49 protein-coding genes (1 of these 49 running past the window's edge) are annotated in these 57,671 nt (G+C 34.4%); 28 read left to right on the forward strand and 21 right to left on the reverse strand.

Annotated elements, in window-relative coordinates:
• Positions 1-56 precede the first annotated feature (56 nt).
• Positions 57-425, forward strand: coding sequence for a TM2 domain-containing protein (locus Q4566_RS14435; protein ID WP_303422780.1), 369 nt, complete (start codon positions 57-59; stop codon positions 423-425).
• Between the two features lie 100 nt (positions 426-525).
• Here Q4566_RS14435 and Q4566_RS14440 read toward each other — a convergent pair whose 3' ends face one another.
• From Q4566_RS14440 to Q4566_RS14460, 5 genes are all read right to left on the reverse strand, one after another.
• Complete coding sequence (locus Q4566_RS14440; RefSeq protein WP_303422619.1) at positions 526-921, reverse strand: DUF805 domain-containing protein; 396 nt, start codon at positions 919-921, stop codon at positions 526-528.
• 224 nt (positions 922-1,145) lie between these two features.
• A complete protein-coding gene (locus Q4566_RS14445; protein ID WP_303422622.1) occupies positions 1,146-2,090 on the reverse strand; it encodes a hypothetical protein in 945 nt (314 codons plus the stop codon).
• Between the two features lie 50 nt (positions 2,091-2,140).
• The gene (locus Q4566_RS14450) at positions 2,141-3,976 is read right to left on the reverse strand and encodes a lysophospholipid acyltransferase family protein (RefSeq protein WP_303422625.1); all 1,836 of its coding nucleotides are present in this window, start codon (positions 3,974-3,976) and stop codon (positions 2,141-2,143) included.
• A 22-nt stretch (positions 3,977-3,998) separates the two neighbouring features.
• The gene (locus Q4566_RS14455) at positions 3,999-5,249 is read right to left on the reverse strand and encodes an aspartate kinase (protein WP_303422628.1); all 1,251 of its coding nucleotides are present in this window, start codon (positions 5,247-5,249) and stop codon (positions 3,999-4,001) included.
• A 1-nt stretch (position 5,250) separates the two neighbouring features.
• The gene (locus Q4566_RS14460) at positions 5,251-5,730 is read right to left on the reverse strand and encodes a GNAT family N-acetyltransferase (RefSeq protein ID WP_303422631.1); all 480 of its coding nucleotides are present in this window, start codon (positions 5,728-5,730) and stop codon (positions 5,251-5,253) included.
• A 121-nt stretch (positions 5,731-5,851) separates the two neighbouring features.
• Here Q4566_RS14460 and fbp point away from each other — a divergent pair, with 121 nt between their 5' ends.
• Positions 5,852-6,865, forward strand: a complete 1,014-nt coding sequence (gene fbp, locus Q4566_RS14465) for a class 1 fructose-bisphosphatase (RefSeq protein ID WP_303422634.1) — start codon at positions 5,852-5,854, stop codon at positions 6,863-6,865.
• Positions 6,866-7,126: 261 nt separating this feature from the next.
• Here the strand turns inward: fbp and Q4566_RS14470 are convergent, their stop codons facing one another.
• The 3 genes from Q4566_RS14470 to gltB form a co-directional block, all read right to left on the reverse strand.
• Positions 7,127-8,896, reverse strand: coding sequence for a carbohydrate-binding protein (locus tag Q4566_RS14470; RefSeq protein ID WP_303422638.1), 1,770 nt, complete (start codon positions 8,894-8,896; stop codon positions 7,127-7,129).
• Positions 8,897-9,235: 339 nt separating this feature from the next.
• Positions 9,236-10,699 carry a glutamate synthase subunit beta gene (locus Q4566_RS14475; RefSeq protein WP_303422641.1) on the reverse strand — a complete coding sequence of 488 codons (1,464 nt, stop codon included), beginning with the start codon at positions 10,697-10,699 and terminating at the stop codon, positions 9,236-9,238.
• 4 nt (positions 10,700-10,703) lie between these two features.
• Complete coding sequence (gltB, locus tag Q4566_RS14480; RefSeq protein WP_303422644.1) at positions 10,704-15,218, reverse strand: glutamate synthase large subunit; 4,515 nt, start codon at positions 15,216-15,218, stop codon at positions 10,704-10,706.
• A gap of 508 nt (positions 15,219-15,726) precedes the next feature.
• Here gltB and Q4566_RS14485 point away from each other — a divergent pair.
• The 4 genes from Q4566_RS14485 (at position 15,727) to Q4566_RS14500 (ending at position 19,938) form a co-directional block, all read left to right on the forward strand.
• Positions 15,727-16,725: an outer membrane beta-barrel protein gene (locus Q4566_RS14485; protein ID WP_303422647.1), complete on the forward strand. Its 999-nt coding sequence runs from the start codon at positions 15,727-15,729 to the stop codon at positions 16,723-16,725.
• Positions 16,726-16,825: 100 nt separating this feature from the next.
• Entirely contained in the window at positions 16,826-18,112 is a 1,287-nt protein-coding gene (locus Q4566_RS14490) for an ammonium transporter (RefSeq protein ID WP_303422649.1), read from the forward strand.
• 219 nt (positions 18,113-18,331) lie between these two features.
• Complete coding sequence (locus Q4566_RS14495; protein WP_303422652.1) at positions 18,332-18,670, forward strand: P-II family nitrogen regulator; 339 nt, start codon at positions 18,332-18,334, stop codon at positions 18,668-18,670.
• Positions 18,671-18,705: 35 nt separating this feature from the next.
• On the forward strand, positions 18,706-19,938 hold the full coding sequence (locus tag Q4566_RS14500; protein ID WP_303422656.1) for an ammonium transporter: 1,233 nt from the start codon (positions 18,706-18,708) through the stop codon (positions 19,936-19,938).
• A gap of 616 nt (positions 19,939-20,554) precedes the next feature.
• On the opposite strand, the gene Q4566_RS14505 is transcribed toward Q4566_RS14500, so the two are convergent.
• A complete protein-coding gene (locus Q4566_RS14505) occupies positions 20,555-23,146 on the reverse strand; it encodes a phosphoenolpyruvate carboxylase (RefSeq protein WP_303422659.1) in 2,592 nt (863 codons plus the stop codon).
• A 294-nt stretch (positions 23,147-23,440) separates the two neighbouring features.
• On the opposite strand from Q4566_RS14505, the gene Q4566_RS14510 reads away from it, so the two are divergent.
• The 4 genes from Q4566_RS14510 (at position 23,441) to nadB (ending at position 28,378) form a co-directional block, all read left to right on the forward strand.
• Positions 23,441-25,255, forward strand: a complete 1,815-nt coding sequence (locus Q4566_RS14510) for a hypothetical protein (protein WP_303422662.1) — start codon at positions 23,441-23,443, stop codon at positions 25,253-25,255.
• A gap of 39 nt (positions 25,256-25,294) precedes the next feature.
• Positions 25,295-25,576, forward strand: coding sequence for a hypothetical protein (locus Q4566_RS14515; protein WP_303422665.1), 282 nt, complete (start codon positions 25,295-25,297; stop codon positions 25,574-25,576).
• A gap of 301 nt (positions 25,577-25,877) precedes the next feature.
• The gene (gene nadA, locus Q4566_RS14520; RefSeq protein WP_303422667.1) at positions 25,878-26,804 is read left to right on the forward strand and encodes a quinolinate synthase NadA; all 927 of its coding nucleotides are present in this window, start codon (positions 25,878-25,880) and stop codon (positions 26,802-26,804) included.
• Positions 26,805-26,806: 2 nt separating this feature from the next.
• Positions 26,807-28,378: an L-aspartate oxidase gene (gene nadB, locus Q4566_RS14525; RefSeq protein WP_303422783.1), complete on the forward strand. Its 1,572-nt coding sequence runs from the start codon at positions 26,807-26,809 to the stop codon at positions 28,376-28,378.
• 41 nt (positions 28,379-28,419) lie between these two features.
• Here the strand turns inward: nadB and Q4566_RS14530 are convergent, their stop codons facing one another.
• On the reverse strand, positions 28,420-28,752 hold the full coding sequence (locus tag Q4566_RS14530) for a single-stranded DNA-binding protein (RefSeq protein WP_303422670.1): 333 nt from the start codon (positions 28,750-28,752) through the stop codon (positions 28,420-28,422).
• A 263-nt stretch (positions 28,753-29,015) separates the two neighbouring features.
• Here Q4566_RS14530 and Q4566_RS14535 point away from each other — a divergent pair, with 263 nt between their 5' ends.
• The 4 genes from Q4566_RS14535 to Q4566_RS14550 all read left to right on the forward strand — a co-directional run bounded on the left by Q4566_RS14535 (position 29,016) and on the right by Q4566_RS14550 (position 30,962).
• Positions 29,016-29,444, forward strand: coding sequence for an SRPBCC family protein (locus tag Q4566_RS14535; protein WP_303422673.1), 429 nt, complete (start codon positions 29,016-29,018; stop codon positions 29,442-29,444).
• 4 nt (positions 29,445-29,448) lie between these two features.
• The gene (locus Q4566_RS14540; protein WP_303422675.1) at positions 29,449-29,988 is read left to right on the forward strand and encodes a lipocalin family protein; all 540 of its coding nucleotides are present in this window, start codon (positions 29,449-29,451) and stop codon (positions 29,986-29,988) included.
• A gap of 213 nt (positions 29,989-30,201) precedes the next feature.
• On the forward strand, positions 30,202-30,552 hold the full coding sequence (locus tag Q4566_RS14545; protein ID WP_303422678.1) for a hypothetical protein: 351 nt from the start codon (positions 30,202-30,204) through the stop codon (positions 30,550-30,552).
• A gap of 17 nt (positions 30,553-30,569) precedes the next feature.
• A complete protein-coding gene (locus tag Q4566_RS14550; protein ID WP_303422681.1) occupies positions 30,570-30,962 on the forward strand; it encodes a VOC family protein in 393 nt (130 codons plus the stop codon).
• A 92-nt stretch (positions 30,963-31,054) separates the two neighbouring features.
• Here the strand turns inward: Q4566_RS14550 and Q4566_RS14555 are convergent, their stop codons facing one another.
• Positions 31,055-31,519: a CBS domain-containing protein gene (locus Q4566_RS14555; RefSeq protein ID WP_303422684.1), complete on the reverse strand. Its 465-nt coding sequence runs from the start codon at positions 31,517-31,519 to the stop codon at positions 31,055-31,057.
• A 426-nt stretch (positions 31,520-31,945) separates the two neighbouring features.
• Positions 31,946-32,542 carry a hypothetical protein gene (locus Q4566_RS14560; RefSeq protein WP_303422686.1) on the reverse strand — a complete coding sequence of 199 codons (597 nt, stop codon included), beginning with the start codon at positions 32,540-32,542 and terminating at the stop codon, positions 31,946-31,948.
• A gap of 83 nt (positions 32,543-32,625) precedes the next feature.
• Between Q4566_RS14560 and Q4566_RS14565 the strand changes: the two genes are divergently transcribed.
• The 8 genes from Q4566_RS14565 (at position 32,626) to Q4566_RS14600 (ending at position 39,662) form a co-directional block, all read left to right on the forward strand.
• Entirely contained in the window at positions 32,626-33,576 is a 951-nt protein-coding gene (locus Q4566_RS14565) for an NAD-dependent epimerase/dehydratase family protein (protein ID WP_303422688.1), read from the forward strand.
• Between the two features lie 35 nt (positions 33,577-33,611).
• Complete coding sequence (locus Q4566_RS14570; RefSeq protein ID WP_303422691.1) at positions 33,612-34,202, forward strand: HupE/UreJ family protein; 591 nt, start codon at positions 33,612-33,614, stop codon at positions 34,200-34,202.
• A gap of 236 nt (positions 34,203-34,438) precedes the next feature.
• A complete protein-coding gene (locus Q4566_RS14575; protein ID WP_303422694.1) occupies positions 34,439-34,870 on the forward strand; it encodes a dCMP deaminase family protein in 432 nt (143 codons plus the stop codon).
• A 7-nt stretch (positions 34,871-34,877) separates the two neighbouring features.
• The gene (locus Q4566_RS14580) at positions 34,878-36,497 is read left to right on the forward strand and encodes a S41 family peptidase (protein WP_303422696.1); all 1,620 of its coding nucleotides are present in this window, start codon (positions 34,878-34,880) and stop codon (positions 36,495-36,497) included.
• Between the two features lie 10 nt (positions 36,498-36,507).
• Entirely contained in the window at positions 36,508-37,119 is a 612-nt protein-coding gene (locus tag Q4566_RS14585) for a hypothetical protein (protein WP_303422699.1), read from the forward strand.
• Positions 37,120-37,145: 26 nt separating this feature from the next.
• Positions 37,146-37,751: a hypothetical protein gene (locus tag Q4566_RS14590; RefSeq protein WP_303422702.1), complete on the forward strand. Its 606-nt coding sequence runs from the start codon at positions 37,146-37,148 to the stop codon at positions 37,749-37,751.
• 41 nt (positions 37,752-37,792) lie between these two features.
• On the forward strand, positions 37,793-38,872 hold the full coding sequence (locus Q4566_RS14595) for a DKNYY domain-containing protein (RefSeq protein ID WP_303422705.1): 1,080 nt from the start codon (positions 37,793-37,795) through the stop codon (positions 38,870-38,872).
• A gap of 169 nt (positions 38,873-39,041) precedes the next feature.
• A complete protein-coding gene (locus Q4566_RS14600) occupies positions 39,042-39,662 on the forward strand; it encodes a hypothetical protein (protein WP_303422708.1) in 621 nt (206 codons plus the stop codon).
• On the opposite strand, the gene Q4566_RS14605 is transcribed toward Q4566_RS14600, so the two are convergent.
• Genes Q4566_RS14605 through Q4566_RS14615 form a run of 3 tightly spaced genes read right to left on the reverse strand, consistent with a single transcriptional unit; the run spans position 39,659 to position 41,075 of the window.
• A complete protein-coding gene (locus Q4566_RS14605; protein ID WP_303422711.1) occupies positions 39,659-40,267 on the reverse strand; it encodes an FAD-dependent oxidoreductase in 609 nt (202 codons plus the stop codon). The genes Q4566_RS14600 and Q4566_RS14605 overlap by 4 nt on opposite strands.
• On the reverse strand, positions 40,267-40,470 hold the full coding sequence (locus Q4566_RS14610) for a hypothetical protein (protein WP_303422714.1): 204 nt from the start codon (positions 40,468-40,470) through the stop codon (positions 40,267-40,269). Before Q4566_RS14610 ends, Q4566_RS14605 begins: the two co-directional genes overlap by 1 nt.
• Before the next feature lie 11 nt (positions 40,471-40,481).
• Positions 40,482-41,075: a MarC family protein gene (locus Q4566_RS14615; protein WP_303422717.1), complete on the reverse strand. Its 594-nt coding sequence runs from the start codon at positions 41,073-41,075 to the stop codon at positions 40,482-40,484.
• A 204-nt stretch (positions 41,076-41,279) separates the two neighbouring features.
• Between Q4566_RS14615 and Q4566_RS14620 the strand changes: the two genes are divergently transcribed.
• The 5 genes from Q4566_RS14620 (at position 41,280) to Q4566_RS14640 (ending at position 46,794) form a co-directional block, all read left to right on the forward strand.
• Positions 41,280-41,843, forward strand: a complete 564-nt coding sequence (locus tag Q4566_RS14620) for a DUF3109 family protein (protein WP_303422720.1) — start codon at positions 41,280-41,282, stop codon at positions 41,841-41,843.
• Between the two features lie 468 nt (positions 41,844-42,311).
• Positions 42,312-43,586 carry a ribonucleotide-diphosphate reductase subunit beta gene (locus Q4566_RS14625; protein WP_303422723.1) on the forward strand — a complete coding sequence of 425 codons (1,275 nt, stop codon included), beginning with the start codon at positions 42,312-42,314 and terminating at the stop codon, positions 43,584-43,586.
• 2 nt (positions 43,587-43,588) lie between these two features.
• Positions 43,589-45,379, forward strand: a complete 1,791-nt coding sequence (locus Q4566_RS14630) for a ribonucleoside-diphosphate reductase subunit alpha (RefSeq protein ID WP_303422726.1) — start codon at positions 43,589-43,591, stop codon at positions 45,377-45,379.
• A 234-nt stretch (positions 45,380-45,613) separates the two neighbouring features.
• Positions 45,614-46,195 carry a DUF4136 domain-containing protein gene (locus Q4566_RS14635; protein ID WP_303422729.1) on the forward strand — a complete coding sequence of 194 codons (582 nt, stop codon included), beginning with the start codon at positions 45,614-45,616 and terminating at the stop codon, positions 46,193-46,195.
• Positions 46,196-46,224: 29 nt separating this feature from the next.
• Entirely contained in the window at positions 46,225-46,794 is a 570-nt protein-coding gene (locus Q4566_RS14640; protein WP_303422731.1) for an outer membrane beta-barrel protein, read from the forward strand.
• 93 nt (positions 46,795-46,887) lie between these two features.
• Here the strand turns inward: Q4566_RS14640 and Q4566_RS14645 are convergent, their stop codons facing one another.
• The 4 genes from Q4566_RS14645 to Q4566_RS14660 all read right to left on the reverse strand — a co-directional run bounded on the left by Q4566_RS14645 (position 46,888) and on the right by Q4566_RS14660 (position 51,848).
• Positions 46,888-47,718, reverse strand: a complete 831-nt coding sequence (locus Q4566_RS14645) for an OmpA family protein (protein ID WP_303422734.1) — start codon at positions 47,716-47,718, stop codon at positions 46,888-46,890.
• An 81-nt stretch (positions 47,719-47,799) separates the two neighbouring features.
• Positions 47,800-48,081 (reverse strand): pyrimidine/purine nucleoside phosphorylase, encoded by a 282-nt coding sequence (locus Q4566_RS14650; protein ID WP_303422737.1) that lies wholly within the window; start codon positions 48,079-48,081, stop codon positions 47,800-47,802.
• Positions 48,082-48,246: 165 nt separating this feature from the next.
• Positions 48,247-50,580 carry an inorganic phosphate transporter gene (locus Q4566_RS14655; protein ID WP_303422740.1) on the reverse strand — a complete coding sequence of 778 codons (2,334 nt, stop codon included), beginning with the start codon at positions 50,578-50,580 and terminating at the stop codon, positions 48,247-48,249.
• Between the two features lie 71 nt (positions 50,581-50,651).
• Positions 50,652-51,848, reverse strand: coding sequence for a porin (locus Q4566_RS14660; RefSeq protein ID WP_303422743.1), 1,197 nt, complete (start codon positions 51,846-51,848; stop codon positions 50,652-50,654).
• A gap of 378 nt (positions 51,849-52,226) precedes the next feature.
• Here Q4566_RS14660 and Q4566_RS14665 point away from each other — a divergent pair, with 378 nt between their 5' ends.
• A complete protein-coding gene (locus tag Q4566_RS14665; RefSeq protein WP_303422746.1) occupies positions 52,227-52,544 on the forward strand; it encodes a toxin-antitoxin system YwqK family antitoxin in 318 nt (105 codons plus the stop codon).
• Between the two features lie 485 nt (positions 52,545-53,029).
• Here the strand turns inward: Q4566_RS14665 and Q4566_RS14670 are convergent, their stop codons facing one another.
• Positions 53,030-56,485 (reverse strand): hypothetical protein, encoded by a 3,456-nt coding sequence (locus tag Q4566_RS14670; protein WP_303422749.1) that lies wholly within the window; start codon positions 56,483-56,485, stop codon positions 53,030-53,032.
• 197 nt (positions 56,486-56,682) lie between these two features.
• Positions 56,683-57,671, reverse strand: partial view of an acyl-CoA dehydrogenase family protein gene (locus Q4566_RS14675; protein ID WP_303422751.1) — the 3' portion only. The gene runs 190 nt beyond the window's last position; only the last 989 of its 1,179 coding nucleotides appear in the window; its start codon lies off the right edge, out of view — the gene reads right to left on this strand; it ends in the stop codon at positions 56,683-56,685.

Below are 57,671 nucleotides of genomic sequence, written 5' to 3' on the forward strand. Positions count from 1 at the left end.
TCGTCTCATAATACTGTTCAAATTTAAAAATTATTATTCTACTTTTAAACAGTTCGATTTTAGGGGAAGCTTACAAAGATAAAGCTAAAGATTTTGCGGAGGAGGCTAGAGATACAGCTTCCGAATTTGCTAAAAATGCTAAAGAAACCTTTGGCTCTAATGATAATCAGAAATTATTAGCTGGTATTGTCGCTTTACTGTTTGGAGGTTTTGGAATTCATAAGTTTATTTTAGGATATACCAAAGAAGGTGCGACACTCTTAGGAGTATCCATCGCGGGAATTTTATTGTCCTGTTTCGGTATTGGGGCCTTGTTTGTTTGGATACCGACAGTGATAGGTTTTGTTGAAGGTATTATCTATTTGACGAAATCTGATGCCGAATTTTATAATACTTACCAACTAGGCAAGAAGCCTTGGTTTTAAATAAAATAGCTTAACTGTTTAACGTTTACTATATAAAAAAATGAGGCTGCTAAACCAATGGTTTTAGCAGCCTCATTACTTTTTAGATATAGAATTTATATTATTCTACACCAATATTATTAATGCTATCAGTGTTAGATTTTGGATTTGGACCCCATTTGTTAGAGCCGGCCTCACTGTCTTGACAGTATAAAACTAGTAGCCAAATACCACCAATTAAAGGTATTAAGGAAATCAATAGCCACCAGCCACTTTTTCCAATGTCATGCAAACGACGTACCGAAACTGCTATGCCTGGAATTAGCACGAACAATGCGTATATGCCATAAATCGGGCCATAGCCAAGTTCTCCCATGGCAATGCCTAGAACATTATCTAAAATCATTGCAACGATGGCAAAGATCATGTTAAACAATAAAAACATCCAGAATTCTTTTCGTCTTGCACGTCCGTTAAAATCTGTGTATTGTTTTAATACTTTTAAATACCAATTCATAATTTGGGTTGGGTTTTTTGGTTAATACTCTCAAATATAGGTTTTTTATTGATAATGGTGAAATTGTAAATTGATTTGCTGCGTTGTATTGTTGGAACGCGGGAAGCAGGGTGTTTGTATAAGGGCTGTTACGAGTTTCAGCAACTAATTTAGTAAACAAAAATTTTCCAAATAAGCAACGACCAAAGCAATTAATTATACACCTTGTTGGGTGTGTTTTTTTATCATTTGAATAAATCTATTTTTGGAATCATAAAACTTGGTAAAATTTCACTTAAATAGAAGTATTTATTGAACTTTTTAATATTGTCAGAAGACATTGACTTATACATATTTGGAGATGTTCCCCAATTTTCTATGTCTTTGCAAAATACTTGTGTTATTTTCTCACTTAAATTATTGTTATTAGTTTTTCTCCAGCTTTTGATAAACTTTTTTATATATCGATTAACGTAATTTTTATGATAACCTGTTATAACTTTTAAACCATCATCTAATGGTATTATATGAATAAATACTTGTTCGTAGGTTTTATCAGGATTTGACGAGTTAAATGAAAATGTTTTTGGAGGACTAAATATTGCAGAAGCATAAACTTCGAATTTGGGAAACTCAAAATATTCAAAATGGAATTCTTGTTTTGGATTTTCAATTTCTGTTTTTAATAGATTTTTAAAAATATTTAAATCATTAATTCCTAATTTTGTTCCAGTAACAAAAGCCACTTGATTAGCTTTATCTCTAACATTAACTTCTTTTAAAGTTAATATTCTTGTAAAGGTATCTAAAACTATTTCCTTTTTTCTAATTTCTGCTAAAGTAACTCTATAACTCAATAATAATTGAGCTTTGTAATTATTAAAATCTAAAGGAGGTGTTTCAATAGGTTTGAAAATTTCACTGTCGTGATTGCTACAAAGCAAGGGAAGCGAAAAAGCTTTTTTAAGACCAATTTCTTTAAATTCGGTTATTTCTCCATTTGCAGTCCATTTGTAAGGATCTTTTACTTTTCGTTCAACTAAATGTCCGTTAAATGCAATATTTTTAAGTATTCCATTTCTTTGAAGTAAATGTGAATTAATTGCTTTTTCATTGCAATTATCTATTATGCAATTTCTTTTTCTTTTAGATTCCTCTTCACTTATTTTAGAAATAAACTTATGATTCAAGTTCATCAATATAGTTTTTAGTCATAATTACACCCAACAATTGTATACAGCTACTCTCCTTCCTTGTTAAGATCCTTCAACTTATTCTCCAACTCGGCTTGAAATTCTTCCATAACTGGGCGAACGGTGCTTTCAGGTAGGTCTGCAATTTTAATGTACATAAGTCCATCAACCGAATTATTAAACAAAGGATCTACATTAAAGGCTACCAAACGTGCATTTTGTTTGATGTACTTTTTAAGTAAAACAGGAAGACGTAAAGCACCCGGTTCTATTTCATCAATAAAGCGATCAAATTTGTTTAAATCGGCTTCGGTTTCATCGAATACAAAATCCTTATCGGCGTCTTTAAGTTTTACTTTAAATTCTTTTTTAGGGCGCACGTATTGGGCAATATAAGGATCGTAGTAGTGCGATTTCATAAACTCAATCATCAACGATTTTGAGAAATTTGAAAACTGATTACTTATACTTACACCACCAATAAGGTAGTTGTGTTCAGGAAAACGGAGAGTTGTGTGTACAATACCTTTCCAAAGTAAAAATAAAGGCATTGGTTTTTGTTGGTACTCTTTAATGATAAAAGCGCGACCCATTTCAATAGATTCGCTCATCATTTTGTATAATTCGGGTTCAAACCTAAAGAGGTCTTGCAGGTAAAACCCATCAATACCATAAGCTTTAAATATCTGTGAACCTAAGCCCATACGGTAAGCGCCTACTAAAACATCCTTCTCATTGTCCCAAAGGAACATGTGGTGGTAATAATTATCAAACGGGTCTAAATCTATGTCTTCATTAGTGCCTTCACCAATTTCACGAAAGGTAATTTCACGAAGTCTACCTATCTCACGAAGAATGTTTGGTATTTTTTTCGGTTCGGCTAAAAACACCTCATAATTCTTGCTTTCAAGTAGCCTGGAGCCGTCTTCTCTAACTGTTTTAACTTCCTCCATCATGAGAAGTTGATCCACAGGAGTGACTATCTTCTTTGGTGGTTTTGGAGACTTTAAATTAGACGTAATATTGCTTGTTAGCCTTGATACTTCTTCAAAAGAGTTTGAAAGCATATACGTTTTTCGTCTTAAAAAGTCGCTAAATTCTTGTAAAGTGGTGTGTTCTTTTTGGTCTTCAACAGAAATGGGTTTCCCTATTCTAACCTTAATAACACGCTTTTTTTGTGTTAGTAATTCCGAAGGTAATTTGGCTGTTCTAAAGGTGTCGCTTATTTTAGAAAGTTTGTAAAATAAAGGACTGTTCTTGGCGTGAAAATAAATAGGAACCACTGGAACCCCAGCTTTTTGCACTAACTTCATAGCGGTTTCTTCCCAAGGGCGATCAACAACCAATTTCCCATCACGATACGTAGACACTTCCCCAGCAGGGAAAATACCTAATGGATGCCCCGAACGTAAATGCATAATCGCATTTTTAAAACCTGCAAGGCTAGATTTAGCATCTTTACGGTCTTCAAAAGGGTTTACAGGCATAATATAAGGCTTCATAGGCTCTATACGATGCAGTAAAAAATTGGCGATAATTTTAAAATCATTACGTTGCTCTAACATGAGTTTAAGCAGTAAAATGCCATCTATGCCTCCAAGCGGATGGTTAGAAATCGTAATGTATGCGCCATCCTTAGGCAGTCTTTTAAAATCCGCTTCTGGAATTTCAAATTTTATTTGAAAATCATCTAAAATAGCATCTAAAAAAGGAAGCTGACTTAGGTGTTTATTACGTTTGTATATTTTATTGAGTGTGGATATTTTTAAGACTTTCATTAAAATCCAACCTGTAAACGTGCCAAAAAATCCATATTTATCAAGTTGTATGGCTTTTGCAACTTCTTTAGCGGATACTAGTCCTAAATCTTGCGCTTTACTCATGGCTATAAAAGTACTAAATTGTTTATTTAGTAACTACTTGCGTTGTTTCTTGGGTTAATTGCTTTAATAATACCGTTTTATGGGCTTCTATTTGATGGATAGATTCTGAGTTGTAATGCCTAATGGTGTATAGGGATACATTTTCGTGGCAAGTTACCTTAAATTTTGCTTTTAAGTGGTGTAAAAGTTTGTCAAGATTATCATAAATGTTGTCAATACATACTGAAAAGCTAATAGCCGAGTTCTGAATGACATTAACTTTCATTTTACAGGTAGCTAATAAACTGAAAATTTCACTAATATTCTCTTCAACAATATATGAAAAGTCTAAAGACGATAAAGCGATAAGAGCTTGGTCTTTTTTAACAATAAAGCAGGGAATTTTAGGTTCTAAATCTTCATTTTTTCCTATTTGTGTTCCTGGCGCTTCTGGGTTTAAAAATGATTTTACAAACAAAGGGATTTCCTTGCGTTGTAAAGGTTGTAATGTTTTTGGATGAATAACTGATGCGCCGTAGAAGGCCAATTCTATAGCTTCTCGGTACGATATTTTGTTTAGTAACGTGGCATTTTCAAAATACCTAGGATCTGCATTTAGAACACCTGGAACATCTTTCCAAATGGTGACACTTTCAGCATTCAAACAATAGGCATAAATAGCGGCGGTATAATCACTACCTTCTCTGCCTAAAGTGGTTGTAAAATTATGTGAATCGCTACCTAAAAAACCTTGTGTAATATTTAAAGTTGCCCGGTTATAATTTTGTTTTATTTGTTGTTGCGTGGCGTCCCAATCTACATTAGAACGACGAAAATAACTATCGGTTTTAATGTGTTCACGAACATCAATCCAATTATTTTTTAGGTCGATACTGTTTAAGTATTCACTAACAATCGTGGTAGAGATTAATTCACCGTAGCCAATAACTTGATCGTAAACAAAACTGTAGTCTGGCGATTTATTTATTTTGAAAAACGCATGAAGCTCATTAAAAAAGGCGTTTATTTTACCGTATATAGGATGGTTTTCAATATCAAATAATTCAAGTAAAATTTCATTGTGGTATTTTCTAACTTCTTGAATGGCACTTTGTAACTCACTTTTGTTATTAAAATAATTTTGAATAACAAGTTCCAAGGCATTGGTGGTTTTACCCATAGCGGAAATTACAATTAACGTATTGCTGTAGCCCGTTTTCTGTAAAACAGAAGCCAAGTTTTTTACACCATTGGCATCTTTAACCGAAGCGCCTCCAAATTTATATATACGCATGTTACAAGTTTGCTATGTAGTTTTTTATACCAGATTCATCTAAATGTACCACGTCCCAATCTCTTAAAACTTTTGCCCCCTTTTTTTCATAAAAGGCAATCGCAGGTTCATTCCAGTCTATCACTTCCCAATTAATACGTTTTACGCCTAGTTGATGCCCGTGTTTAATCACTTGGTCTAAAAGTGCAGTTCCTAACCCGGATCCACGCATAGCCTTGCTCACTATTAAATCTTCTAAATGGATAATCTTGCCTTTCCAAGTCGAGTAGCGGTTGTAAATTAGGGCAATGCCTTCTATTTTTTCTTCAACTTCTGCAACGAAACAATGGAAAGCTGGGTTTTCTCCAAATCCATCTTTTTCCAGGTCGCTAATTGAAACTTCTACTGCATCAGGTTCCTCCTCAAAAATGGCTAATTCGTTAATTAAATTTAGTACATGAGGCATGTCCGCTTTTTTAGCGTTTCTAATTGTATAGTTCATAGTGGCTGTAATAGAGGGTCAAATATAGCTTAAAGTTCATTATTTTCGGTGTATAACCTTTTCGAAATCGTTGTAGTTATGGAAAAAATACGGATATTTGTCCTAACCAAAACACTTACATATGTCTCGACAAAAGCAAACCCTAGGAGAGTTTATTATTGAAAATCAATCTGCATTTCAATACTCTTCGGGAGAATTATCTAGTCTCCTTAACTCCATTAGATTAGCCGCAAAAGTAGTAAATCACGAAGTAAATAAGGCTGGTTTGGTCGATATAATAGGTGCTGCTGGTGATACAAATATTCAAGGTGAAGATCAACAGAAGTTAGATGTTTATGCTAACGAAAAGTTTATCCAAACGATGACTAAGCGAAATATTGTTTGTGGAATTGCAAGTGAAGAGGAAGATGATTTTATTGCGATAAATAGTCAAGATGAAAATAATGGAAACAAGTATGTGGTTTTAATTGATCCTTTAGATGGTTCTTCAAATATTGATGTAAACGTATCAGTAGGAACGATTTTTTCTATTTACAGAAGGGTAACTCCGGTAGGTACACCGGTTAAGATTGAGGATTTCCTTCAGAAAGGAAGTGAGCAAGTGGCTGCGGGTTATGTTGTTTACGGAACATCAACTATGATTGTTTATACTACAGGAGCAGGAGTGAACGGTTTTACATTAAACCCGGCTATTGGCTCGTTTTACTTATCGCATCCAGATATGGTTTTCCCAGAAGACGGACATATTTATTCTGTGAATGAAGGAAATTATATTCACTTTCCTCAGGGTATAAAAAACTATATTAAGTATTGCCAACAGGAAGAAGGTGATAGGCCTTACACATCAAGATACATTGGTTCTTTGGTTTCTGATTTTCATAGAAATATGATTAAAGGAGGTATTTATTTATACCCTCAAAGTTCTAAAAACCCTAAAGGAAAATTACGTTTGTTATATGAATGTAACCCGATTGCTTTCTTAGCAGAACAGGCTAACGGGAAATCTAGTGATGGTTTTACGCGTACTTTAGATGTACAACCTACCGAATTACATGAACGTGTGCCTTTTATTTGTGGAAGTAAAAATATGGTTGAAAAAGCCGAAGCATTTATGCGTGAAGCACATGGGGAATAATTTGTTTGATTACCGATAAACAGCCATAATACTAAAGAAATTTTCATTTTGTCCTTTAGAACCTGCCTGTCGGCAGACAGTGGAGGTCCTGCTGAAGAGTCTTTCAGTTGTTAGAGAGATTCCTCGATTCCTCGGAATGACATGAATCACATCAGTTATGTTTACGAATATGTTGTAAGCAGTAATATGATTAAAAATAAAAACAAAAAGGCGATGAAATTAATCATCGCCTTTTTTTATTTAGAATTTATAGTATGTGGTTTAGTGCTCTACATAATAATCGTAAACTACAACTTCACCGTAGTTGTTAGATTTTCCAGTTTCGCTACCTTCTTTTTCAGCATTACTCTGTGTGTAGTTACCAATTTTAAAGTAAGCCTCACCGTAATCTCTGTCCATTAGAACAGAGTTGCTTCCGTCTTTCACTAAGTAAGATGATGCGTTTCCGTTAGCGTAAGCGTTTTTAAGGTTACCATCTTCACTGTAGTAACAATAGTGTTTACCATCTTTCACTTCAAAAATAACTTCATGAGTAGTTCCAAGTGAGTAGTTTGTTTTAATAGTTACTTCATCTCTTAACACACCGCCATTAAAGCTTAAAAATAGGTGACTTCCCTCTAGTCTTAATACCATAGCATCATCAATGCCATCACTTTTATTACCGTGAATTTGAGTGGCTACTAAATGATCTTTTACAATTGGTAAATGTGTGATTGCTTGTTGTACATAAACAACATGTGTTCCAGAAGTCGTCCAGTAGATATCCGATCCACCATCTGCTTCACGTTCTCTAAGTTCTGAACGGATGTAGTCTGAATTAGGTGTTGATCCGTTATTACTTCTAATTGGCACACGGAAAACCATACCGTTTTTATCACTGTTCACATAGAAATATTCGTTGTTAGCTTCTCCACATAACGTTTTGTCTTCCACACCATCTGGGTAAGTGATTTTCCATTGGTTACAGTTGCTCATTAAATCTGAAGGGATACTTGCGTTTCCAGGTTCTACTTCTCCAGAACCAGAGTCACCACCTCCAGAACCAGAATCATCACCTCCAGTAGAGAAAACTTGTACCTCTGCTAATGAAAGGGCATTTGTATCTTTTAATTTAATTCTTACTCGAGCACCAGTAACACCACCTGTGTTGATTGTAACTGATGGGTTTGGTGAGTCTGTTATAGTTGTTTTGTATGCTAAATCACCGTTGTCTTTATATACAAATACATCAAAATTGTTTAAACGTGCTTTACAACAGCTATCTGTACGGTTAAAGATTTTAATGCTTCCGATTGTGTAATCTTGACCTAAACGTACTTGCCACCATGGTTGTGCTTCACTTGATGTATGGGTAACACTGCCGTTAGACCATGCACCATTTGTGTTTCCATCAACAGCACGACTTGGATTTCCCCCATGGCTTACAGAAGATTGTTCTGCCGTTTTTCCTAGTGCTAGGTTTTCTGAGGTACTTTCGTCTACATCAACAGGTGTAATGCGTATCCAGTTGATGTTCCAACCACCACCGGTAGCTAAAAGTTTAAGGGTACTACTTCCTGCAGATAAATCTACTGTTTTAGAAGTGGTAACCCAGGATTGGTACGACCCTGTAGAGGCCTTGTTAACGTTACTTAATTTTGTGCCATCTTGGTAGAAGTCAAATTTAGAAGTGTTAGTTTTTGAAGCGACTCTAAATTCAAATTTATAACTTCCAGAAGCTGGTACGTCGATGTCGTATTCTAAATAGTCTCCGGTGTCTATCCAACCTACGTTTAATCCGCCACCAGAATCGGCAGTATTCTCTGTTTTAATACCACTTTGGCTATCATAAGCTTCTGCTTGAATGGTTACGGCTGATTTGGATGATAATGTTGATTTGGAATATGCAGATGCGGCGGTTTTTTCGGCTTCTGAAGCTGTTTCGGTTTCTAATACTTCTTCACTTGAACAAGCGAAGATGGTAAAAATGAGGGCTGATGTTGCGAGGCTAAAAAATGTTGCCTTGCTAACTTTTGAAAATCTGTTTTTCATTGTTAATTAATTTAAATTAGTTTAGTAATAGATTAATATTTAACTGGTTAACTAAAGTGGTAAACCAATATGGTTTGCCAAATGTATACGAAAAAAGAGAAATTCCAAATTTTAGCAGTATAATTTTATTATAATGGCAATAAAAGTGTTAAAAAATTACCGTTTGTCGGGTTTTTTAGATTATTTCAATCGATTTAGTTGATATTTAGGTGTTTAAGGTGTTGTGTTTAATAAGAATTATGTGGTTCATTTTTATTTATAATAAGATAATCTTAGAATTAAGCACAAAAAAAAGCGAACTGAAGAGTTCGCTTTTTTTTTACACTAAATTAAAATTTACTACATAGCAACTAAATCGCCAGTCATATCTTTTGATGGTAAGTTTGATTTACCCATCAAATAAATATCAACTTGTCTAGCAGCTTCTCTACCTTCAGAAATCGCCCAAACAATTAATGATTGTCCGCGGCGCATATCTCCAGCAGTGAATATATGAGGTACATTTGTTTGATATTTTCCGTATTCAGCTTTATAGTTAGATCGGGCATCCTTTTGAATACCTAATTTATCAGCTAAAGTGCTTTCAGGACCTGTAAAACCAAGTGCTAATAAAGCTAAGTCACAAGGCCAAGTTTTTTCTGTTCCAGCAATTTCAATTAATTGCGGACGCTCACCTGGTACCATTTTCCATTCTACATTTACAGTTTTTAAAGCCGTTAATTTTCCGTTTTCATCTTTGATGAATTCTTTGGTGTTAATTAACCAGTTTCTTTCAACACCTTCTTGGTGAGAAGATGATGTTTTTAACTGTAATGGCCAGAAAGGCCAAGGTGTAGATGGTGAACGGTGTCCTGGAGGTTTCGGCATGATTTCAAAATTCACCACCGATTTGGCTCCTTGACGGTTAGAGGTTCCAACGCAGTCAGATCCTGTATCTCCACCACCAATAACAATAACATTTTTATCTGTAGCTAATACTTGATCTTCAATTGTTTGACCAAATACTACTTTAGTTTGTTGTGTTAAGAAATCCATAGCTTGAACCACACCATCGGCATCTGCTCCAGGCGTTGGTAAACTTCTTCTTTCAGTTGCTCCACCACAAAGCACTACAGAATCGAATGCTTTTAAATCTTTAACATCATAATTAACACCAACGTTTACGTTTGTCTTAAAGGTGATGCCTTCAGCTTCTAAAATAGCCACACGACGGTCGATAATCCCTTTTTCCATTTTGAAATTAGGAATTCCGTAGCGTAATAATCCACCGATAGCGTCATCACGTTCAAAAACAGTTACCGTATGTCCTGCTCTATTTAATTGTTGAGCAGCAGCAAGACCAGCAGGGCCAGAACCAACAATGGCTATGGTTTTTCCTGTTCTAGTTTTAGGAGGTTGAGGTTTAATCCAGCCTTCTTTAAAAGCGCGTTCAACGATGTGTTTTTCAATATCTTCAATAGCGACAGGGTCTTCAATAATACCTAATACACATGATTTTTCGCATGGTGCAGGACATAATCTTCCTGTAAATTCAGGGAAGTTATTGGTAGAATGCAGTAACCAAGAGGCTTTTTGCCATTCACCTTGATGTACCATATGATTGAAATCTGGAATTAAGTTTCCTAGAGGGCAACCACTGTGACAAAAAGGAATACCACAATCCATACAACGGGATCCTTGTCTTTCTTCTTCTGCTTTACTTAATGGTAAAGTGAATTCGTTATAATTTTTTACACGATCCTTAACCGGTTCGTATGCTTCATCTTGTCTTTCAAATTCTTTAAATCCAGTTACTTTTCCCATGACACTATGCTATTGTTAATTCTTCTACCATTGGTTCTTCAGTCTCTAAACGTTTTAGGGCACGTTTGTATTCTATTGGCATCACTTTTACAAAGTTTGTTAAGCTCGTTTCCCAGTTTTCCAATAATTCTTTACCTCTATTACTATCTGTATAAAGCACGTGCTTTTCTATAGCTTGTTTTAATTCTGTTTCATCTTCTGATGTGATGTCTTCAAATTCTATAGTTTCTGTGTTACATAAACCATTTATGAATTTGTTTTCAGGATCGTAAACATAAGCGATACCACCACTCATACCTGCAGCAAAGTTTCTACCAGTTGACCCTAATACAATCACACGACCACCAGTCATATACTCACAACCGTGATCTCCAACACCTTCTACAACTGTTGTTGCTCCAGAGTTACGAACCGCAAAACGTTCTCCTGCGATACCGTTTATATAAGCTTCACCTTCAACAGCACCGAATAGACAAACGTTACCAACGATGATATTGTTTTCAGCGATAAAGTCTGCTTTTGCAGGTTTCTTGATGATTAATTTAGCTCCAGATAACCCTTTACCTAAATAATCATTGGTGTTACCTTCAACAGTAAATGTTAAACCATGAGCTCCAAATGCACCGAAACTTTGTCCGGCAGAACCTGTAAAGTTGATGTTTAAGGTGTCTTCAGGTAAACCTAAATGGCCGTAAATTTTAGAAATCTCGTTACTTACAATAGCTCCAACGGTACGGTTAATGTTGTTTATTGGATATGATAAGTTTGTTTTTTCTTTTCTGTATAAAGCTCTGTGCGAATCTTTTAATATGGTAAAATCAATAACTTTTTCTAAGTTGTGATCTTGTGTTTCTGTGTTTCTTACAGTAAGTTCTCTATATGAACTTGGTCTGTGTAGGATGCTAGATAAATCTAAACCTTTAGCTTTATAATGTTTAATGGCTTTGTTGGCATTAATTTTATGCGTTTGACCAACCATTTCTGCTAAAGTTCTAAATCCTAATTGCGCCATAATCGCTCTTAATTCTTCAGCAATATAGAAGAAGAAGTTAATCACGTGTTCTGGTGTTCCTTTGAAGTTTTTACGTAACTCTTTATCTTGAGTTGCGATTCCAACAGGACAAGTATTTAAGTGACACTTACGCATCATGATACATCCAGAAGCTACTAATGGAGCTGTTGCAAATCCGAATTCTTCAGCACCTAATAAAGCAGCGATAGCAACATCACGACCTGTTTTTAATTGGCCGTCACATTCTACAACAATACGGCTTCTTAAGTTGTTAAGTACTAAAGTTTGTTGTGCTTCAGATAAACCAAGTTCCCAAGGTAAACCAGCATGTTTTAAAGAGGTAAGTGGCGACGCCCCTGTTCCTCCATCGTATCCTGAGATAAGAACAACATCTGCTTTTGCTTTGGCAACACCAGCAGCAATAGTTCCTACACCAACTTCAGATACTAATTTTACATTAACTCGTGCCTCACGATTGGCATTCTTTAAATCGAAAATTAATTGTGCTAAATCTTCAATAGAATAAATGTCATGATGCGGAGGTGGTGAAATTAACCCTACGAAAGGTGTTGAATTTCTAGCTGAAGCAATCCATGGCAATACTTTCTCACCAGGTAATTGTCCGCCCTCACCAGGTTTAGCACCTTGAGCCATTTTAATTTGAATTTCCTTCGCATTAGATAAGTAATGAGAAGTTACTCCAAAACGCCCAGAGGCTACTTGTTTGATAGCAGAGTTTCTACTATCACCATTCATATCTTTTTGGAAACGTTTTCTGTCTTCTCCACCTTCACCAGAATTGGATTTACCTCCAATACGGTTCATGGCGATCGCTAAATTTTCGTGTGCTTCACGAGAAATAGATCCGTAAGACATCGCTCCTGTTTTGAAACGTTTTACGATTTCTGTCCATGGTTCTACTTCCTCTAAAGGAATTGGATCTAAATTATCAAACTCAAATAAACCACGAATGGTCATTAAGTTTTCCGATTGTTCGTTTATGGCTTTTGAATAAACATCGTAACTCGCTTGATCACTTAATCTAACCGCTTGTTGCAGTTTAGCAACCGTTGTTGGGTTGAATAAGTGGCGCTCACCGTTACGTCTCCAACGGTAATCCCCTCCAATGTTTAAACCTAGGTTTTTATCAACCTTATTGTCTGGGTAAGCTTGTTTATAACGCTCGTTTATTTCTTTTTCTATTTCGTATAATCCGATACCTTCAACTCTTGAAGCGGTGTATGGGAAGTATTTTTCAACAAATTGCGAGTTGAAACCAACGATTTCGAAAATTTGAGAACCTCTATATGAGTGTAAAGTCGAGATTCCAATTTTATTCATAATTTTAAGAATACCAGTTCCAATGGCTTTGTTGAAATTATCAACGGCTTTTTGCTCGTCCATACCTTCAATGAAACCTTCTTTTACTTGCATTCTAATAATTTCATTCACCATGTATGGGTTAATGGCACTGGCGCCATAACCAAATAAAGTAGCAAAATGATGTGGTTCACGAGGTTCTGCAGATTCGATAATGATATCGAAATTAGAACGCTTACGTAAACGGTTTAATTGGTGATTTACATAAGAACAGGCCAATAAACAAGGTATTGGAGCAAATTCTTGGTTCACACCTCTATCAGAAAGAATAATAATATTCGTTTTTCTAGCTAAGGCTTTTTCAATTTGTACAACAATATCCTCTAAAGCATCTTCCAGTCCGTTAAGACCTTTGTTTTTCGGATATAATATTTGAATCGTTTCAGCTTTAAAGGCTTCAATTGAAATGCTTCTAATTTTCTCTAAATCTGCATTAGAAATTACAGGATTTTGAATACGAAGCTTTCTACATTGTCTTTCAGTAATGCTGAAAATGTTTCTGTCTTTACCTAAATTCAAACTAATATCGGTAACAATTTCTTCACGAATACCATCTAAAGGTGGATTGGTAACCTGAGCGAATAATTGTTTGAAGTAGTTTGAAATTAATTGTGGTCTATCTGATAGTACAGCCAAAGGCGTATCAATACCCATAGATCCTAAAGCTTCCTTACCGGCAATAGCCATTGGCGTGATAACTTCTTGAATATCTTCGAACGTATAGTTAAATAAACGTTGTCTAGTTTTGATATCAATAGTTTCAATTGGGCAAGTTTCGCTAGTATAAGGAACGTCTTTTAAGTGTAATCTTGTTTTGTCTAACCATTCTTTATATGGTCTTTCAGAAACAATTTTGCTTTTAATTTCTTCATCGCCTATAATGCGACCTTCATTCATATCAACCAAGAACATTTTTCCTGGCTCTAATCTTCCGTGTTCTTTAACGTCTTCTGGAGCAACTTCAACCACGCCAATTTCAGATGACATGATTAGTTTTCCACTTTTAGTTACGGTATATCTTGATGGTCTTAAACCATTTCTATCTAATAAAGCACCAACATAATCACCGTCTGTAAAAGGTACAGAGGCAGGGCCATCCCAAGGCTCCATGATACAAGCATTATATTCGTAAAATGCTTTACGTTCGTCAGACATGGTTTTGTGTTTTTCCCATGCTTCAGGAATCATCATCATCATGATTTCTGGTAAAGAACGTCCGGTATGTGTTAATAATTCCACAACCATATCCATAGAAGCCGAATCTGACTTTCCTGGAAGGATAATTGGGAATAATTTGTCTATTTGTGGTCCGAAAACATCAGATTTCATGATTTCTTCACGAACACGCATACGACTTACGTTTCCACGTAAGGTATTAATTTCTCCATTCTGACACATAAAACGGAAAGGCTGAGCCAATTCCCAAGTAGGCATCGTGTTTGTAGAGAAACGTTGGTGTACTAAAGCCAAACGTGTTACTAAGTCAATTTGCTGTAAATCGGTATAATAAGGGCCAATATCTTCAGGCATAATAATACCTTTATAGATAATGGTTGTATTAGATAAACTAGGTACGTAGAAATAAGCACTTTCAGAGATTTTAGATTCTCTAATTTTGTGCTCTGTTATTTTTCTTGCAGCATATAGTTTTGCTTTGAAATCTGCTTCAGAAATCTCATCAGATTTACCAATAAAAAGTTGCTCGATATTTGGTTCTGATGCTAATGCAATCTCACCTAATTGTGAAGAATCAACTGGAACTTTTCTCCAGCCTAAAACAACGAGTCCTTGCGTATTTACTTCTTTTTCGAAAGTTGTTTTACAAAATTGGTATTGGTTGGTTACTTTAGGTAAGAATACCATTCCAACCGCATATTCACGTTGTTCTGGGATAGTAAAATCACAAACGCGTGTAAAATAATCATGAGGAATATCTATTAATAATCCTGCACCATCACCAGTTTTCCCATCGGCACTAACACCTCCACGGTGTTCCAATTTCACGAGTATTTCTAAGGCGTCATGAATGATTTGATTTGTCTTCTCTCCTTTAAGATTACAAATGAAACCGGCGCCACAGTTTTCATGTTCAAATTCTGGCAAATAAAGTCCTTGTTTCTTCAGCATAATCAACAATAATTGGTTTTAAAAACTTGAGTTGAAATGTAAAGATATGGAGTCCCTTTAGAATAACAATAGGCTAGAATTCATTATTTCGGTTTTAGGAGTTAACTTAATATTATTATAATGATATGTCAATATTAATGAGCTTTTTTAATAAATATTCAAATAGAAAAAGTGGTCTATTTATATAGATATCTAAATTAATGCAAACTTTTAATTTAAATATTAAAGTAATGTTATGAAAACAATGAAAATACTGACAATAATTCAAATGTTAAAAATGTTAAAAAATCAAAAATGTAAAAATTATCAAGAATACCCTTAAAAAAATAGGGGTAAAAATATAAAATCAATAAAAGTGAATCAAATACCCCTATTTTTTATGGGGGTTAAATGTTTTTGACATAAGTTTGACTCATTCTTAAGCGATAAAGATCTAAGTTCATCAACCAAAACTTTAAAAACTAAATCTTAGGTCTTAAATATTAACAACTTAAAAATGATAACAATTATGAAAAAATTATTGACACTATCAGCATTATTACTAGCCACTGTAGTTTTTGCGCAAGACGAACCAAAAAAATTATCGATTAGTGGATCTGTTGATACTTACTACCAAACTTATTTAACTGCTCCTGATAATGAAGGACAGTCTTTTGGAACTGCTTTCGCTGGAAAATCAGGATTTGCTTTAGGTATGGGTAACGTTATTTTGGCCTATGAAGGTGAAAAAACCGGTGCTGTACTTGATTTAGTTGTTGGGCCAAGAGGTGCGGGTGCTACTTTTAGCAATGATATTGTTGACGGAATTGTAAATCAAGCTTATGTTTACTGGAACGTTTCTGAGAAGACAACCTTAACTATGGGGCGATTTAATACTTTCTTAGGTTATGAGGTTATTGCTCCGGCAGCAAACTTTAACTACAGTACTTCGTATTTATTTTCTAGTGGACCTTTTTCTCATATGGGTATAAAAGCTGATTTTGCTTTATCTGATGACTTTAGTTTAATGTTAGCAGTTACTAACCCGTGGGATACTAATGATATTTCTTTTAGTGGTGAGTATGCACTTGGAGCTCAATTAGGTTTCTATGGTCAGTTTCTTAATTTATACTATGATGGTGATGCCGTTGATGGTTTAGGATTTGAAATTGATTATACAGGTGGTTTTGATTTATCTGATGCTTTTTTCTTAGGAATTAACGCTGCTTACAATGATAATGATGGTTCTGGTTTTTACGGAGCTGCTTTATATCCACAATTCACAACATCTGATTCTTTTGCAGTTGGATTAAGAGGTGAATATTACGGTTTACACGGAGATGCTAATCCAGATGAAGAAAGTGTTTTAGGGGTTACTCTAACTGGAAGCTATTCAATCGAGAACTTAATTCTTAAGCCAGAGGTAAGATTAGATTCATGGAATGATAGTATGCCATACATTGATAATGATGGTGCTGCTTCTAAGAGCTTAGCTGCTTTTACTTTAGCTGCTATCTACTCTTTCTAAAAGAAGACTCTTCTACAATATATAAGGAGAGTAAATTAAAGAAACAACCAACTTTATTATTCTCCTTTTAATTAATTAACTAACCAAAAATATCTTTATTATGTCAATATTAAATTTGCCTATATTAATACAAGATGTCGCAGCTACAAAAGCAGATATTGATGCTATTGTTGGAGACATGGGGATGTTATGGATGCTTATATCAGGTATCTTAGTATTCTTAATGCAAGCAGGATTTACATTAGTAGAGTCGGGAATGACACGTGCTAAGAATGTTGTAAATATTGCAATGAAAAATGTTTTAGATATCGCTGTTGGATCTATTGTTTTCTGGTTCATTGGGTATTCTTTAATGTATGGATCTACCAACGGGTGGATTGGTTGGAGTGGTTTTATGTATAACCAAGGGCCAGCAGATTTATTCTTTCAAACCGTATTTTGTGCGACTACAGCAACTATTGTTTCTGGTGCTATTGCAGGTAGAACAAAATATACCACTTACATCCTATTCTCTTTAGTTATGACTGCGGTTATCTATCCAATTTCTGGTGGATGGCAATGGAACGGTGATGGATGGTTAGCTCAAATGGGCTTCATCGATTTCGCTGGATCTTCAATTGTTCATGCTGTTGGTGGATGGGCAGCCTTAGTTGGTGCTGCTTTAGTAGGACCAAGAATTGGAAAATACATCAATGGAAATGCAGTAACCATTCCAGGACACAACAAATTATTAGCAACTTTAGGTGTTTTCATCTTATGGTTCGGGTGGTTTGGATTTAATGGTGGTTCTCAATTAGCTTGGGGTGGTGATGATGCTGTAGGTGCTTCTATGGTAGTATTGGTAACAAACCTTGCTGCTTCGGCAGGTGCGGTTGGTGCGCTTTTCTTATCATGGTTTAAATATAAAAAACCAAATTTAGATATGACGTTAAACGGTGCTTTAGCTGGTCTTGTGAGTATTACTGCTGGTTGTGGAAACATGACTGAAGGTGGTGCTTTGATTGCTGGTTTTATTGGTGGTATAATCGTTGTATTCTCAATGGAGTTTATCGAACAAAAATTAAAGATTGATGATGCTGTAGGCGCTGCTTCTGTTCACGGTGTATGTGGTGCATGGGGTACTTTAGTAATTGGTCTTTGGGGTGTAGACGGTGATACAGCTATTGGTTTATTCAATGGTGGTGGATCTGCACAATTTGTAACACAATTAATAGGAACATTGTCTTATGCTGTATGGGCTCTGGTTACATCGTTCATTTTCTTCTTCATTCTTAAGAAAACATTAGGGTTAAGAGTGACTGAAAAAGAAGAGGTAGAAGGATTAGATCTTTCAGAACATGGTACTTTAGCTTATCCAGGTAAGAGACAAAGAGAAATAGAAGATTAAGTTCTTCAGAATTAAATAACATGTAGATTTTTAATTAAAAAATTTAATGTTTAAAAGGTTAAGTAATTAAGTTTAAGTTTATGAAAAGGATGCCTGTTAAACAAACAGGTGTTCTTTTATGTTAATCAAATTTGAATTAGCACTTAGTTAATAAGAAAAATCTTAATCATCGCATAAATATTTATATTTGAAATCTAACCGTAAAAACTAAATGATATTATGAAAAAAATTGAAGCAATTATCAGAAAATCTAAATACCGTGTGGTAAAAGAAGCTCTTCATGAAGTAGGAGTTAATTTTTTCTCATACTGGGATGTTACAGGTTTAGGTAATGAAAAGGAAGGCCATGTATATAGAGGTGTTTCTTATAGTACAAGTGATATTCAACGTAGACATATTTCTATTGTTGTAAATGACGATTTTGAAGAAATCACAATTAAAGCCATTCTTAATTCTGCTGCAACTGGAGAAGTAGGTGATGGTAAAATATTCGTTTCAGATATAAATGAATGTTACAGAATACGTACAGGCGAAAAGGGAACCGACTCTCTAAAATAAAACGAAATTAATACAAAAAACTAATTAATAGATTTATGGAATTATTAACGATTAACAATGTATGGATGATGATCTGTACGGCACTAGTTTTCTTTATGCATACAGGTTTTGCATTTTTAGAAATTGGTTTAACTAGACAGAAAAATACAATCAACATTTTATTTAAGAACATCTTTATTATTACAGTTGGGTTATTACTTTACTATATCGTAGGTTTCAATTTAATGTACCCTGGTTTCGCTGAAGATTCTGCTGGAATTTTTGGTTTTGCAGGATTTGGTTTTGATGCGCCAACAACTGCAGAAGGAGCATTAGATTTAACATATAATGAAGGTTATACTTATTGGACAGATTTCTTATTCCAAGGAATGTTTGCTGCAACCGCTGCAACTATTGTTTCTGGAGCCGTTGCTGAACGTATGAAAATCGGGCCTTTTATGATCTTTACAATTATTTATGTAGGTGTTGTTTACCCAATTGCAGGTTCTTGGAAATGGGGTGGTGGATTTTTAGACCAATTAGGTTTTTATGATTTCGCAGGTTCGACATTAGTACACTCTGTTGGTGGATGGGCTGCATTAGTTGCGGTTTATTTGTTAGGTTCTCGTATTGGGAAATTTAAAAACGGAAAACCTCAAGCAATTCCTGGGCATAGTATTCCTTTAGCTACGGCTGGTGTCTTAATCCTTTGGTTAGGATGGTTCGGATTTAATGGAGGTTCTGTACTTTCAGCTGATCCAGGGCTGACTTCATTTACTTTAGTAACAACGTGTTTAGCTGCTGCAGCTGGTGGTGTTGTTGCGGCTGCTGTATCATTCTTTAAATATAAAAACTTAGATTTAACGATGTTTTTAAATGGTATTTTAGGTGGTTTAGTTGGTATTACTGCTGGAGCTGATGTCATAGCGCCAGAAAGTGCTATCCTCGTTGGAGCTATTGCTGGAGTGCTTATTGTTTTTGCAGTGAGTTTTGTGGATGCTATTAAATTAGATGATCCAGTAGGAGCAATTGCAGTACACTTAATTTGTGGTATTTGGGGAACTTTAGCTGTTGGAATCTTTTCAACAAACGAAGAACACACTTTTATGGCCCAGTTAATTGGGGTGTTATGTTATGCAGGTTTCTGTTTAGTAACTTCTTTCTTAATTATTTTCACTTTAAAGAAAACAGTAGGAATTAGAGTTTCTGAAAAAGAAGAATTAGAAGGATTAGATGCTCACGAACACGGTATGGATGCTTATCCAGATTTCAGATTGAATGAGCACTAAAATTTAGTTTAGAACAGCTATTATCAATTTATATTCAAAAGTAAGAGTGCTTCACGTTTTGTGAAGCACTTTTTTTATGCTATTACACGGAGATACGCCGAGATTAAACAGAGTTTCACAAAGCAATATTTAGACACAGATTATCACAGATTTTTTTCAATTCGAATTTCACTAATTATCACTAATTTTTACGTGCTACTTTTTTGTGTCTTTGCGTCTTCGCGAGAAAATAGTTTAGTTGCTAGTTATTGGTTGTTGGTCGCTTACTCTTGCGCTGATTTTATTGACACAGATTACACAAATTTTCATAGTTAGAAATACTGAAGTAGTTATTACGCAGAGTTCCGCTGAGATTACACAGAGATTCACAGAGGTTTTTTTTAGGAGGCATTGATACTTGTGCTATTTATGAAAATTACCATAAGAGTATGTCTAATAACTAATAACCAACAACTATCAACCAATAATTCTGGATACGAATTCTCACTAATTTTTGAGTAGCAAAACCTTTGTGTGAAATAATAGGTATTTGATGCTTTCTGGTGGGTTTATGTGGAAATAAAAAAGCCCTTCAAATCAATTTTGAAGGGCTTTTATAAGTTATAAAAAGTATGTTTTATGCAGAGTTTCTACTTGCGTTAATATTACCAAATAACGAACGCGTTACGATTTTTTCGTAAATCAGTTTATCTGGATTGTCTGCTGCAACACCAGCTTTTTCCAGCTCTTGAATCTTTTTAAGCGCATACTGCTGTATCGTTAACAGCGGTAATACAATTGATTCTCTAACTTCAATAGAAGCTTTCCCTGTAGGTTCATTTTCCATTAATGAGTCGTAACCTGTGAGCTTTAAAAGTAAGCGTTTTGTAGTTTCGTATTCTGTGTGAATAATATTCCAGAACGCTCCAAACTCTTCATCATTAGACATGTATTTTGTTAAATCGAAAAACGATTTAGTTAATGACATCATACTGTTTTCAAGAAGCGTTTTAAAGAATTTATTGTTGTTGTAAAGTTGTTCTACTTTATCAAATTCTCCACGATCTTCGTATTGTTTTAATGCTGTTCCTACGCCATAAAAACCAGGTACATTTTGTTTTAATTGACTCCATGATCCTACAAACGGAATGGCTCTCAAATCTGAGAAAATCAATTTATCCGAAGATCCACGTTTTGATGGTCTACTACCAATGTTTGTTTTTGCATAGTATTTTAAAGTACTCATGCGTTCCAAGTATGGAATAAACATCTCATGACTCTTAAAGTCTTTATAAACTTGGTAACTTGTTTCAGCTAAATCGGCCATAACAACACGATCGTCATCAGACAGTTTGTTTTTATCACTGCCAATTCGGTTTGTAACTCCAGAACTGATTAATTGTTCTAAGTTGAATTGAGACGAATTTAAAGTTCCGAAATTTGAACTAATCGTTTGTCCTTGAATAGTCAATTGAACTTCTTTATCTTCAATTGTTGGTCCTAAGGAAGAATAGAAATTATGCGTTTTTCCACCACCACGTGCAGGAGGTCCTCCACGACCATCAAAGAAAATGGCTGTAATGTCATATTTTCTAGACATTTCTGTTAGCAATTCTTTGGCTTTATAAATACCCCAGTTTGCCATTAAATAACCACCATCTTTCGTTCCGTCAGAGAAACCAAGCATGATCGTTTGTTTACTACCTCTAGATCTTAGGTGAGCCATGTAAGCAGGATTGGTGTATAGCTGCTCCATAACCTGAGGCGCATTTTCTAAATCTGGAATAGTTTCAAATAAAGGGGCCAGATCAACCGTTAAATTGTCTTTAAAAGACACCATTTTTAGCATGGCAAATAACTGCATCATATTTAATGCCGTTTGGTTGTTACTAATAATGTATCGGTTTGCACCACGTTCACCATTGCTTTTTTGAATTTGCTTAATGGTTTTTATTGTTTTTAAAGTGTTGTAAGTCATCTCATCTTTAAAAACCTCTAAATCGGTAATTTCATCTGTGGTTTTAGATAAAATATCGATTTGCTCGTCTTCAGATAAGTCATGATAATTAGCCGGTAAACACGTGTTTCCACTAGCTAATAATTGATCTACCACATTGGTAAAAACGGTATGGTGAATTCTACTGTCTTGTCTAATATCTAAGGTTGCAAAACGGTAACCAAAAAGATGAATTCTATTAATTAAATTGTTTATTTCATTTTCGTATAAAGACTGGTGTTGTTCAACAACAATCTTTCTAATGCTTAAAAGCTCTTCGGTTAATTCTTTTACAGAAATGGCTTTTTTACTTTTAAGGTCAATACTGTAATCGTAAAGAATTGTTTCTAATTTAATAATACGATCTTCAACACCTTTAAAGGTTAACTTTCTTCTTAAGTTTTTAAGGTCTTCGTAGTATTTTTTAAGAATCGCTTTTTTAAGCTTTTTAGCAACTTTTAAAGTAGTTTCGGGTTTTACGAATGGATTTCCATCACGATCTCCCCCTGGCCAGAATCCTATGTTAATGATTTCATTATGCTTTTGACCATCAGCATAAATATTGGTTTGGATGTAATTATAAATTTTTCCGAAAGAGGTGTAAAATACATTTTCTAAATACCAAATTAAGCTTTTAGCTTCATCGTATGGTGTTGGTTTTTTGTGTTTAAAAAATGGTGTTTTTCCCAGCTGACCAAACAAGTTGTTGATATCAGTTAAATTGTTTTGTTCAATGGCTTTTGTTAGTTCTGTAATAATTCCTAAAACAGATCCTGGGTAAAATTGTGTAGGGTGCGCTGTTAAAACGATGCGCACTTTAAACTCATCTAGATAAGCTTTTAATTCGTCTAATTTGTTTTCATCTTGCGCTTTATCTTTTAAGTTACGCAAAGTACCAACACCGTCCATGTTGTTTACAATCGGGAAGGCTGCATCTTCAATGGCATCGAATAAAACAACTTGTCTTTCGATGTATTGAATGAATCTGAATAATAAATTAATCTGACTTTCTTTATTTCTACGCCCTTGATATTTTTCAAAGAATGTATCAACTATTGTTGTAGGGTTGTCGCCGTTCTGAAATCCCTTTTCACAGGTTTCATGAAATAGCGGAAGTAATACTCCAGTTTTCGTTACCGCATCAAAAGGTAATGTCATGAAAATACTGTTGAATATTTGGTATTTTGACAAAACGCTTTGATTGAATCTTGTTAATTTTGGCTCTATTGACATAAAATCGTTCTATTGAAGTTTAAGCATAAAAGTAGTAAAGCTTTGGGTAAGCACATAGTCTTTTTAAAGATTTATCAATATTTGTTCTTTTGTGAATTGTCGTTGTGAATAATTAAAAGAAAGTGCAACTAATATCAAGTTTTTATAATGAATATTTGAAGGAAAAAACAACAAAACAACATAAGAATGGTCGTTTTAACATCATCTAGGTCCAAAAATGAACATTTCATGTATGACATATATCATGTTTTTCAGCGAGATGTCGTTCTATCTTTGCGGTTCAAAATATAAATTATGAAAAAAACGCATTCGTTTCACATTCCAGTTATGGGTATTGGTTTTACCATTGATACCCCTTTGAAAGTGGCACAATATGGCATGGATTCTGTGATTTCTTTGGTAGATGATATTCTTCTGGAGAAATTAAGAAAAATGTATAGTGAGAAATTTGAAGTGCCTTACAACGAGATTACCGATAAAATTGATGATTTTAGAGCAAAAAGAATCACCTCTTATTTAAATTTAGTTAGCGATTTAGCCGATAAAAAGTTTGAGTCTTTAAAAAACTTAACATCAAAAAAGAGTGATGAGATTATGGCATACATAAACATGTTGCCAAATAATTCTAAGCTTAAAGCGGAATTTAAAAAACTTACAGAAAAGGAATTTAATTTCACTGAAGTCAAAAATTGGGCTTCAAAAAATTTAGTTATGGGTTCTATTGATGTGAACATTATGACTAAAGTAGATAAGGATAACTATAAAGACAAGGAGCAATTACCAAGTGAATATAACGATGCGCATGCAGCCTTAAGAGGGTTTGCAAACAGTAAGTTGAAATCTTCAGTAGTGCTTTCTGCCGGAATGAACCCTAGATTGTATAGTTATATGGGGCAGTTTGATGATTTTTTTCCGAACACAAAAGGTGAGTTCAACAAACGTATTATTCTAAAAGTAAGTGATTACAGGTCAGCCTTAATTCAAGGGAAATTTTTAGCTAAAAAAGGTCTTTGGGTTTCAGAATATCGTATTGAATCTGGATTAAATTGTGGCGGACATGCCTTTGCAACTGATGGCTATTTGCTAGGGCCTGTATTAGCGGAGTTTAAAGAAAATCGTGTAGCGCTGCAAGAAGCCATTCAAAGTGTTTTAGTGCAAGAGTTAGAAAACCAAGGAAGAGCTATACCGGAAACTGCTTTAAATTTTGAGATTACGGCGCAAGGCGGTGTTGGTACCGAAGAAGAACATAACTTCTTAATTGAAGAATATAACCTAGATTCAGTAGGTTGGGGGAGTCCTTTTTTATTGGTTCCCGAAGCTACAACGGTAGATGATAGTACGTTGCAAAAACTTATTAAAGCAGAAGAAAAAGACTTATATTTGAGTGATATTTCGCCTTTAGGAATACCTTTTAATAATTTGAGAGACAATACTAAGGATTTAGAGAAACAGAAAAATATTGATAAAGACAGACCAGGAAGTGCATGTCCTAAAAAGTTTGTAGCTTTAAATAAAGAGTTTAAAGAAACAGGAATTTGTACGGCATCTAGAGAGTATCAATTTTTGAAAATAAAAGAGTTAGACAAGAAGGAGTTAGCTCCAGACGTATATAAACAGGAACTTGATAAAATTATCGTGAAATCTTGTACATGTGTAGGTTTGGGTACTTCGGCCTTATTAGCTTATGGTTTAGATACTAAAGTGGAAGGTGAAGGCGTATCTGTTTGTCCAGGTCCGAATATGGCCTATTATTCTAAAGTAATGAGTTTGGCAAATATGACAGACCACATTTACGGAAGAGCAAATATGGTATCAAGAAACGATCGTCCAAATTTATTTATCAAAGAGCTTCATATTTATATGGATTATCTTAAAAATAAAATGGAAGATGCTAAAGTTTCTATGAACAGAAAAGAAGAGAAATATTTGAAAACCTTCACAACCAATATGAAAGCAGGAGTAGCTTATTATCAAGGGTTGTTTAACGGTGTTAAAAATAGTTTTGAAGACATAAAATCTTCAGTACTTAACGAATTAGAAAAGACGGAAGTTGTTTTAAACCAAATGCAATTAGAAATTGAAACCTTAACAATGATTAAGGCTCAGTAAAAAAATTAAACGGTAGGTGTAACTTAAAAACTTAGTAAAATGAAAAAATTAGTATTAGCTGTATTGATTGCAATTGGTGTTACTTTTTTGGTAACCTACACGTATAATCAAAGTGAACAAGAAACAGATACAGAATCAAAACTTTTGCTAACTTTTAGTGAAGGCTGGCGAGACGGTTATTGTGAAGGCTGGAAAATCGTAAAGGGAGAAAATGCAGATTGCCCAACGGCACCAGAGTCCCCTGTTTGCGAAGATTGCCCTGATGCTTATAAATTAGGTTTTAGCAAAGGGTTTAAAGCTGGTAGAAATTCAGCTCAATAAAATTTAATCATATATTTTGGATAAAAACTCCTTGCAAGTCGCAAGGAGTTTTTGCATTTATAGCTTTTTTGGAAACGACTTTATGTTTATTTGTTAATTCTTGTATTTCCGTTTTGATAAATTTTAAACTAATTCTTTTCAGAAACGCTAAAAGATGTAATAAATAGACTCTAGGTCTTTAATTCATTGGTTTTTTTTGATGGAATCTCATTTAATAAAATTAATAATTAGGATATTTGTATCTTTATAGGTGGTTAAGCACTGCCAATTATGAATTTCAAATTATTCCAGAAACCTTAAAATGGATTTAGTAAAAGAAATACAACGCCTTAAGAAGGAGAAAAATGCTGTGATTTTAGCACATTATTATCAAGTGCCAGAAATACAGGATATCGCAGATTATGTTGGTGATAGTTTAGGTCTATCGCAAAAAGCTGCTGAAACCGACGCCGATATTATCGTATTTGCCGGTGTACATTTTATGGCAGAAACAGCCAAAATATTAAATCCAAGTAAAACGGTTGTTTTACCAGATTTAAATGCGGGTTGCTCGCTCGCAGATTCTTGTCCGCCAGACGAATTCGAAAAATTTACCAAAGCACATCCCGATCATATTGTAATCACTTATGTGAATTGTTCTGCGGAAATTAAAGCCTTAACAGATATTGTTTGTACATCATCTAACGCTTTAAAAATTGTTAATTCAATTCCGAAAGATCAACCAATCATTTTTGCTCCAGATAGAAATTTAGGGCAATACATCATAAATGAAACGGGTAGAGATATGCTGCTTTGGGATGGAAGTTGTATTGTTCATGAGGCTTTTTCAATGGAAAAGTTATTGGATTTACATAAAAAATATCCAGATTATAAAATTATAGCACACCCAGAGTCTGAAACACATATCTTGAATACCGCAACCTATATTGGTTCGACTTCAGGTATGATTGATTATGTAAGACAACATCAAGACGAGAAGTTTATCGTGGCGACTGAAGCTGGGATTTTACATAAAATGAAAGAGGAAATGCCAAATACCGAATTGGTTCCGGCACCTGCAAAAGAAGATAATACCTGTGCTTGTAGCGAATGTCATTTCATGAAAATGAATACGCTTCAAAAATTACACGATTGTTTACTTAATGAATCTCCTCAAGTAGATGTGGACGAAGCTATAAGAGAACGCGCTTTATTACCAATTCAACGCATGTTAGACCTTTCTAAATAATGATGATGACTGCAGATTATTTAGTGATTGGTTCGGGTGTTGCCGGCTTAACATTTGCTGTGAAAATAGCCGAAAAATATCCTGAACGCAGTGTCGTTATTGTTACAAAGGCTAGTGAAGACGAATCAAATACCAAATATGCCCAAGGTGGGGTAGCTATTGTTTTAAATAAAGAATCTGATTCTTTTAAAAAGCATATACAAGATACTTTAATTGCTGGCGACGGACTTTGTAATAAAGAAGTCGTTGAGATGGTAGTTAATGAGGGCCCCGATCGTTTTAAAGAATTATTACTTTGGGGGGCTAATTTTGATGCCAACGACGCCGGGAAATTCGACCTTGGAAAAGAAGGCGGGCATTCCGAATATCGTATCGCACACCATAAAGATATTACGGGCTTTGAAATTGAACGTGCTTTGTTAACAACTGCACATCAATTACCAAATATTTCTATATTACCACATCATTTTGCTATCGATTTAGTGACTAATCATCACATAGAGTCCAAGAATTCTGATGATTTACGCTGCTATGGTGCTTATGTGATGAATCAAAATTCCGGTGAAATATTCACTATAAAATCTAATAGTACTTTATTAGCTTCAGGAGGTATCGGTCGTGTTTATGGGCATACCACAAATCCGGTTATCGCAACTGGCGATGGTGTGGCTATGGCGCATCGCGCTAAAGGACGTATCAAGGATATGGAGTTTATTCAATTTCACCCTACAGCTTTATATGATGCTAAAGGCGAATCGTCATTTTTAATTTCTGAAGCCGTGAGAGGTTTTGGGGCGATTTTAAGAAATGGGAAGGGTTATCGTTTTATGCCTGATTATGATGAGCGTGCCGAATTAGCTTCTAGAGATATCGTGTCACAAAGTATTGATAGCGAACTTAAAAAATCTGGAGATACACATGTGTATTTAGATTGTACACATTTGGATATGGACGGCTTTATGGCGCATTTTCCAAATATTTACGAGAAATGTTTAGAGCATCATATCGATATAAAAACCGATTGGATTCCTGTGGTTCCAGCTTGTCATTATTTATGCGGCGGTGTTGATGTGGATATGATTGGAAAAACGACCATTGATAATTTATACGCTTGTGGTGAATGCACTAGAACAGGGTTGCACGGTGCAAACCGTTTGGCGTCAAATTCCTTATTAGAAGCCTTAGTTTATGCGCATAATATTTTTAAACATTTAGCCGATGCAGATAATACAATTTTAGATGTTGAGATTCCAGATTGGGATGATGAGGGTACGATTATCCCAAAAGAACATGTTTTGGTACAACACAATTTAAAACAAGTTCAAGCGATAATGCGTGATTATGTTGGTATTGTACGATCTAATAAACGTTTAAAAAGTGCCTTAAAACACTTAGATGTTATTTCCAGCGAGGTTGAAGATTTGTATAAAGAATCGAGAATATCAACCACACTTTGTGAGTTAAGAAATATGATTAATGTCGCTTACCTCATTATTTGGCAGTCTTTAGAACGCAGCGAAAATAAAGGCGGTTATTATAACTTAGATAATATTAAAAAAGAAACGAGACCTTAATCAGTCTCGTTTTTTTATGTAATTAAATATGGTATGGGTGCTTATTTACCAAGCATGACAAGTTCGTTACATACTACTTCGGTTATATAGCGTTTAATACCAGATTTATCGTCGTAGCTTCTTGATGTTAACTTGCCTTCAATAGCGACTTCTTTTCCTTTTGCGACGTACTTTTCAATAATCTCAGCCGTTTTTCCCCAAGCTACAATATTGTGCCACTGGGTATCTGTGATTTTTTCACCTTTGTTATTGGTGTAATTGTAATGTGTGGCTAGATTAAATCGTGCTAATCGTTTTCCTGATTCTAAATTGATGATTTCTGGATCGTTTCCAAGGTTTCCAATCAACTGTACTTTGTTTCTAAGTGTGCTCATAATTTTAAATTTTACGTTAAACAGTTAATACTATGCTGTCAATGCTTAGTTAAATATGTTAGCGATTAACAACAGGGCAAATATCATTCAGCATCAAAAGTTTAATCGGTATTTACTTATTTAAAATCGCTTGTAAATGTTTGTAGTCGTTTGTAAGCGGAATTTTTCAAGTTATTGTTCTGTGAAATGTAGTGGTTTTTAAAAATGGCTTAACACCATGTTAACACGTGATGGTGTTACTTATTTTGTATATTTAAAAAAATATGAATTCAAAAAACATAAAAACAATTACGGTAGAAACGATTGTTAGAGCAGATATTGATAGTGTTTGGGATTGTTGGACAAAACCAGAGCACATTATAAACTGGAATTTTGCTTCAGATGAATGGTGTTGCCCAAAAGCCGAGAACGATTTAAAAACTAACGGCGAATTTTCCTGGCGAATGGAAGCCAAAGATGGAAGTATGGGTTTTGATTTTTCAGGAACTTATGAGACAATTATTGATAAAGAATTAATTACTTATAAAATGGAAGATGGTCGATTCGTTAAAATTGCCTTTTCTGAAAATCAAAATCAGACAACTATAAGCGAAACGTTTGATGCTGAAGGTACCCATGCCGATGAGCAGCAAAGAGCTGGTTGGCAAGCCATATTAGAGAATTTTAAAAACTATGTTGAAACGAAAAAATAATCAAATGAAAAATAGTAATTGGGTTTACTCATTATTAATATCAGGATTGTTGTTGAGCTTTTTGTCATGCCGTACCATTCCTGAAAAGGCAGTCGCAGTCAAATCATTCGACAAGGCGAAATATTTAGGAAAGTGGTACGAAATCGCAAGATTGGATTTTAAGTATGAAAAGGATTTGAATAATACCACCGCCGAGTATTCATTGAATGAAAATGGTACAATTAAAGTAAATAACCAGGGTTTCGATACGATTTCAAAGCAATGGGAACAATCTATAGGAAAAGCAAAATTTGTAGATGAAGATGACGTAGCCATGCTTAAAGTTTCATTTTTCGGACCGTTTTATTCAGGATATAATGTGATCGCTATTGATGAAGATTATAACTATGCGCTTATTGCTGGTAAAAGCTTAGATTATTTATGGTTGTTATCAAGAGAAACAAAAATACCCGAAAGTATTAAAACTAAATATTTGAAAATGGCAGAAGATGTTGGCTATAATACTTCCGAGCTTTTGTGGATTGAACATGATAGAAAGCAATAGGGAATTAAGAAGTGTCATGTGGTTAACTAATTGATAAAGAGTATTAAGGGCAAGATACACTAATTTGGGTGCTTTAATTTTTGTAGGTTTATTTGTACGAAATATGGGTTTGTTGTATATTTCGTTTTGATAAAGTTAATAATGATATCACCGTCTGCGCTCCAACTTGTAATATTTGAGATAGTCGATGTGTTCAAATTAGTAAGGTAAACCATGGAAAAAAAGTGCTTAGAGTGCGGTGATAAAATTGTTGGACGCGTCGATAAGAAATTTTGTAGCGATGGCTGTCGTAACAGTTATAACAATCGTGTTAATAAGGATAGTAAAAACCTCATTCGAAACACGAATAACCGCCTGCGTAAAAATTATAGGATCTTAGAAGCGCTTAATCCTGAGCAAAAAACAAAAACCTCTAGAGCCAAGCTTATTGAAGCAGGTTTCGATTTTAATTATTTTACAAGTATTTACACTACAAAAGCCAAAACGGTATATTATTTTGTTTACGATCAGGGCTATTTACCTTTAGAAAATGACTATTATGCACTTGTAAAGCGTGAAGGGTAAATTAAAATAAGAAAACTATGGAATTTGATAGAACAGGAATTATATTATATACCATTGAATATAAAAAATGTGTCACGTTTTATGAAGAGGTTCTAGAACTCACTAAGTTGTTTGAAACAGAAGTTTTAACTTGCTTTGAATTTGGAGCCACTTATTTGTTAGTGGAACTTGATTTAGATTATGATGGTGAAGCACTCGCTGAAAGTCGTATAAAAACATGCCTGCGAATGAATGTGCCTAATGTAAAACAGCTTTCAGATAAGTTAATTTCAAAAGGTGTTGATGTAAAGTATCAAGAGTTTTCCTGGGGAACAATTGCTAAGTTTTTTGACCCCGACGGAAACTTATGTGCTTTTAAGGATTCTGAAAAATTCGAGAAACAAATTGAAGATTTCAACGTGCCAAAATAAACGCTATTTTGTTTAAAGACCTAAAAAAAAGCTTCTAATCATTTAAAAAAAACAATCAAAAGCTTTAAATAAAATTGCAGTGTGTGAGCTTGTTATTTCCACGTTTGACCTTTCATAGTCATGGCGGCTTTTAAAATATCTTTTTGACTAATTTGTCCGATTAACTTTCCTTTTTTCACAATTGGAAACCTTCTGCGTTTAGAATCTAAGAACTTTTTGGCAGCATCGAAAATATTCATATCACCATCAATAGTTTCAACATCGGTAATCATGTGTTTTTCTATAGTTAGATCTTGTAAAGGCATGTTGTAGTAGCGGCTTTCGCTGATTTGCTTAATACAATCGCCTTCAGAAATGATTCCTACAAGTTCATTTTTTCGATTAACCACTGGTCCGCCAGAAATTCTATTTTTAATTAATGATTGTATGACACTTTCAACAGTTTGGTCTGCTTTAAACGTAATTAAGTTCGTGCTCATGTAATCACTAACGGTTAGTGACGGTGTTGTAGTGGCGCTGGAACGCTTTCTGGCTCCTATAAAACTCTTTATCCCCATAGTAGTTTGATTTTTTGGTAATTCTAAATATAGAGTTTAATTTTTACAATTCCTAAAATTTATTAATATAAGTTGTTGTGATACATGTGTATAGCGGATTTATTTGTTATTTATTGATTAAATTTGTTAAATAAATATGGTGATAATAAGTGGAGAGTTGTTGCTTTTACAATGTTTAATTTTACCTGTCTATCGGCAGGTAATTACCGTGTTTTCTTAATAAAAATGATTTCTCGCGAAGACGCTAATTCGCAAAGAGAATTATTTGAAAAATCAGCATCTAAAAAAACGCTGTGGAGCTCTGTGTAATCTCAGCGAAACTCTGTGTAATAGCTATTTCAGTCTTTTTATCTGTGAAAATCTTTGCAATCTGTGTCTAGGAAATCAGCGCAAGAGTAAATAACCAACAACTAAAACACCCCTGTTTTACTGTGGCTTTTGAATGTTTATAGCGTCAAACTCCACCTTCTTATTCATTTGTAAATTCAAATTAGAAAAGGCTACTAATAGTTCTTGAGTACTTTGGGTGAGCTCTTCCTCGCTTGAAGATGCTAGGTTGTAAAGACTTTCTAACTTATAAAACTTTGTTTCCAAAACCAATACTCTAGCTGAGATGGATGGTGATTTTGCTGTTTCAGGAGTATTAACTTTTAATTCTTTAAAGGTTTCTTTTAAATCTTTTTCACTATCCTGAAAATAGCTGAAGTCACCTGCCTTAAGATTAGTAATGATGCCTTCTAGCTTATAATATTGTGTCCAATCTTTAACTAGTGATTGCGCTTTTTGGTCTAAAGTGAATTCTGTAAAATTAAGGTTTTCTATATCTTCTTCTGATACAACACCGCTGTTATCAACTTCAGTTTCTACAAGTGTTTTATTTTCTTGGTTGTCTTTACATGCTGAAAACAACATAAAAACACCTAGAGCCAAAAGGATTTGAGTACGCATCATTTTTAATTTTAATACAATAGGATACAAAGATATAGGAATAGTTGATTTTATTGTTGTGTGTGAAGCTGTCATATTAAGAATATTTTGACTTTTTTATGGATTATTTCTAGCGAAATCTTATTATTTTTGAAAATTCTTCATAAACAGGATAATTAATGAGCTCTAAAATATTAATAATTGGTGCCTGCGGGCAGATTGGATCGGAACTAACTTTTAAGTTACGAAGCATTTACGGGGATGAAAATGTAGTTGCTAGTGATATTAGTTACAGCAATTTAGATATCGTAAATTCTGGTCTTTTTGAAATCGTGGATGCCAAAGATTACGCCAGTGTAAAAACTTGTGTTGAAAAATTTAATATAGATACCATTTATTTAATGGCCGCCATGTTAAGTGCGACAGGGGAAAAATTTCCTATGGAAGCTTGGGATTTAAACATGACGTCTTTGTTTAATGTTTTAAACTTAGCTAAAGATAATTTTATAGAAAAAGTTTTTTGGCCTTCTAGTATTGCAGTTTTTGGAACCACAACACCGAAAGATTACACGCCACAATATACCATTATGGAGCCTACAACCGTTTACGGCATGACCAAACAGGTTGGAGAGCGTTGGTGTGAATATTATTTTACGAAATATAATGTAGATGTAAGAAGTATACGTTACCCAGGAATTATAAGTTGGAAAACCTTGCCTGGTGGCGGAACAACCGATTATGCTGTTGAGATTTACCATGAGGCTATAAAAAACAAATCGTATGCATGTTTCTTAAAAGAGGATACTAAATTACCAATGATGTTTATGGATGATGCTATTAAAGCAACGGTGGATATTATGCAAGCAGCGCCTGAAACCATTAAAATTCGTTCTTCTTATAATTTGTCGGCAACAAGTTTTACACCTCAAGAAGTTGCTGAGTCGATTAAAAAGCGCATTCCAGAGTTTGAAATGAGCTACAACTCCGATTACCGACAGGAGATTGCTAACAGTTGGCCAAAAAGTATAAACGATTCTTATGCCCGACAAGATTGGAAATGGAAGCATCAGTTTTCGTTGGATAATATCACAGAAGAGATGTTGTTTCAGTTAGATAAAAAATATAATTAATTACATATCTTTGGGGCTCCCAAATTGAAAATACTATGCTTGAAAATTTCTGGTTTAATGTAGAATACGGTATCAACCATGTGCTTGATATCAATGCTTACGATCATGTTTTATTTTTAATCGTTTTGGCGGTTCCGTATTTATTTAAAGACTGGAAACGTGTGTTGCTTTTAGTAACCATGTTCACACTGGGGCATACCTTATCTTTAATCTTAGCCAGCTATGGTGTGGTTAGTGTAAACGCTTCTATTGTTGAGTTTTTAATTCCGATTACCATTATGATTGTAGCGCTCTTTAATGTGTTTACAGCAGGAAAAGGGGCTCAAAATGAAAAAGTTGGTGTCTTGTTTTTATCTACTTTATTTTTTGGTTTGATTCACGGGTTAGGCTTTGCACGAGAGTTTAGAATGCTTTTAGGAGATTCAGATAATAAGCTGTTATTGCTATTAGAATTTGCTTTGGGTATCGAAATTGCACAAGTTATTATTGTGTTTTTAGTCCTGTTTTTAGGGTATCTCGTTCAAACCATTTTTAGGTTCTCTAAACGTGATTGGGTTATGGTTATTTCGGCTGTAGTAGTTGGTTTAGTGATTCCTATGATTTTGAACAGCGACTTCTTAGCTTAAAAATATTCTTAAATTTTATCGGTCTGACGTTGTAATTAAAATACGAAGCGAGTATATTCGTTATGTCGAATGTATTATGGCTCGAAATCGTGGGTTTGCGTTAGGGATTGCAGTGAAAATCCTTTTACTTTTTCTGTAAAAGATTGTAGCGGAAAGCCCGACCCGAATTGTTGCGAGGTTTCTTTTTAGCCCGGAACATGATATGAGGGTAACGCCATAATGATATATAAAATTTAATGCCAGAACATAAACAACTTAAGTACGATAAAGCTTATTTACGAATTGCTAAAGAGTGGGGGAAGTTATCGTATTGTAATCGCCGACAAGTAGGTGCGATTATTGTGAAAGATAGAATGATTATTTCCGACGGATATAATGGAACACCTTCAGGTTTTGAGAACTTTTGTGAAGATGACGAAGGTTACACCAAATGGTACGTGTTGCATGCTGAAGCAAATGCCATACTAAAAGTGGCTGCTTCCACACAGTCCTGCAAGGGTGCAACCCTGTATATCACCATGTCGCCATGTAAGGAGTGTAGTAAATTAATACACCAAGCAGGTATTGTAAAAGTGGTTTATCACGAGGCTTATAAAGATGATTCTGGGCTTAAATTCTTAGAAAAAGCTGGGATTAAAATTGAAAGAATAGAAGATTTAAAAGCATAACAAAAATATGGCTTTTCAAAAAAAATACTTACCGTTGCTTATGGGTGCTGCAATTGCGGCAGGTATTTTTATTGGCGGAAAATTAAGTTTTACCGACGCTCCAGATCGTTTATTTACCACAAATAGTAAAAAAGATAAGCTTAATCGCTTAATTGATTACATTGAATATGATTATGTTGATGACGTGAATACCGATAGCATTGTAGATGTTACGGTTAATGGGATTCTTGAAAATCTTGATCCGCATTCGGTGTACATTCCTAAGGAAGATATGCAACGTGTTGCCGAAGAAATGAAAGGTGATTTTGTTGGTATAGGTGTGAGTTTTTATACTTACAAAGATACCATTGCCGTGATTCGAGCTATTGAAGGCGGTCCGAGTGACACGGCGGGGATTATGGGTGGTGATCGTATTATTTTTGCCGATGGTGACACCTTGTACGGTAAAAATATGGAAGATGATGCCTTGATTAAAAAACTAAAAGGGCCTATAAATTCTAAAGTTAAATTAACGGTTTATAGGCGTGGCGAACCTAAGTTGCTAAATTTTACAGTAAAACGTGGAAACATTCCAATTAGTAGTGTGGACGCTACTTATATGTTAACCGATAAACTGGGTTACATTAAGGTGAATCGTTTTGCAGAATCAACATATAAAGAATTTAGAAAAGGAATTAAAGATTTAGAAGCGCTTGGAGCTACTGAAATTGCTTTGGATTTAAGAGGGAATCCTGGAGGGTTTTTAGGTATTGCTGAACAGATTGCTGATGAATTTTTAGAAGATGATAAATTGATTTTATTCACTAAAAACAAACGTGGCGATATTGAAGAGAGTTTTGCCACTAGCATAGGTGATTTTGAAAACGGGAAAGTCTTTGTGATGATTGATGAAAACTCCGCTTCGGCCAGTGAAATTGTTGCTGGAGCCTTGCAGGATAATGATATTGGAACCATTGTAGGGCGAAGATCATACGGAAAAGGTTTGGTGCAGCGTGAAATGGATTTGGGAGATGGTAGTGCTGTTCGTTTAACTGTTTCTAGGTATTATACGCCAACCGGACGTTCTATCCAGCGGCCTTATGACAATGGCAATAAAGATTATTACGATGAATATTTTGACCGTATAAGTAGTGGAGAGCTTCTAGATTCTGAAAATATTCATGTTGACGATTCTTTAAAATTTGTAACACCTGGGGGTAAAATAGTTTATGGTGGCGGAGGTATTATTCCAGATGTTTTTGTGCCTATTGATAGTAGTATGCAGAATGAAACCTTGTCATTTTTATTGAGACGCGGATTTTTTGGGAATTTTGTGTTTGAAGAATTAGAGAAAGATCGTCATCAATATGATGGTATTTCAAGACGTGATTTTATCGATAATTTTGTAGTTGGTGACGATCTGGTCTTTGCTTTTCAAGATTATTTAAATCTGCGATCAGATTCTAAAGTGACTTTTGTGGCTTATCACGATGAGGTTAAGCAATACATTAAAGCGACACTTGCCGATCAGCTTTTTGGAGGTGGTGCTTTTGAAGAGGTTTATAATAAAACCGATATTATGATTGAGGAGGTTATAAGATTAAGTAAAGGGGTTGAGGTTGAAGAAGCTGTGCTTGATGAGGAATAACTTGAAACCTATGAAAAGATTTTTATTGCTTTTATTACTAACAATTCATCCGGTTGTCATGGCTCAAAATACCACAGAGAATTCACAAAACTATTTTAATTTGAACAAAGCTGAATTAATTCAATTGGCTACTGAAACCATTGCATTAAAATACCCTGATTTACATTTTAACCCAAATGAATATGTTCCCACTGTGTGGAAGAATAGCAAGAAGGTGGTTGTTAAATTTAGAAGGCTTATATGCTTTACGCCTCTAGATAAAAAAGATGATAACTTAGATTATGATTTGGAGGTTGATCTTACAAATACGGCAATCTCTCCTTTTGATATTTGGGGGATGGAAAAATTCTACATTCCAACAAGTGAGGAGCAAAAAAAGATAGATTTTGTAATCAGTTCATTTAGTCTGCCTCACCAGAGTTTTACAACATGTATTATAGAGGATGCTAATGTGTATCATATCAATATAGATAATGAGCAGTCATTTGGTCGATATGTTATAGATAAAACCACAGGAAGGGAATGCGAAGGGTCAATTCAAGGTAATTATGAGCCTATGCCGGCTGATATGTTGGAGGGTTCACGAAAGTTTCCAGATCCCTTGGTGGAAATTCTTGAATAAGTTTTTCTAAATTTTACTCCTAAACTATGACGAGATTTTTATTACTATTTCTATTAAACACAATTCATCCAATTGTAATGGCGCAAAATAGCACAGAGGCTTCACAATACTATACTAATCTGAATAGAGCTGAATTAATTCAATTGGCTAATGATGCTATCGCGTTAAAATACCCTGATTTTAAGTTTGATACAAAAGACTACAAAATTACGGCTTGGAAAAACAGTGAAAAGACGGTTGTTAAATACAAGCGAATTATTCAATTTATACCTTTAGGGAGGGCCCGTGATAATTTACGATATGATGTTGAGGTCGATTTAACCAATCAACATATTTCTCCATTTGATACTTGGGGTATGGAGAATTTCTATATCCCCACAAGAGAAGAACAGGAGAAAATCAATTTTGTTGTTCAGGCTTTTGGTGTTGAGCGATTTAGTCATAAAAATAGTATTAAAGAAGATGCTGACATGTATGTTATTCATGTGAGTAGTAAGGCTGCTTTTGGGAAGTACTTTATAGACAAGCTTACAGGGAAAGAATGTATGGGGGCTATAGAATCTAGCTATATTCAGAAGCCGTTAATTCCTAATTTGACCAATGTTGATCCCATGGTTGAAATACGAGAATAACCTAGAAGTTAAACAGTAATAATAAATACCTTTTAAATTTAATGTCAACATCAAGTATTGTAATACTCATCATTGTTTTATGTAGTGCTTTTCTTTTTAAATCATGTAAACGCTTTAGCGGTCATGTAAATGAAAATCTTTCAGATAATTATTATTATAACGGTGATAAAAGTGCTATTCAATATAGTCCTATGGGCAATTGGTTTGAATTGGGGAATACTAAAATGGAGGCCGATGTTTCCTCTTTTGAAGTGTTATCGAATGATTATGGAAAGGACAAAAGTAAAATTTTCTTTAAGTCAGTAGATGTGACGAGCGAGGTAGATTATGTTAGTTTTTATGTAGAAGACCGTTTTGCCTTTGATCAAAATCATGTGTATGTGGCTTATGAGCACATGTCGTATGCGTTACGTGATGACTTGTCTTCTGAAAAAACCTTATTTGTAATTGAAAGGGCCGATCCTGAAAGTTTTGAGAATATAGATTTTGACTGGAATAAGGATGGAAAGACTTTCTTTTTTAAGTACCAAGCTGTAGATGTTGATTATGATTCCTTTGAAATTCTTAACGAAGCGAGTAGTAAAGATAAAAACACGGTATACTTTCATAATAAAAATGACATCATTGCCTCTGCAGTAATAGATGTATCTACTGTACGAGTGATTAATGCGCATTATATTGCTGATATAAATGGGGTGTATTCCTATAATTTCATGGAAGAGGATGCTGAAAAAGCATTGACTACGTTTCCTGTTCGAGACTTGGAGTCTATTAAAGTTTTAAAACACAACTATTTGATTATTGATGATGCTGTTTATTATGATAATATTCTAATGCCTTCTGCAGATGGTGCGACTTTTCATCTTTGGAAGGATACATATTATGGTGCCGATAAAAATCAAGTATATTTTTTAGAAACCCCTATTGAAGGGGTAGATGTTGAAACCTTTCATGTTTTCGAATATCGAGCCTATTCAAAGGATAAAAACAATGCCTATTACAATGGAAAACTAATAAAAGGTGTTGATTTGGCGACTTTCGGTCCGGAATCAAGTGAAGGTTTTGGATTGTTTAAAGATAAAAACCATGTTTATGATGGCGATGAAATTGTTACAGACTAAACCATTGTTTCCTGTCCCTAATTTCATTTAAGATAATTGACTTAAAAACAGGTGTATAGTAACAATATGTATAAAAAAATGATTAATTTTGAGAGGAAGGCAGGTGGATGTAGGGTATTTAGTCTTTTGTAGCCTATTCAAATCTCAAATTAACTTTAAATTTTAAAACATGGATCGCAAGGATAATTTAACAGAAAATGATTGGCTAGCATTGTTAGAAGAAGCTTTAAAGGAAGGTGTTAAAATACAAGTGAACCATCGATTTAGATATAAAGGTAGAGGATTGGGTACTTTTTTAACCAATGCTAAAAGCAAGAATAAGTATGATTTAATGCGTAAAATTGAAAACCTAGGTTTTAATTATCGCTTGCATAGTAATGACCCTGAGCATTATCTAGAAAAATATATAGGACAACTTTCGGCTGATGAAAACCCGATTAAACAACGTTATATCACGCGGTTTAATACTTATGTGCAGCCAAAAAAAGATCTTATAAAAAAGCAAACCATAAAAAAGCTAAACAGTGTATGGAAAGCTAAATTTGGTGATGAACGAAAGTGGAGCAAGCCAGATACGGTTGATGATAAAATTCGAAAGTGGAAACAATATCGTTACGATAAAGAGCAAAATCCTGAAGGGAAATGGTTCGCTTATAGATCTAAAATGGGGCCTATGTTTGGCTGGGTTTATACTAGAAAGCGCAATAAAGATAAAATGAAATTAATCGCTCATTATTTTAATATACAGGAACTGCTAGAGCTGGAGCAGGAAGGTTTTTTAGTAGATTAGACTTCTAGTTTATCATGTACTTTTGCGTGTTTCCCACCATTCCAAAGGGTTAAAATATCGGTTGCTACTTGCGCACCACTTCCAGAAGCTATAGCAAATTGGCTGCGCCATCCTGCTAATGTGCCTGCGACATAAAGACCTTCTTCGATAAGATGATCGGTGTTTTTTAACCAAATACGATCTTTTTCAATAGCGGCTCTTGGATGCGGAGCAATATAAGATTCTAAACCATTAATAGTCATTAAATTGGTATAGCCTACAGCGATTACTGCTATTTTCGTTTGGTAGGTGTTTTTGTTTGTTGTGATGGTGAAACCATTTGTAGATCTAGTGATTTCTAAAACTTTTTCATGGTCTATTTGATCAACGTGTGGGTAGCGTTCTTTGAGCTGTGCTTTTCCGCTTTCTAAAATAGATTCGCCTGTTGTGCCCGGAGCTAGTCCTAGTACATTATTAAATAAGGCAGTTTGTAAATGTGATGTTTTCTGGTGTATGATAATTCCAATGGTTTTATCTTTTGCAAAGGCTTTGTTTTCAGCAGAACCTAAAACCAACGCGCATGACATCCCTGCAGCGCCACCACCAATAATTAACGCATCATACATTATTTCCTCCCTTTTGTTTTGTCTTCAATACGTTTTGATGTTCTTAAAATGGCCATCATGACGATAACGCAAAGCGAAGCCACTATAGTGATTATGGCAACCATGCTTTGACCTTCAAAAGGCGCGTTAAAATCCAATTGCGTGAAATTAAAAACAATTAGCGCTAGGGCGAGAATACTAAGTATAATGGTAAAAATTTTCATCTGTAAAAATATTATATCAGTTCAAACAAGGCTTTAATGTTGTGAGCAAATAATTTTACTGCAATCGCTAATAAAACCACGCCAAACACTTTTCTAATAATGTTAATGCCGTTTTGGCCTATTAAGCGCTCAATTTTAGCCGATGTTTTTAAGACGATAAAGATAATAATAACATTCAGTAATACCGCAACAATAATATTTTCGGTGCTAAACTCTGCTCTCAATGAAAGTAAAGTGGTTAAACTACCAGGTCCCGCAATTAAAGGGAAGGCAAGCGGGAATACCGCGGTGGTCATAGAATCTTGTTCTTCTTGTTTATAGAGTGTAATGCCTAAAATCATTTCTAAAGCGATAAAGAACAAAATGAAAGAACCAGCTACCGCAAAGGAGTTTACATCAATACCAATCAGGTTTAAGATACTTTTCCCTAAGAATAAAAATAGAATTAAAATGATACCCGCAATGATTGAAGCCTTTTCGCTTTGTATGTGGCCTGCTTTTTTTCGTAAATCGATAACGATTGGAATGTTTCCAACAATATCAATTACAGCAAATAAAATCATGAATGCTGTAAATATTTCTTTGAAATTGAATTGTAGTTCCATAAGTTTTAAATTGTTAACGTTATAATAACGGTTCGTTTAATTATGCTTTATTTATTTGTGTTTTTAGTGAAATTTTAAATTAAAAATCTCTTTTTTAAGTAATTTTGAATTTTCGGCAAAAATATGCCATTATTACCGAATAATCTTAAAAGTTTCAGGTAAAGTTTGACTATTTTTGCACCCTATTTTAATTCATGTTTTTTTATGTTTCAGTTAGGAAAAACGATAGTTGCAGATGATGTTATTAAGAAAGATTTTTTGTGTAATCTTTCAGCTTGTAAAGGTGCGTGTTGTATTGATGGCGATGCGGGAGCTCCACTAGAAGCTGATGAAGCAAAAATTTTAAATGACATTTATCCGAAGGTAAAGCCTTTTTTGCGTCAAGAAGGGATTGATGCTATAGAGGCTCAAGGTGCTTATACGGAAACTGAAGATGGTGAATTGGAAACCACACTTATAAATGGTGCCGATTGTGCATATGTTATTTTTGATGAAAAGAAAACCGCGCTATGTGGTATTGAAGAAGCCTATAATCAAGGTGAGATTTCTTGGAAAAAACCAGTGTCTTGTCACTTGTATCCGGTAAGGGTTCAAGATTTTAGTGAGTTTTCTGCTGTGAATTATCACCAATGGGATATTTGCGATGATGCTTGTGCTTTAGGTCAAGAATTACAAGTTCCTATTTATAAATTTGTAAAAGAAGGGTTAATTAGGAAATTTGGCGAAGACTGGTATGCCGAATTGGAAAAGGTTGCTGAAGATTTATAGGTGCTTGAAAATTCTTGTTAAAAAACCTCAAAAACGCCTTTAAAATAAAGGGGTTTGTCTGTTAGGTCCTAATATTTTTTTGTTAACTTTTTTAATTTCAAAAAAAGTTACGCATCTTGTTTTCAGTTGTTTAAAGTTTTTTTTGTGTAAACTTCTCAAACCCCTTGTGTTTTATTGTTTGTTAAAAACTTGTTGAAAAGGTTTCTAGGTTTTCATGAAAACGTATCAATCATTTTACAATCTTTGTTAAACTCAATAATATAAAAACACATTGCTTTTTTAGCCTGAAAATAAAAGGGTTGAAAATATATTTTGAGTTTACCGAATACATTTTTTAATACATTATAACTGTTAATATGGGTTTTTTTATCCATGAGCCTTGATTAGCAAGTTAAATGAGATTGTTTTTTATTCGGGATTTTAACAATTGCTATTTTAATTAATTAATCCAAAACGAGAGCCGTAAACATGGAGATTACCCAAATTATTAAACGAGATTATGACACAACCCCTTTTGTGTTAGAAAAGATCACTAATGCCATTGAAAAGGCTATGTTATCTGTAAGTCATGGGACTAGAGCAGATGCCGAGTCAATTTCTAATCAGGTGTTTCAAGGTCTAATGGCGAGAAAAGCTGTAGACGTTCGCTATGTGCCAACAGTAGAACAAGTTCAAGATATTGTTGAAGATAAACTTATGAGCAGCGCTTTTCATAACGCAGCAAAGGCTTATATACTTTATCGCGATGAACAAGCTAGAAAGCGTCAAACAAATATTTTTGAAAAACGTATTAATTTAAAACCTTACGAATATCCAGATTTATACGAGTATGTAAATGCAATAAGACATTCCTACTGGATTCATAGTGAGTTTAATTTTACGAGTGATATTCAAGATTTTAAAACAGGGTTAAACACAGCCGAAAAGACGGCCATTAAAAATACCATGTTGGCCATTTCTCAAATAGAAGTTGCTGTTAAAACCTTCTGGGGTGATATTTACCAAAAAATGCCTAAACCAGAAATAGGATCGGTAGGGGCTACTTTTTCAGAAAGTGAAGTGCGTCATCACGATGCATACTCACATTTATTAGAAATTTTAGGCTTAAACGCAGAATTTAAGTCACTTAAAAAGAAGCCTGTTATTATGCGTCGTGTGCATTATTTAGAAACAGCGCTTAAAAATTCTAAAAGTGAAAATATTCAAGAATATGCCGAATCGGTACTCTTGTTCTCTTTGTTTATAGAACATGTTTCTTTATTCTCGCAATTTTTAATCATTATGGCTTTCAATAAACATAAAAATATGTTGAAAGGCATTTCTAATGTGGTTGAAGCGACATCGAAAGAAGAACAAATTCATGGCGATTTTGGTATAGATATTATAAATATAATTAAGAAAGAAAATCCAAAATGGTTTGGAGAAGAATACAATGAAAAAATTCAAGCGATTTGCAAAGAAGCTTTTCAAGCCGAAAGCGATATTATCGACTGGATTTTTGAAGATGGCGAGTTAGAATTTCTTCCAAAAGCGGTTATTAATGAGTTTATTAAAAACCGATTTAATAATTCCTTAGAAAGTATTGGGATAGGTAAGGTGTTTACTGTTGATGATAAATTGATAGCAGAAACCGAATGGTTTGATGATGAAATTATTGGAACCAAACATGGCGATTTCTTCGTGAAACGCTCTATCAATTACAGTAAAAGAACAAAAAGTATAACCAGCGATGACCTATTTTAATTATGAAAGAACAAACCAGCCTTCAAGAAACACAAAACGAAAAATCAACTAACTACGATCAATTAGTAAACGCTCGAAAAGAGCAATTAAAAAAAGCAACCCAACTAGAAAGTGAACCAGAATTTAATTGGCTTACTGAAAATAGTCGAAAATTTTTAGAATCTGGGTACTTAACTGATGGTACTTCCCCTGAAGCACGTATTCGTGAAATAGCAAACCGTGCTGAAGAAATTTTGCAAATTGATGGTTATGCCGATAAGTTTTACAAATATATGGGTGAAGGTTTTTTCTCTTTAGCATCGCCAGTATGGTCTAACTTTGGTAAAAAACGAGGCTTACCAATTAGTTGTTTTGGTTCTAATATTGCTGATGATATGGGGAATATTTTATACACCCAATCAGAAGTTGGTATGATGTCTAAACTAGGAGGCGGAACTTCAGGTTACTTTGGTAATTTACGCCATAGAGGTGCGCCGGTTAAAAATAATGGCGTGTCGTCTGGAGCCGTTCATATCATGCAACTTTTTGAAAAAATGGTCGATGTGGTTAGTCAAGGTTCTGTTCGAAGAGGTCGTTTTTCTCCATATTTACCAGTTGAACATCCAGATATTAATGAGTTTTTAGAAATTGGTACCGAAGGGAATTCCATTCAAGAACTTACTCATGGTGTTTCCGTTACCGATAAGTGGATGCAAGAAATGATTGAAGGTGATGTCGATAAACGCTCGATTTGGGCTAAAGTGATACAACGTCGTGGTGAAATAGGTTATCCGTATATTTTCTTTAAAGACCATGCCAATAACCAAGCGCCTGACGTTTATAAAGAGAATAATCATAAAATTGTAGCTTCTAATTTATGTACTGAAATTATGCTTCCATCAAATGACCAATGGTCGTTTGTTTGTGTGCTTTCTTCAGTAAACCTATTGCATTATGATAAATGGAAAGACACCGATGCTGTTGAAACGATGGTGTATTTCTTAGATGCTGTTATTACTGAGTTTGTTGAGAAACTTGAAGTATATAGAGATTCATCTGTTTTAGAAGATAGACAAACGTTCATGTTTATGGAGCGTGCTTATAACTTTGCAAAAAGCAACCGTGCCCTTGGATTAGGTGTTTTAGGGTGGCACTCTTTACTACAGTCTAAAAGGTTAGGTTTTGATAGTGCTGAAGCTTATGATTTAAATAGTAAAATCTTTAAGTTAATTCAAGAGAAGTCATACAAGGCATCTGAAGAATTAGCAAAACTATATGGTGAGCCAGAAGTTTTAAAAGGCTACGGAAGACGAAATGCTACTTTAAATGCTATTGCACCAACGACATCCTCAGCATTTATTTTAGGTCAGGTTTCACAAGGTATTGAGCCTATTTGGTCTAATATTTATGTGAAAGATATCGCTAAAATTAAAACGACGATAAAAAACCCATACCTTGAAGAACTGTTAGAAGAAAAGGGCGAAAATACGCCAGAAGTATGGCGAAGCATTCGTGATTACGATGGCTCAGTGCAACATTTAGAGTTCTTAAGCGAACAGGAGCGTGATGTGTTTAAGACCTATTCTGAAATCGATCAGTTAGCGATAGTATATCAAGCTGCAAACCGCCAAAATCATATTGATCAAGGGCAGTCGGTAAATATTATTGTACATCCAGATATGCCTGTAAAAGATATTAATAATATCTATGTTACCGCCTGGAAACTTGGATTAAAATCCTTGTATTACCAACATAGTATGAATGCAGCACAAAAATTCAAGCAGAAAAAAGAATGTGCGAGTTGCGAAGGATAAACACTAAGTGTCCTGCATTAAAAAAAGACGTCTGAAATTTATTTTAGGCGTCTTTTTTTGTGGTGCAATTTATTTTTTAGATTTATACTATATTTGTTATGAGTATTTTAATACAGTATAGGTGTATTATAGCATGTGTACTTCTTTTAATTATTAATCTTAAAACCCTTAAAAATGAATCCCTTTAAAACCAAACAGTTGACTTCGTTTAAGAGGTTAATTTTTTTATCCGCAATGTGTTTACTTGTCTTTGGATGTTATCCTGAAGGCGGTGAATATGTTGAAGATTATGATGCCCTTTACACCAATTACGATCCAGAATTCGATTTTGGTGCAACTTACACGTATTCCATACCTGATAAGGTGTTAGATCTTGATGAAAGCTCTGAAGGAGATGCAGTGTATATTGATCAACCTTATAGTAGTGCTATTTTAGAGACTCTAATTAGTAATTTAAATGCTTTAGGTTGGACAAAGGTTGCTCCAGAAAATGCAGATGTTGTTCTTGTAACAGGGGCTTTTGATGATACTTATATCGCCTACAACCCTTGGTGGTGGGATTGGTATTACCCGTGGTATGGGCCAGGATGGGGTTGGTATTATCCAGGTTATTCACCAGGTTATGTTAGTGGATATAGTACAGGGTCTGTTATTGTACAAATGACTTATCCTGATGGTACTAGTGCTGATGATGAGGTGCCCGTGGTATGGTTAGGTGCTTTAAATGGGTTACTTCAAGGTGGGCAAAATAATATCATTAGTAGAGTGACTTCAAATCTAGATCAAGCTTTTAATCAACCACCGTTTAACAATTAAAAAGACATACTATGAAATTTAAATTTATAATGCTTGTCGGTTTAATAACATGTTCTTTATCGACATTGGCACAAGAAAAATATAGCCTTAATTATATTATTGGCGTTCCTACCGGTGAAACGGCAGATTTTACATGCCCTACTAGTTTTAGAGGTGTAGGTTTTGATTATACACACATGCTAAATAGCAATGTTGGAATTGGAGTTAGTGCTAGTTTGCAGACTTTTTATGATGAATTGGGTAAAGTAACCACCACATCAGGAACTGAGACTATTACAGCATATCGTTTTAACTATATAAATAGCCTGCCAATTTATGCAACAGGAAGTTATTTCTTTAGTAATTCGAAAAAATTAACACCCTTTGTATCTTTAGGTATTGGAGCAATGTATAACAACAAACAACAAGACCTTGGCCTTTATACATTAGAAAATGATGCCTGGCAATTTAGTGTGCGTCCAGAGGCAGGTTTAGATTATAAAATAAACTACGGTTTAAGTTTTCGTACAGCTATAAGATATAACTATGCTGTTGAGTCTGGTGATTTAGAAGGTTTATCTCATCTAGCACTTACGCTTGGTGTTACCTGGAACAATTAAATAGTTTTAGCTTATTCAACAAAGCTATAATTTGTGCATAAAAAAAGCTCGTATAAAAATTTATACGAGCCTTTTTTTTGTATTAAATAGCTTTTAGCTTTCGTCTGCCATTAAAGCGAAAAATTTGTCAATATTTGGAAGAATGATAATACGTGTTCTTCTGTTTTTTGCTCTGTTTTCAGAAGAATCATTATCAACCAAAGGTTGGTAACTACTTCTACCAGAAGCAATCAATTTTTCAGGAGCCACGTTATATTTATCTTGTAGCTTTCTAACAACCGATGTTGCTCTTAAAACACTTAAATCCCAGTTATCTGCAATGTTAACAGTGTTTATAGTTCTAGCATCTGTATGACCTTCAACCATAACGTCTAAGCTTTCTTCAGAGTTGATAACGTCAGCTAATTTTTGCAATAAAGAATCTGCTTTAGAGCTTAATTTGTAACTAGCTGTGTTGAAAAGCATATCATCAGCAATTGAAATCATTACAACAGTACCGTCGATATTTACTCCAAAATCCTCATCATCATTTAAGTCGGAAGCGTTTATTACTTTTTCAAGATTGTAAGAAACAGCCAAATTCATTGAATCTTTAAGAGTTTTGGCTTGACTTAATTTTGCAGGATCAACATTTTTCAATGTTTCACGCATTTTAACTTTAGCATCATTTGAAATTACTGTTCCGTTTTCTACAACGTCTAGTTTTGTATCATTTTCAGCTTGTAAAGAGGTGATTTTAGAATTATAAGAATCTACGCGTTCTTCAATTTGTGCAAATTTAGCTTCTAAATCTTCTTTTTCAACTTTCGTTTTTTGTAGTTCGCTTTTTATTTCTCCATTTTCATGCTCTAAAGCAATATACTTTTTTTTAGATACACATGATAAAGTTAGTGCAGCGAGTAGTACAATCGAAATTTTCTTCATAATTAAAGTTTTAGTTTAATTCCATTTACGTATAGAATCGCGCTATAGATTACGAAGTGCTAAAATTTCTTAGAAAAGCTATTATTTATAAGTACACAAATAAGAAGTTTGAGAAGATACTTTTACTTGAAATTTTTTATCAGCATCAATTTCATAAGCTTCTCCTGCATTAAAAGTGGCCCATTCTGTTGCATCTGGTAATTTAACAACCATCTGTCCTTCAATAACTCGCATAGTTTCATGCTTAGAAGTAGCAAATTCATATTCTCCAGGATTCATAACACCCAACGTAGAACTTCCTTTCTCAGTTGTATAAGCTAAAGATTTTACATTGTTGTCAAAGTACGCATTGTTTGAAATCATAAATTATTTATTTTTTTAGTTTTAAACGATCGTAAAGGTAAAGCGTTTTAATATTTTGAACGAAAATATCGACTCTTTTTTCAAAATAAGTGAGTGTGCTAAAATAAAAAACACCTATAGAAAGTGCTATCTATAGGTGTTTTTTAAGAGATTAAAAGGTAAAGTTTATTCTTCTTCGTCTTTTAATTTTAAAGTGTTTACGTGTTCTGTTTCCGTTAATTTAGCTGGTTTTACCGAGCTGTCGTGGGCATTGTCGTATTCTTCTAACAGGTTCATTGTAGCAACTAATAGATCTTTAGTTTCTAGTAATAAACTAAAATATAACGTTGTGTTTTTTGGACTAGATTCTTCAGTTCGCGTGCGTTCAACTTGTTTACGAATCTTTTCAGTAACTAAAGCAAATAGTGATGATTTTTTTGTTAGAATCACTGAGATTTCATCAAACGATTGTGTTTCAAAAGCTGACCTCGTATCATTAAACAATTTTTCTAAGACCACATCAACTTCTTTCAATTCTTTAATTTGATTGAATTTAAGTTTTTTATGGTTGTTATTTACATGCTTATGTATGGCTTTAGAAATATATTCTAAAGATTGGGTCATATCTTGTAGGTAACCTAAAATATTGATGTAAAAATCACTTGCTCCAACACTAGAATCATCTAAATTTTTGATAAAATAGAAGATGTTATCACGCAAGCCATCAACTTCTTCAGAGAGCTTAACGATTTGCTTATTATTCTTCTTAAGCATTATTAAATCTTGTTTCGCTAAACCGTTAATAGAGTTGGTGTAAATTTTGTTTCCACGTTTTACAACATTAGCAATATTGTTAGCGCTTTCATGAATAACACCTTGTATGGAGCTGCTTTCTGCTCTGGTAAGGCTATCTTCAGCTTTTACCTCTTTACTTTTCTTATTATGAACAATAGAACTTCTTATTAGTAATGCAAAAGCTAAAACTAATAAGATAGGGAACATAACACTAATGTTCAGGTTTAACAAATAAGCGACTAAAGCAGCGGCTGTAAAGGCACTAAACGCTGTAAAAAACCAACCACCAATAACATTTATTACACCAGCAACACGGTACACGGCACTTTCTGCTCCCCAAGCTCTATCAGCTAGAGAACTACCCATAGCCACCATAAATGTTACGTATGTTGTTGAGAGTGGTAATTTATATGATGTCGCAATCGAAATTAAAACTGCGGCAACCATTAGGTTAACAGCTGCTCTTACTAAATCGAAAGCTGGTAATTCAATTTTTTTATTTTTTGATACCTTAATTACTGGTGCTTCAAATTGCTTGTCAATTTTTCGTTGTACCGACTCTGGTAGCATGTATGCTGTTATTTGCGACATTAACACAGCTGAGCGTACAAAAGTTCTTGATAGGAAATTTGGCTGAAAACGTTCTTTAGTTTCACTTTGGCTAGCAAGATCTAATGATGTTTTTACTACGTTTTTAGCTTTTGTTGAGAACCAAAGGGTTAAGACCATAATCATTCCAGCTATAAAAAGTAACCAGTTATTTGTTGGTACTTTTTGAGCTAATACACCCATTGAGAATTCGGTAGCTGGCACCCCAGATGCCGACCAAGCGTTAAACGCATTGTAAGCGGCTACGGGAACACCAATGAAGTTTACCAAGTCGTTTCCAGCAAAAGCTAAGGCTAATGCAAAAGTTCCTGCTATAATTACTAATTTGTAGATGTTTGATTTAGCGAATTCAATTAAGGCATAAGAAAGTAAAGACCAGAAAGCAAAGTTTCCTAATACAATAGCGAAAACTTGAGTTTCAAGGAAATGACTCATGGTATCTCCTCCAAATATATCGAAAGGTTGACTCGCGTATGAGGTTCCCTTTAAACCTTTCATGAAAATGAAATAGGTAATCGCTGTTAGGGCAAAACCACCAAATAAAGCACCTACCCAATTGGCTTTCTTTTCAAAATTATAGGATAGTAGAAGTCTGGAAAACCATTGCACTAAGGCACCAATGGAAAATGCGACGACCACCGAAAGGAGGATTCCGAATATAATTTGTGTGGCTTTGGATGTGTTTATATAGGTTATAACGTCAGAAAAATTTCCTCCGTCATGTCCTATCTTTATTAACGCAATAGCAACAGCTGCGCCAAGTAATTCAAATACAATCGAAACTGTAGTTGAAGTTGGCATACCTATAGAGTTGAAAAAGTCCAATAAGAGTATATCGGTTATCATTACGGCGAGGAATATGATCATGATCTCGTCGAACATGAACTCTCCAGGATTGAAAATTCCCTTTCGGGCAACTTCCATCATTCCACTGGAAAATACAGCACCAACTGCTACTCCTAAACTGGCCACAATCATAATGGTTTTGAAAGAGATAGCCTTAGAGCCTATTGCTGAATTTAAAAAGTTTACCGCATCATTACTAACGCCAACAACCAAATCGGCAATGGCTAAAATGGCTAATGCGATAATCATGTATAAATAGATGTTATCCATAGTATTTAATTGAAATAAGTTTGCAAATATCATGAGTATATATGTGTGTTGTGTTACGTAATTGTTATGTTTTAGAAGTGTACATCCATTTGTAATCTAGCCAATATTTCATTGGTTCCACCGTATGTTTTGATGTAGCTAAAATCGCTCTGTATTTTCAATTTGTGACCCACAATATATTTCGAAATTCCTAAGGTATACATATCTTTGGAATTTTGCATTGTAATACTATCCATATTTAAGTCTGTGTAGCGACCAGTAACCTCCCAATTAGATTTAAAAAGATAACCCGATTGAAGATTTAAGGCATTTCCTGTTTCAATGATATCCCCGGTAAGTGTTCCGTCAGAGTTTTTAGCAAGAGCATCATCAGCATTACGATTGGCGTATTCAAACATAAATGAATAGCCTTTGTATTTAAACATACCATCAATAAACACGGTGTTTATGTTAGTTTTAAACAAGCCACTGTTGTCATCGATTAGCATATATTTTCCTTGGTTACTGCGGGTTCTTACGGCATCATTATTGAACTCATAACTTGCTGCAACAGCTAATTTAGGAGAGGGCTCTCTTTTTAAGTCGCCACCTTTATAATCGCCTTTTCCTATAAAATTTCCGAAAGGTAAAACTTCTATGCCCCCTACATATTGAAGTCCTCCAATGTTTCCAGTAGTCACGTTTCTGCCTTCACCTAGTGATATAGAAAAAATTTCCCTGACTACTAATTTTCCGGTAGGGTTAAAAAAGTGTTTTAATTGAAAACCAATATCTCTATCTATATTGAATTTACCATTCAGTAAAGAACGGTCTACGAGTTGAAGATTTGCAGATGATATAATACGTTCTCTATTTCCTGGGAGTTTGCCTTGCCCCGCACGAAGGACTAAGTTTTTGTAGAAATTCCAGTCCACATAGGCATCCATAATAAACCTTGGTGAGCCATGGGTAAAATCATCGGATCCACCAGACATGTCTCTGTTGGAAAAACCAGCTTCAAATTTATATTTTAATTTAGGAGAATAAACAAAACCATCAAGCTTTAATCTTGAACGTCTAACGAGAACACTTAATTCGGTGGGTTGGTTTTCTTTCCAGCTAGCATAGCCTAAAAGTTGAAACCTAACGGCGAAATTCATAGTGAAAGTACTGTCTTTACCTGTCACGTGGAAAATGCCTTTTCCAAATGTCCCGGTTTTTATTTCTTGTGCACTTAAAGAAGTGATTACAAGCATGGTTACCCCGAGAAGGGTAAGTTTAAAATTCATGTAAATTAGTTTTTGTCGGATGCAAATAACTAATTTTAATGTTAATTTAATGTTTCCTTAATGTTAAGGTTTAAAAACAGTAAAGACTGCCTTGGCCAAGGCAGTCTTCCTAGAAATCATGATAATGTAGTCGACAAAAACTAATAAATTATATGAAATACTATTTTGTCTTAAGACACTGCAAATATCAATGTTCTACTTATTTTTAATGTAACTAAATCATTATGTAATTATTAATAAACTTATGTTAAACTTAATGTTTTAAATGCATGAAAATCAAATAGTTGTGATTATAATGTTAACTTAATGTTATGTAAATGTTGCTTAAGCGTTAATAAATTTGTATCTTTGATAGATAATGTTAAAACCCCCATAATTATGAAGAAATCAATTTTATTCTTTTTTGCTTTATTAATGACTGTGGTATCTTTTGCTCAACAAAAGAGAGATTTAAAACTTAATAAGGACACTAATTTAATAGATGTTGTTTATTATCATGACAATGGTGTTGTAAGCCAAACAGGTTCTTACACAGCAGATGGTAAATTACAAGGTGTTTGGTTAAGCTTTGACACAGAAGGCAAAAAAATCGTTTCTGCAAATTATGATAATGGAAAAAAAGTCGGCAAATGGATTCACTGGATTGATGGTGAAGCTAAAGAAGTAGATTATAGTAAAAACGTTGCTTCTCTTTAAGTAGATTACAACTTTTGAAATACAAAAAAAGCATCTTATAGTTTATAAGGTGCTTTTTTTGTGGAATAGATTTTGGTTAGAAGTTCTATGGTTTATAATTAAATTCGATGTTATTCATTCATTAAGTGTGTATTAGTAATGTTATATAGTTTGTTAAAACATGAAAGGGTAAGTTTTAAGGTCGCTTTAGTGTGTTCTATTGAGGCTGATAAAATCAGTTAACTGAGAAATGAGCTACTCTTTAGTTTTGATTACGTTTACTAAGTTTATTCAAAAAGTATTAATCTTTATAATAAATCCCTGGGGCGTGTTAATTGTTCAGTTTTATTTTTATTCCTCGAAGCCAAGGAATGGGGGTGTTGGTGTGATGCTTTAAAAGGGAAGTAAAATACGTGAAACTAGCTGTTCAAAAAACTAGAATAAAAAAAAGATTCCTCATGATGAGGAACCTTTTTACTTCATAATAAATGACTTTTTTAAAAGTCTTATTTTCTGCATAAAGGATCTGCTCCAATTGTACCTACTAATGTTTCTAAGTAGGCCTCAGAGCGTACTTCATTGTATTGTTGTTTAACAACTTCTAGACGTTCTTCAATATTCATTTCTGACGAAATTATAGCGTTATTGATATTCGTAATGAATGTTTCCAAATACGCGATTTGTGATTCATAAAAACGAATGTCTTTTTGTTGTTTTAACTCCAATCTTTCTTTGTACCAGTCGCTATTTAAGACGTAATCTCTATCAAAGAATTTTCTTAATTCAGGATCACTCATTGGTTTACCTTCGTAATTACCATAAGCCATCATGTGTAATAAAATCTTTAATGGTGGGATAGCAGCATCAATACTTCCATCTTCAAAATAACGTAAAGCTACTTTTTCTTGTGCTTCAACAATATTTTTAATTCCATCTACATAATCTTCAAGACCTTGTAATTCTGGTTTTAACATTTCTTCGTTAAACACAGCAGTAGGCTCGTCAAATAAACGATTTAAACATAGATGAGAGAATGTTTTCGTTATTCTATATCCTAAACGGCTTGCTAAAATAGTTTCACCGTTATGTTCAAAATCTTCAAGCTTTTCAAGACAATCGTTAGCAATTAGTTTTTTAGGATCGCGATCTGAAGGCTCTAAACGTGCCCAAATTTCAGGAATTAATAAACTAATATCATGATCTACTTGATTGTCGCCTCCAACATAACCTGCAGCAGTACTAAAGGCATCAGATTCAGTTAAAATATGTGACAATAAAGCATTATTTAAATCTGTTGTTGGTGTTAACATGTTAAAAGGTCCTTTAGTAAGAGCGCCTTCTGATCCTGCTCCAGTGGTTGATGGAGACTTTCCTGTTAAACTACAAATAAAGTCCATGAATAATTCTGGAGTTTCTTGGTAGTGAATTGGGTTATAAACCGCTAAGGCACGAATACCAGCTTTTTTATCGGCAGGATTATTTCTTCTACCCGGTAAAACAGCGTTTACAACATTGATTACAGGATCTTCAGATTTAATCTGTCTCACTAAACGTACTCCAACATCAGCCAAATATGTAGCTTCTGTCTCGCTTACGTTTTTGTTAGGCTCTAAATATCTTGGGTTTTTCGTAGGTTCTCCTTGTACAATTCTTGTATGTGATGGCAACACGAAATACTCTTCTTCTTTATCACTATGTACGATTTCTGTAATGAAATCTTTTACAGGTTGTGTGTATTTATCAAAATGTATGGTGTCATTGTAAATTTCAATGGCATCTGCTTTTTTCAATAACTCATAATTGGTTAAGAAACGACCATCGGTAACAATGTCTAATTCGGCGTTTTTATCATAACCTCTTACAACCGCTTCATCAGGTCTTTGGAAAAGATGCGCTTCACAGTTTGTTACTACTTTGACACTTTTATTAGTGAATTCAGGATTTAAGTCTTTAAGTTCTTGTCTTGGTAAAGTAATAGAGGCTGTAATATCATCTTCAGTTTGAATTTTTTCACAAGGAGAAAAATCAGATCTTAACTTGTTAAGCATCCAGTTTCCTTTTTGATTAAATCCAATACGTACATAACTACCAACTACAGGTGTATTGTTGTGTAAAAGACCTGTACCGTTTTCACCGTTAATAATTTCAACAGACATGTAATCTTTCCAGTTTAAAACACCACGTGCTTGTCTGTATAAACGTTTTACAAATAGTACTAACGACCTAATGTGTACAGGGATGTCTTCCAGCATTTGGTTGAACTCATCTGAATTCTCATCAGAGGGCGTTAATAGTTTTACAGCAGAACTTAAGGTTCTTTCTTCACTTAAGAAAGGTCTTGCTTTAGGTCGGTTTGGGTCTTTTACTTTCCAACGTGTGGTGTAATCAAACTCAATGATTTCATCTGCTTTTTTGAAATCTTCATCAATATCTTGAATATTAAATGTGCTATATGTGATAGCGTTTTGCATAGATTTTGAAATCTCAGATTTTCCTCCTCCTGAAACCGTACAAGGTTTGTGGCAAAAAATACCTTCTGCAAACGTATCTACAATACGCCATAAATCTATAGAGTTATGCTTTTCTAATCTAAATTTATTTCCAGTTGGGTGTACATAAGTTTTACGTGGCGAAAGAATCAATTTTTCTTCCTTTCCGTTATGCTCCCAAGTGATGCTGTTTGTGTTTGTATTCACATAAGCATCTTCTGGAATGTATATAATATTAGGGTATTTTTTATCTATCGCATAATTTTCAGGTTGCACGTCAATACGATCACCTAATAATGTTTTTACACCTTCAAAACTGTGTTTGTTCTGGTGGAAATTAGTATAGTCTTTACCGTCTAGAGTGCTTCCCATAACTCTTCTTGCAAAAGCAATTGCTCCACCAGCGTGCTCTTCTTCTACTAAACCATAAAGGTTTGCAGAATAGCTAATTTGTGTTTTAATCTCTTTTTTAGAGTACCCGTAGTAGTTGTCTGCAATAATTGTAACAACTACACCACGGTCATCTCTACAAGTAATTTTGAAAGCACCACCATCGTTGTAAAGTTCATCTTCTTTTTCCCAGCACATGCCGTCATTTTTTTGACGCTCTGTAGCATCATCAATATGAGGTAAGCCAACATCTTTCTTTTTTAGCTTTAATAACTGAGGGGCTAAAATGATACAACCTGTATGACCTGTCCAATGTTCTGTATCTAATGCCGCATCGTTTAGTGCTAAATGTGGGTCACCAGCATTTCCGAAGATAGATTCAACGAAATCTAAATTACTTACTAAGCTGCCAGGAGCAAAGAAACGAACTTCTAGAGATTTTTCTGAAATCACACCTTTAACCTCTGGGCAAACTACTGGTCTAAGCATCATAGAGACCATAGTTTTAGCTTGCTCTTCTTCTGGTTGACTTGACGTGAAAGGCAAGTTCTTTAATTCGTTTGAAGGGTTGAAAGCTGCATTTAAAAAGTGTGCAAATGCAATTTTCGGCACTTCTTTTTTATCTAATGGTACAGGAAGTGGCCCTTCAACAATATGAAAGGTTCCTTTTGTTGTTCTTTTATCGTGTAAAGGATTGTTTAAAATCCCTTGTTTTATTCTATTAGAAGTAACTTGATTGCTTTTGAAAGAATCACCATCTGGTGGTAAACTTACTTCTCTTGCTTGTCCTTTTCTTGATAGAATAAGCGTGTTGTTTGGAATAACGTAAGATTTCTCAAATTTCACGTCTTTTAAATAGTCATTTAAAAAATTTTGAATACGAGAATCTGCAGGTGAGTGATGCGTCGCTAAAAGTCGCGAGTTAGCTTGTACGTTTTTTACGATTCCACTTGTTAATTCTTCAAATTTTGGATTGCAAAATTTGACTTTACTATCCGGTTTATCCTTAAAAGTAGGTAACCAAAGGGAGGCTAACTGTAAGTTAGTAAATTGGATAATGTCTTTTCTTGATTCTTCTTGCATGATGTATAAAAAGTTACTTTCTGTGAATATAATACTCTTATTCTGAAACAAATTTAGGATGTAAAACTTTTATAAAAGCTGTCAAAAGTCAGTCTTATGTATAATTGTTTTATATAATTTAATCGAAAACGATTGCGTTGGGGTAGATAGCGAAGATAAATATAAATTGTAAGTAAAATAGATCATTTTGTTTGTTATTATTTAAAAGCATTGAGCCCTGTAATATCTAATCCAGTTATAAGTAAATGAATATCGTGAGTGCCTTCGTAAGTAATCACACTTTCTAAATTCATGGCGTGGCGCATAATAGAATATTCTCCAGAAATCCCCATACCACCAAGAATTTGTCGTGCCTCTCGAGCGATATTAATAGCCATTTCAACATTGTTTCTTTTGGCCATAGATATTTGTGCCGATGTTGCTTTTTCTTCGTTTTTTAAAACCCCTAAGCGCCAAGTTAACAATTGCGCTTTGGTTATTTCTGTAATCATTTCAGCTAATTTTTTTTGTTGTAACTGAAATTGCGCAATAGGTTTTCCAAATTGCATGCGTTCTTTGCTATATCGTAGAGCTGTGTCGTAGCAGTCCATAGCGGCTCCAATGGCGCCCCAAGCAATACCAAAACGCGCGGAATCCAAACAACCAAGAGCAGCGCCTAATCCAGATTTGTTGGGTAATAAGTTCGCTTTTGGCACCTTAACGTTGTCAAAGATTAATTCGCCAGTTGCCGAAGCGCGTAACGACCATTTATTATGTGTTTCTGGAGTTGTGAAGCCTTCCATGCCGCGCTCAACTATTAAGCCATAAACGCGCTCATTTTCATCTTTAGCCCAAACAACAGCTACCTGGGCAAAAGGCGCATTGCTAATCCACATTTTGGCACCATTTAATAGGTAATGATCTCCTTTATCTTTAAAATTTGTAACCATTCCGCTAGGGTTGCTGCCATGGTCTGGTTCTGTTAAGCCAAAACAGCCCATCCATTCGCCACTAGCTAATTTTGGTAGGTATTTTTTACGTTGGGTGTCGTTGCCGTATTTCCAAATAGGGTACATGACTAGCGAAGATTGTACCGATGCTGTGCTACGAATACCAGAATCACCACGTTCAATTTCTTGCATGATGAGTCCGTAAGAAATTTGATCTAAACCTGCGCCACCATACTCTAAAGGTATGTAAGAGCCAA

This window comes from Tamlana sp. 2_MG-2023 (assembly GCF_030548465.1).
In the GTDB taxonomy this organism is placed as follows: domain Bacteria; phylum Bacteroidota; class Bacteroidia; order Flavobacteriales; family Flavobacteriaceae; genus Pseudotamlana.

Coding starts and splice junctions, on each gene's coding strand:
- Q4566_RS14660 (WP_303422743.1), bottom strand. CDS start 51,848: ATGAATTTTAAACTTACCCTTCTCGGGGTAACCATGCTTGTAATCACT.
- Q4566_RS14585 (WP_303422699.1), top strand. CDS start 36,508: ATGAAAAGATTTTTATTGCTTTTATTACTAACAATTCATCCGGTTGTC.
- Q4566_RS14625 (WP_303422723.1), top strand. CDS start 42,312: ATGGAGATTACCCAAATTATTAAACGAGATTATGACACAACCCCTTTT.
- Q4566_RS14495 (WP_303422652.1), top strand. CDS start 18,332: ATGAAAAAAATTGAAGCAATTATCAGAAAATCTAAATACCGTGTGGTA.
- Q4566_RS14580 (WP_303422696.1), top strand. CDS start 34,878: ATGGCTTTTCAAAAAAAATACTTACCGTTGCTTATGGGTGCTGCAATT.
- nadB (WP_303422783.1), top strand. CDS start 26,807: ATGATGACTGCAGATTATTTAGTGATTGGTTCGGGTGTTGCCGGCTTA.
- Q4566_RS14475 (WP_303422641.1), bottom strand. CDS start 10,699: ATGGGAAAAGTAACTGGATTTAAAGAATTTGAAAGACAAGATGAAGCA.
- Q4566_RS14575 (WP_303422694.1), top strand. CDS start 34,439: ATGCCAGAACATAAACAACTTAAGTACGATAAAGCTTATTTACGAATT.
- Q4566_RS14440 (WP_303422619.1), bottom strand. CDS start 921: ATGAATTGGTATTTAAAAGTATTAAAACAATACACAGATTTTAACGGA.
- Q4566_RS14485 (WP_303422647.1), top strand. CDS start 15,727: ATGAAAAAATTATTGACACTATCAGCATTATTACTAGCCACTGTAGTT.
- gltB (WP_303422644.1), bottom strand. CDS start 15,218: ATGCTGAAGAAACAAGGACTTTATTTGCCAGAATTTGAACATGAAAAC.
- nadA (WP_303422667.1), top strand. CDS start 25,878: ATGGATTTAGTAAAAGAAATACAACGCCTTAAGAAGGAGAAAAATGCT.
- fbp (WP_303422634.1), top strand. CDS start 5,852: ATGTCTCGACAAAAGCAAACCCTAGGAGAGTTTATTATTGAAAATCAA.
- Q4566_RS14560 (WP_303422686.1), bottom strand. CDS start 32,542: ATGACAGCTTCACACACAACAATAAAATCAACTATTCCTATATCTTTG.
- Q4566_RS14590 (WP_303422702.1), top strand. CDS start 37,146: ATGACGAGATTTTTATTACTATTTCTATTAAACACAATTCATCCAATT.
- Q4566_RS14645 (WP_303422734.1), bottom strand. CDS start 47,718: ATGAAGAAAATTTCGATTGTACTACTCGCTGCACTAACTTTATCATGT.
- Q4566_RS14610 (WP_303422714.1), bottom strand. CDS start 40,470: ATGAAAATTTTTACCATTATACTTAGTATTCTCGCCCTAGCGCTAATT.
- Q4566_RS14620 (WP_303422720.1), top strand. CDS start 41,280: ATGTTTCAGTTAGGAAAAACGATAGTTGCAGATGATGTTATTAAGAAA.
- Q4566_RS14655 (WP_303422740.1), bottom strand. CDS start 50,580: ATGGATAACATCTATTTATACATGATTATCGCATTAGCCATTTTAGCC.
- Q4566_RS14490 (WP_303422649.1), top strand. CDS start 16,826: ATGTCAATATTAAATTTGCCTATATTAATACAAGATGTCGCAGCTACA.
- Q4566_RS14510 (WP_303422662.1), top strand. CDS start 23,441: ATGAAAAAAACGCATTCGTTTCACATTCCAGTTATGGGTATTGGTTTT.
- Q4566_RS14550 (WP_303422681.1), top strand. CDS start 30,570: ATGGAATTTGATAGAACAGGAATTATATTATATACCATTGAATATAAA.
- Q4566_RS14540 (WP_303422675.1), top strand. CDS start 29,449: ATGAAAAATAGTAATTGGGTTTACTCATTATTAATATCAGGATTGTTG.
- Q4566_RS14670 (WP_303422749.1), bottom strand. CDS start 56,485: ATGCAAGAAGAATCAAGAAAAGACATTATCCAATTTACTAACTTACAG.
- Q4566_RS14600 (WP_303422708.1), top strand. CDS start 39,042: ATGGATCGCAAGGATAATTTAACAGAAAATGATTGGCTAGCATTGTTA.
- Q4566_RS14555 (WP_303422684.1), bottom strand. CDS start 31,519: ATGGGGATAAAGAGTTTTATAGGAGCCAGAAAGCGTTCCAGCGCCACT.
- Q4566_RS14605 (WP_303422711.1), bottom strand. CDS start 40,267: ATGTATGATGCGTTAATTATTGGTGGTGGCGCTGCAGGGATGTCATGC.
- Q4566_RS14570 (WP_303422691.1), top strand. CDS start 33,612: ATGCTTGAAAATTTCTGGTTTAATGTAGAATACGGTATCAACCATGTG.
- Q4566_RS14500 (WP_303422656.1), top strand. CDS start 18,706: ATGGAATTATTAACGATTAACAATGTATGGATGATGATCTGTACGGCA.
- Q4566_RS14545 (WP_303422678.1), top strand. CDS start 30,202: ATGGAAAAAAAGTGCTTAGAGTGCGGTGATAAAATTGTTGGACGCGTC.
- Q4566_RS14635 (WP_303422729.1), top strand. CDS start 45,614: ATGTGTTTACTTGTCTTTGGATGTTATCCTGAAGGCGGTGAATATGTT.
- Q4566_RS14530 (WP_303422670.1), bottom strand. CDS start 28,752: ATGAGCACACTTAGAAACAAAGTACAGTTGATTGGAAACCTTGGAAAC.
- Q4566_RS14615 (WP_303422717.1), bottom strand. CDS start 41,075: ATGGAACTACAATTCAATTTCAAAGAAATATTTACAGCATTCATGATT.
- Q4566_RS14595 (WP_303422705.1), top strand. CDS start 37,793: ATGTCAACATCAAGTATTGTAATACTCATCATTGTTTTATGTAGTGCT.
- Q4566_RS14515 (WP_303422665.1), top strand. CDS start 25,295: ATGAAAAAATTAGTATTAGCTGTATTGATTGCAATTGGTGTTACTTTT.
- Q4566_RS14640 (WP_303422731.1), top strand. CDS start 46,225: ATGCTTGTCGGTTTAATAACATGTTCTTTATCGACATTGGCACAAGAA.
- Q4566_RS14630 (WP_303422726.1), top strand. CDS start 43,589: ATGAAAGAACAAACCAGCCTTCAAGAAACACAAAACGAAAAATCAACT.
- Q4566_RS14535 (WP_303422673.1), top strand. CDS start 29,016: ATGAATTCAAAAAACATAAAAACAATTACGGTAGAAACGATTGTTAGA.
- Q4566_RS14505 (WP_303422659.1), bottom strand. CDS start 23,146: ATGTCAATAGAGCCAAAATTAACAAGATTCAATCAAAGCGTTTTGTCA.
- Q4566_RS14460 (WP_303422631.1), bottom strand. CDS start 5,730: ATGAACTATACAATTAGAAACGCTAAAAAAGCGGACATGCCTCATGTA.
- Q4566_RS14455 (WP_303422628.1), bottom strand. CDS start 5,249: ATGCGTATATATAAATTTGGAGGCGCTTCGGTTAAAGATGCCAATGGT.
- Q4566_RS14470 (WP_303422638.1), bottom strand. CDS start 8,896: ATGAAAAACAGATTTTCAAAAGTTAGCAAGGCAACATTTTTTAGCCTC.
- Q4566_RS14450 (WP_303422625.1), bottom strand. CDS start 3,976: ATGAGTAAAGCGCAAGATTTAGGACTAGTATCCGCTAAAGAAGTTGCA.
- Q4566_RS14650 (WP_303422737.1), bottom strand. CDS start 48,081: ATGATTTCAAACAATGCGTACTTTGACAACAATGTAAAATCTTTAGCT.
- Q4566_RS14665 (WP_303422746.1), top strand. CDS start 52,227: ATGAAGAAATCAATTTTATTCTTTTTTGCTTTATTAATGACTGTGGTA.
- Q4566_RS14565 (WP_303422688.1), top strand. CDS start 32,626: ATGAGCTCTAAAATATTAATAATTGGTGCCTGCGGGCAGATTGGATCG.